The 56,185-nt window shown below is 51.2% G+C and carries 50 protein-coding genes; 10 read left to right on the forward strand and 40 right to left on the reverse strand.

Annotated features, from left to right (window positions below):
- Nucleotides 1-6 precede the first annotated feature (6 nt).
- The 6 genes from AC1DF0_RS28040 to AC1DF0_RS28065 form a co-directional block, all read right to left on the reverse strand.
- Nucleotides 7-1,374: an amidase gene (locus tag AC1DF0_RS28040; RefSeq protein ID WP_477576662.1), complete on the reverse strand. Its 1,368-nt coding sequence runs from the start codon at nt 1,372-1,374 to the stop codon at nt 7-9.
- Nucleotides 1,371-1,556: a hypothetical protein gene (locus AC1DF0_RS28045; protein ID WP_442049649.1), complete on the reverse strand. Its 186-nt coding sequence runs from the start codon at nt 1,554-1,556 to the stop codon at nt 1,371-1,373. Before AC1DF0_RS28045 ends, AC1DF0_RS28040 begins: the two co-directional genes overlap by 4 nt.
- Before the next feature lie 32 nt (nt 1,557-1,588).
- The gene (locus AC1DF0_RS28050) at nt 1,589-2,608 is read right to left on the reverse strand and encodes an ABC transporter substrate-binding protein (protein WP_442049650.1); all 1,020 of its coding nucleotides are present in this window, start codon (nt 2,606-2,608) and stop codon (nt 1,589-1,591) included.
- Nucleotides 2,609-2,671: 63 nt separating this feature from the next.
- The gene (locus tag AC1DF0_RS28055; RefSeq protein WP_442049651.1) at nt 2,672-3,553 is read right to left on the reverse strand and encodes an ABC transporter permease; all 882 of its coding nucleotides are present in this window, start codon (nt 3,551-3,553) and stop codon (nt 2,672-2,674) included.
- Nucleotides 3,553-4,401 (reverse strand): ABC transporter ATP-binding protein, encoded by an 849-nt coding sequence (locus AC1DF0_RS28060; RefSeq protein ID WP_477576665.1) that lies wholly within the window; start codon nt 4,399-4,401, stop codon nt 3,553-3,555. The genes AC1DF0_RS28055 and AC1DF0_RS28060 overlap by 1 nt, the downstream gene beginning before the upstream one ends.
- Before the next feature lie 140 nt (nt 4,402-4,541).
- On the reverse strand, nt 4,542-6,206 hold the full coding sequence (locus AC1DF0_RS28065; RefSeq protein WP_477576667.1) for a PucR family transcriptional regulator: 1,665 nt from the start codon (nt 6,204-6,206) through the stop codon (nt 4,542-4,544).
- A gap of 423 nt (nt 6,207-6,629) precedes the next feature.
- Between AC1DF0_RS28065 and AC1DF0_RS28070 the strand changes: the two genes are divergently transcribed.
- Nucleotides 6,630-7,583 (forward strand): family 43 glycosylhydrolase, encoded by a 954-nt coding sequence (locus tag AC1DF0_RS28070; protein WP_477576669.1) that lies wholly within the window; start codon nt 6,630-6,632, stop codon nt 7,581-7,583.
- A gap of 333 nt (nt 7,584-7,916) precedes the next feature.
- Here AC1DF0_RS28070 and AC1DF0_RS28075 read toward each other — a convergent pair whose 3' ends face one another.
- From AC1DF0_RS28075 to AC1DF0_RS28085, 3 genes are read right to left on the reverse strand one after another with little or no spacing between them, the layout of a single operon-like run.
- Nucleotides 7,917-8,828: an ABC transporter substrate-binding protein gene (locus AC1DF0_RS28075; protein WP_442049655.1), complete on the reverse strand. Its 912-nt coding sequence runs from the start codon at nt 8,826-8,828 to the stop codon at nt 7,917-7,919.
- 32 nt (nt 8,829-8,860) lie between these two features.
- Nucleotides 8,861-9,334: an SRPBCC family protein gene (locus AC1DF0_RS28080; RefSeq protein WP_477576672.1), complete on the reverse strand. Its 474-nt coding sequence runs from the start codon at nt 9,332-9,334 to the stop codon at nt 8,861-8,863.
- A gap of 51 nt (nt 9,335-9,385) precedes the next feature.
- Nucleotides 9,386-10,726 (reverse strand): NAD(P)/FAD-dependent oxidoreductase, encoded by a 1,341-nt coding sequence (locus AC1DF0_RS28085; protein WP_477576674.1) that lies wholly within the window; start codon nt 10,724-10,726, stop codon nt 9,386-9,388.
- Nucleotides 10,727-10,863: 137 nt separating this feature from the next.
- Between AC1DF0_RS28085 and AC1DF0_RS28090 the strand changes: the two genes are divergently transcribed.
- Nucleotides 10,864-11,268 (forward strand): SET domain-containing protein-lysine N-methyltransferase, encoded by a 405-nt coding sequence (locus tag AC1DF0_RS28090; RefSeq protein WP_475821992.1) that lies wholly within the window; start codon nt 10,864-10,866, stop codon nt 11,266-11,268.
- A gap of 58 nt (nt 11,269-11,326) precedes the next feature.
- Here the strand turns inward: AC1DF0_RS28090 and bshB2 are convergent, their stop codons facing one another.
- The 8 genes from bshB2 to AC1DF0_RS28130 form a co-directional block, all read right to left on the reverse strand.
- Entirely contained in the window at nt 11,327-11,986 is a 660-nt protein-coding gene (bshB2, locus tag AC1DF0_RS28095; RefSeq protein ID WP_477576676.1) for a bacillithiol biosynthesis deacetylase BshB2, read from the reverse strand.
- Nucleotides 11,987-12,006: 20 nt separating this feature from the next.
- The gene (locus tag AC1DF0_RS28100; RefSeq protein ID WP_477576678.1) at nt 12,007-12,351 is read right to left on the reverse strand and encodes a YojF family protein; all 345 of its coding nucleotides are present in this window, start codon (nt 12,349-12,351) and stop codon (nt 12,007-12,009) included.
- A gap of 139 nt (nt 12,352-12,490) precedes the next feature.
- Entirely contained in the window at nt 12,491-13,513 is a 1,023-nt protein-coding gene (locus tag AC1DF0_RS28105) for a hypothetical protein (protein WP_477576680.1), read from the reverse strand.
- A gap of 134 nt (nt 13,514-13,647) precedes the next feature.
- The gene (locus AC1DF0_RS28110) at nt 13,648-14,685 is read right to left on the reverse strand and encodes an NAD(P)/FAD-dependent oxidoreductase (protein WP_477576682.1); all 1,038 of its coding nucleotides are present in this window, start codon (nt 14,683-14,685) and stop codon (nt 13,648-13,650) included.
- A 161-nt stretch (nt 14,686-14,846) separates the two neighbouring features.
- Nucleotides 14,847-16,439, reverse strand: coding sequence for a helix-turn-helix domain-containing protein (locus tag AC1DF0_RS28115; RefSeq protein ID WP_477576684.1), 1,593 nt, complete (start codon nt 16,437-16,439; stop codon nt 14,847-14,849).
- Nucleotides 16,440-16,557: 118 nt separating this feature from the next.
- A complete protein-coding gene (locus AC1DF0_RS28120; protein ID WP_477576686.1) occupies nt 16,558-17,562 on the reverse strand; it encodes an ABC transporter substrate-binding protein in 1,005 nt (334 codons plus the stop codon).
- Between the two features lie 227 nt (nt 17,563-17,789).
- The gene (locus AC1DF0_RS28125) at nt 17,790-19,418 is read right to left on the reverse strand and encodes an ABC transporter substrate-binding protein (protein WP_477576688.1); all 1,629 of its coding nucleotides are present in this window, start codon (nt 19,416-19,418) and stop codon (nt 17,790-17,792) included.
- Between the two features lie 126 nt (nt 19,419-19,544).
- A complete protein-coding gene (locus AC1DF0_RS28130) occupies nt 19,545-20,543 on the reverse strand; it encodes an ABC transporter substrate-binding protein (protein ID WP_442049664.1) in 999 nt (332 codons plus the stop codon).
- 177 nt (nt 20,544-20,720) lie between these two features.
- On the opposite strand from AC1DF0_RS28130, the gene AC1DF0_RS28135 reads away from it, so the two are divergent.
- Nucleotides 20,721-22,361: an AraC family transcriptional regulator gene (locus AC1DF0_RS28135; RefSeq protein WP_477576690.1), complete on the forward strand. Its 1,641-nt coding sequence runs from the start codon at nt 20,721-20,723 to the stop codon at nt 22,359-22,361.
- 179 nt (nt 22,362-22,540) lie between these two features.
- Nucleotides 22,541-23,551 carry an ABC transporter substrate-binding protein gene (locus tag AC1DF0_RS28140; protein WP_477576691.1) on the forward strand — a complete coding sequence of 337 codons (1,011 nt, stop codon included), beginning with the start codon at nt 22,541-22,543 and terminating at the stop codon, nt 23,549-23,551.
- A gap of 353 nt (nt 23,552-23,904) precedes the next feature.
- On the opposite strand, the gene AC1DF0_RS28145 is transcribed toward AC1DF0_RS28140, so the two are convergent.
- The 20 genes from AC1DF0_RS28145 to AC1DF0_RS28240 form a co-directional block, all read right to left on the reverse strand.
- On the reverse strand, nt 23,905-24,096 hold the full coding sequence (locus AC1DF0_RS28145; RefSeq protein ID WP_477576693.1) for a hypothetical protein: 192 nt from the start codon (nt 24,094-24,096) through the stop codon (nt 23,905-23,907).
- Nucleotides 24,097-24,100: 4 nt separating this feature from the next.
- Nucleotides 24,101-25,255, reverse strand: coding sequence for a stalk domain-containing protein (locus tag AC1DF0_RS28150; protein WP_477576695.1), 1,155 nt, complete (start codon nt 25,253-25,255; stop codon nt 24,101-24,103).
- A gap of 22 nt (nt 25,256-25,277) precedes the next feature.
- Complete coding sequence (locus tag AC1DF0_RS28155) at nt 25,278-25,682, reverse strand: DUF2569 domain-containing protein (protein WP_442049668.1); 405 nt, start codon at nt 25,680-25,682, stop codon at nt 25,278-25,280.
- Nucleotides 25,683-26,153: 471 nt separating this feature from the next.
- Nucleotides 26,154-27,038: a carbohydrate ABC transporter permease gene (locus AC1DF0_RS28160; RefSeq protein WP_442049669.1), complete on the reverse strand. Its 885-nt coding sequence runs from the start codon at nt 27,036-27,038 to the stop codon at nt 26,154-26,156.
- 16 nt (nt 27,039-27,054) lie between these two features.
- On the reverse strand, nt 27,055-27,936 hold the full coding sequence (locus AC1DF0_RS28165) for a carbohydrate ABC transporter permease (protein ID WP_477576698.1): 882 nt from the start codon (nt 27,934-27,936) through the stop codon (nt 27,055-27,057).
- Nucleotides 27,937-28,044: 108 nt separating this feature from the next.
- Nucleotides 28,045-29,379 (reverse strand): extracellular solute-binding protein, encoded by a 1,335-nt coding sequence (locus AC1DF0_RS28170; protein WP_442049670.1) that lies wholly within the window; start codon nt 29,377-29,379, stop codon nt 28,045-28,047.
- Between the two features lie 111 nt (nt 29,380-29,490).
- Nucleotides 29,491-30,279 (reverse strand): response regulator transcription factor, encoded by a 789-nt coding sequence (locus AC1DF0_RS28175; RefSeq protein WP_442049671.1) that lies wholly within the window; start codon nt 30,277-30,279, stop codon nt 29,491-29,493.
- Nucleotide 30,280: 1 nt separating this feature from the next.
- Nucleotides 30,281-32,035: a cache domain-containing sensor histidine kinase gene (locus AC1DF0_RS28180; RefSeq protein WP_442049672.1), complete on the reverse strand. Its 1,755-nt coding sequence runs from the start codon at nt 32,033-32,035 to the stop codon at nt 30,281-30,283.
- Between the two features lie 188 nt (nt 32,036-32,223).
- On the reverse strand, nt 32,224-33,492 hold the full coding sequence (locus tag AC1DF0_RS28185; protein WP_477576701.1) for an amidohydrolase family protein: 1,269 nt from the start codon (nt 33,490-33,492) through the stop codon (nt 32,224-32,226).
- Nucleotides 33,493-33,524: 32 nt separating this feature from the next.
- Nucleotides 33,525-34,253, reverse strand: a complete 729-nt coding sequence (locus AC1DF0_RS28190) for a maleate cis-trans isomerase family protein (RefSeq protein ID WP_477576703.1) — start codon at nt 34,251-34,253, stop codon at nt 33,525-33,527.
- Nucleotides 34,254-34,301: 48 nt separating this feature from the next.
- On the reverse strand, nt 34,302-35,648 hold the full coding sequence (locus tag AC1DF0_RS28195) for a RidA family protein (RefSeq protein ID WP_477576705.1): 1,347 nt from the start codon (nt 35,646-35,648) through the stop codon (nt 34,302-34,304).
- 28 nt (nt 35,649-35,676) lie between these two features.
- Complete coding sequence (locus tag AC1DF0_RS28200) at nt 35,677-36,483, reverse strand: alpha/beta fold hydrolase (protein ID WP_477576707.1); 807 nt, start codon at nt 36,481-36,483, stop codon at nt 35,677-35,679.
- Nucleotides 36,484-36,514: 31 nt separating this feature from the next.
- The gene (locus AC1DF0_RS28205) at nt 36,515-37,729 is read right to left on the reverse strand and encodes an aromatic ring-hydroxylating oxygenase subunit alpha (protein WP_442049677.1); all 1,215 of its coding nucleotides are present in this window, start codon (nt 37,727-37,729) and stop codon (nt 36,515-36,517) included.
- 37 nt (nt 37,730-37,766) lie between these two features.
- Nucleotides 37,767-39,128: an amidohydrolase family protein gene (locus AC1DF0_RS28210; RefSeq protein ID WP_477576709.1), complete on the reverse strand. Its 1,362-nt coding sequence runs from the start codon at nt 39,126-39,128 to the stop codon at nt 37,767-37,769.
- A 31-nt stretch (nt 39,129-39,159) separates the two neighbouring features.
- Complete coding sequence (locus AC1DF0_RS28215; protein WP_477576711.1) at nt 39,160-40,176, reverse strand: ABC transporter substrate-binding protein; 1,017 nt, start codon at nt 40,174-40,176, stop codon at nt 39,160-39,162.
- A 214-nt stretch (nt 40,177-40,390) separates the two neighbouring features.
- Nucleotides 40,391-41,938 (reverse strand): PucR family transcriptional regulator, encoded by a 1,548-nt coding sequence (locus tag AC1DF0_RS28220; protein WP_442049680.1) that lies wholly within the window; start codon nt 41,936-41,938, stop codon nt 40,391-40,393.
- A gap of 41 nt (nt 41,939-41,979) precedes the next feature.
- Nucleotides 41,980-42,729, reverse strand: coding sequence for an SDR family NAD(P)-dependent oxidoreductase (locus AC1DF0_RS28225; protein WP_442049681.1), 750 nt, complete (start codon nt 42,727-42,729; stop codon nt 41,980-41,982).
- 35 nt (nt 42,730-42,764) lie between these two features.
- The gene (locus AC1DF0_RS28230) at nt 42,765-43,646 is read right to left on the reverse strand and encodes a C45 family peptidase (RefSeq protein WP_477576714.1); all 882 of its coding nucleotides are present in this window, start codon (nt 43,644-43,646) and stop codon (nt 42,765-42,767) included.
- 102 nt (nt 43,647-43,748) lie between these two features.
- Nucleotides 43,749-44,618 carry an ABC transporter permease gene (locus tag AC1DF0_RS28235; protein ID WP_477576716.1) on the reverse strand — a complete coding sequence of 290 codons (870 nt, stop codon included), beginning with the start codon at nt 44,616-44,618 and terminating at the stop codon, nt 43,749-43,751.
- Between the two features lie 37 nt (nt 44,619-44,655).
- Nucleotides 44,656-45,471 (reverse strand): ABC transporter ATP-binding protein, encoded by an 816-nt coding sequence (locus AC1DF0_RS28240; RefSeq protein ID WP_477576718.1) that lies wholly within the window; start codon nt 45,469-45,471, stop codon nt 44,656-44,658.
- Between the two features lie 290 nt (nt 45,472-45,761).
- On the opposite strand from AC1DF0_RS28240, the gene AC1DF0_RS28245 reads away from it, so the two are divergent.
- Nucleotides 45,762-46,223 carry a hypothetical protein gene (locus AC1DF0_RS28245; protein WP_477576720.1) on the forward strand — a complete coding sequence of 154 codons (462 nt, stop codon included), beginning with the start codon at nt 45,762-45,764 and terminating at the stop codon, nt 46,221-46,223.
- A gap of 285 nt (nt 46,224-46,508) precedes the next feature.
- Nucleotides 46,509-49,664 carry an alpha-mannosidase gene (locus AC1DF0_RS28250; protein ID WP_477576722.1) on the forward strand — a complete coding sequence of 1,052 codons (3,156 nt, stop codon included), beginning with the start codon at nt 46,509-46,511 and terminating at the stop codon, nt 49,662-49,664.
- A gap of 51 nt (nt 49,665-49,715) precedes the next feature.
- Here AC1DF0_RS28250 and AC1DF0_RS28255 read toward each other — a convergent pair whose 3' ends face one another.
- Nucleotides 49,716-50,165, reverse strand: coding sequence for a MarR family winged helix-turn-helix transcriptional regulator (locus AC1DF0_RS28255; RefSeq protein ID WP_477576724.1), 450 nt, complete (start codon nt 50,163-50,165; stop codon nt 49,716-49,718).
- Between the two features lie 126 nt (nt 50,166-50,291).
- Between AC1DF0_RS28255 and AC1DF0_RS28260 the strand changes: the two genes are divergently transcribed.
- Nucleotides 50,292-50,879 (forward strand): NAD(P)H-dependent oxidoreductase, encoded by a 588-nt coding sequence (locus tag AC1DF0_RS28260; protein WP_442049688.1) that lies wholly within the window; start codon nt 50,292-50,294, stop codon nt 50,877-50,879.
- 62 nt (nt 50,880-50,941) lie between these two features.
- Here AC1DF0_RS28260 and AC1DF0_RS28265 read toward each other — a convergent pair whose 3' ends face one another.
- On the reverse strand, nt 50,942-52,360 hold the full coding sequence (locus tag AC1DF0_RS28265) for an FAD/NAD(P)-binding protein (protein ID WP_477576727.1): 1,419 nt from the start codon (nt 52,358-52,360) through the stop codon (nt 50,942-50,944).
- A gap of 373 nt (nt 52,361-52,733) precedes the next feature.
- Between AC1DF0_RS28265 and AC1DF0_RS28270 the strand changes: the two genes are divergently transcribed.
- The 3 genes from AC1DF0_RS28270 to AC1DF0_RS28280 are packed head-to-tail and all read left to right on the forward strand — an operon-like array spanning nt 52,734 to nt 56,020.
- Nucleotides 52,734-54,347 carry an FAD-binding protein gene (locus tag AC1DF0_RS28270; RefSeq protein ID WP_477576729.1) on the forward strand — a complete coding sequence of 538 codons (1,614 nt, stop codon included), beginning with the start codon at nt 52,734-52,736 and terminating at the stop codon, nt 54,345-54,347.
- On the forward strand, nt 54,344-54,661 hold the full coding sequence (locus AC1DF0_RS28275) for a 4Fe-4S binding protein (protein WP_442049691.1): 318 nt from the start codon (nt 54,344-54,346) through the stop codon (nt 54,659-54,661). Before AC1DF0_RS28270 ends, AC1DF0_RS28275 begins: the two co-directional genes overlap by 4 nt.
- A 45-nt stretch (nt 54,662-54,706) precedes the next feature.
- The gene (locus tag AC1DF0_RS28280; protein ID WP_477576731.1) at nt 54,707-56,020 is read left to right on the forward strand and encodes an ABC transporter substrate-binding protein; all 1,314 of its coding nucleotides are present in this window, start codon (nt 54,707-54,709) and stop codon (nt 56,018-56,020) included.
- Nucleotides 56,021-56,082: 62 nt separating this feature from the next.
- Here AC1DF0_RS28280 and AC1DF0_RS28285 read toward each other — a convergent pair whose 3' ends face one another.
- Nucleotides 56,083-56,178, reverse strand: coding sequence for an IS3 family transposase (locus AC1DF0_RS28285; protein ID WP_477573710.1), 96 nt, complete (start codon nt 56,176-56,178; stop codon nt 56,083-56,085).
- Between the last annotated feature and the right edge of the window lie 7 nt (nt 56,179-56,185).

Genomic DNA, 56,185 nt, shown 5'->3' on the forward strand with positions numbered 1-56,185 from the left:
CCCCGTCTACAGTCCTATCGGGGCGCTCTGAAGATGCCATGAGGTTGCTTGTTGGTATTGATGCCCGATCGCAAGCAGCGTCTCTTCACCCATTAGCGGACCTGCCAGCTGCATGCCGATTGGCAGTTGCCTAGAAGAGTCAATGCCGATCGGCACCGTCATCGCGGGCAATCCCGCATTCGTGAACGGCCCGTTGAACATCGGACTACCCGTCTTATAGCCGGGCAATGCCAGCGTTGGCGTCGATGGCGTAAGCAAGGCGTCGATCTCGCCGAATAGACTCATCATTTCGTTGCGGAACACGCTTCGGACACGCTGAGCATGCAAGTAATCGACTGCGCTTAGCTCGAAGCCCAGCTCCAACTGCTCTCGCATCGACGGGCCGTAATAATCGGCTCTTGTTTTGTACGAATCCATATGATAGGCTGCCCCTTCGGCGCGCATCGTCATTCGGTGCGCGGCGATAGCCTCCTTCATGCATCCCGGCAGCTTAACCTGCTTGAACCGGATGCCCATCCCCTTCAGTACCTCGACAGCTTGTGCGACCGCTTCGCCGATAACCGGTTCCTCTGCCTCGAAGAACGTATCCGGCAAGCCGACCACCAGTCCTCTTACGTCTCGCCCAATCGCTCCAGTGAAGCGAGGGGATTCTCCCTGCAACGTAGAAGGATCGCGTCCATCTCCACMTGCCAGCGCTTCAAGCGTAATTGCCGTATCCTCGACCGTTCTTGTAAAGGCCCCGATATGATCGAGGCTCCAGCTTGCCGTGAACACGCCGTACCTGCTGATGCGGCCGAAAGTCGGCTTCATGCACGTTAGTCCGTTGTACGCAGCGGGCCGGATCAATGATMCGAACGTCTGCGTGCCGAGCGTGAAGGCGGCCATGCCGGCCGAGACGGCGGCAGCCGAGCCCGAGCTGGAGCCTCCCGGGGTATGCTTCAAGTTCCATGGGTTCCGCGTCGGCGGCTCCCCTCCTTGATAAGCATATTCGGTTGTCGTCGTCTTACCGAGCAAGACGGCGCCTGCGTTGCCGAGCCGATCGATAACGGCTGCATTCGTACCCGGCACGTAATCGCCGTCCACCTGCGAGCCGCCGGATGTTCTTATGCTCGCCGTGCGAATAATATCCTTCGCGCCGTATGGAATGCCATGCAGCTGACCAAGATAGCGACCCAACATGAGCTGGCGCTCCGCCTCCTTCGCCGCTTGCATCGCATGGTCGGCCGCTACCGTAACCCAAGCTTGTACTTTACCGTCTACCGCTTCTATGCGGGACAAATACGCTTCGGTTAACTCAACGGGCGACACATTCTTAGCTCTAATGGAAGCTGCGGCTTCCGCCAATGTTAGCTCGTACAGCTGTGTCGATATCATCGGCCCGCACCTCCCCTATAGGTCGTATAAGGCGCAACCTGGTCGTCCATCCGGAAGGAGCGGAGAAGCTTTAGCTCTTCTAGAAAGCTTTCCTTCTCCTCGCCCGTTACGAGACCGCTTCTATACCTGCTCCTTTCCAATTCTAGAAAGGCTTTATATTCCGCTTCCTGCTGTACACCCATGACGATCAGGGCTCCTTTCTATGCTTGTGCGGTTATGGCATAAAGCTCGTATCCACCATGTCGCCATAGGCGATATCGACCTTCAAATTGCCGATAAACTTCTGCATATCAACAGCGTTTTGGAATGCCGCCTCCGTAAGCAATCCATCCTGCGGATATACCTTGCTGTCGATCATGCGTTGTACAGCCTGCTCCACGACAGCGCCGTCCAGGTTCGGAAATTCCTTCTTGGCGATTTCTTTCGTTCCCGCTGCATCTGCATGAATGAAATCCAATGCCGTTTCAATCGATTTGACCATTCGTTTGACCAAATCCGGATTTTCCTCAATGACCTTCTTAGACGTATTAATCGTAGCGAACGCAAAGTCCGGATAATCCTTCGTAAAATCGTAGACGATCTCCAATCCTTGGGTAAGCCCTTGATCAAGCTGCGGCTCGTAGACGACCGCAATATCCGCTTTGCCGGCAAGCAGCGTGCCAAGCTCGGAGCCGTTCTGCACCTCGGTAATCGTGACATCGTTCTTCAAGTCGATCCCATTGTCGGCGAACAGCTTGCGAAGCAGGCTGTTCGAGCTTGTCGGCGCTATGCCTGTGACGATCGTTTTGCCAATAAAGTCCTTCGGTTCCTTAATGCTTGAACCCGCCTTGGCCACTGCCCATACCGGCGCGCTTCCCGATACAATGCTTAGCGACTGGGCATCTCCGCCCTTCGCTCTTGCGAAGGCAACATGCTCTGGGCCGTGGAACGAGAATGCCGATTCTCCGGACAGCACCGAAGCCAATGCAGCCGGACCGCTTCCCGCTGCCGTAATGGAGGACAACTCGATGCCGTTGTCAGCTAGGAAACCTTTTTCCTTCGCTACGTAGAGCGGCAGGTACAGCAAGTTATGATACACCTCGGACACCATAATCACGTCTTTGGCCGTTTCGGGTGGTGCCGTCGTCGTCCCAGTGCCAGCGTTAACGTTATCTGCTTTGCCGCCGCCGCAAGCCGACAGGAATAATGCGCTTATTAATGTAATGCCCATAAGTTTGAGTGCCGTTTTTTTCATCGTTGATCGTCTCCTTTTGTGAATAGGCTGATGTGAGCATAGACGGGATGATGCTTTCAACAGTTAAACCGATGCTGATTTCTGAGTTTGCTGCTTATTATCGTTCCAAGGCAACAGCCGCTTCTCAAGAACGCTCACGCAGGTATAGAGGAATGTCGCGACAAGCATCAGAGTGAACACGCCAACCCATACGGCCGGCAGATTGAACAGATTGCCCTCGACGAAGATCATATGCCCAAGCCCTTTGTCCGAAGAAATGAACTCGCCGCCAACGACGGATACGAGAGCCAGTCCGATGTTGATGCGAAATGCCGATATAATCCAAGGCAACGAGGAGGGCATAATAATTTTCCGGAATATTTGCAGTTTGCTCGCTCCGAACGACTTCATCAGATTAACTTGCGAGTCATCGATTTGATGTGTAGCTTGGTAAGCCGACAACAGCGCTACGATGAAGGTCGCTACCGAAGCAAGCACGATTTTCGAAAATATACCCGAGCCAAACCAAATAATAATCATCGGCGCCAACGCAATCTTCGGAACGCCGTTCAAGGCTACGACGAATGGATCGATGACCCGCGATACCGTCTTAGAGAACCAAAGCAGCAAGCCCGCGAGCGAGCCGGCGATGCTCCCGATGATGAAGCCGATAACCGTCGCTTTCACCGTAGCGTAGGCATCCGTCAATAACTGTCCGGACTGCAGCATCGCACCAGCCGACTTGGCGATTGCGCTAGGCGAGCCCAGCAGAAACGCATTTACCGCTTCGAGCCTTACGAGCGTCTCCCATCCCGCTAATACGGCGCCGATAATGGCGAAGCGCCACAGCATCGTCGTGATCCATTGCTTCAATGAAGCGACCTTATGGGGCTTTAATCGGCGGCGCTTGGCTGCCGGCAGAGCTCCCGCCGCATTCAGATTCACTCTCTGAGATGCATTAGACATCAGCTTATCCTCCCCATCTGTATATCGAGCTCTGACCATATCTCTTCAAAGTATTGCTTGAATGCCGCGTCCGTCCGCGCTTTCATCGCCGATCCGTGGCTTGCCGCAAGCCCGACCTCGTACGTTTTCTTCACATAGGTCGGCCGCTTGCTCATAACGAAGACCCGATCGGATACCGATATCGCTTCTTCGATGTCATGCGTGATGAGTACGCCTGTCTTGCCCTCGTTTTTCAATATCGATAGAATCTCGTCTTCGAGCACAAGCCGAGTCTGATAGTCGAGCGCCGAGAACGGCTCGTCKAGCAAAATAATATCAGGCTGCGTTACAAGCGTACGAATCAGCGCCACCCGCTGCCTCATACCGCCGGACAGCGTCGACGGATAAGCTTTGGCGAAGGAATCAAGACCATAACGTTCAAGATAAGCCATTGCMGTGTCGGAACGTTCCTTCTTCGATAACCCTTTGACTTCCAATCCAAGCGTCACGTTGTCCAGTATCGTCCGCCAAGGAAGAAGCAGGTCGCGCTGCATCATATATCCGACATGGCCCGTCGAGCGTCCGATCTCCTCGCCGCCGACTACGATCTTGCCTGAGCTGGGCTCGATCAAACCCGCTATAATATTGAATATCGTGCTTTTCCCGCAACCGCTCGGTCCGACGATACTGACGAACTCTTGTTTTCGAATATCCATCGTAATGCCGCTAAGAACAGGAATGGCATCTCCCTCCGCGTTCATGAACGACTTGGTTACCTGTTGCACGCTAATCGCCGACTGCCCCGCATCGCCCCTGCCATATGCCCTTAACGCTTCACTTCGGTCAATCGTCTCCGTTACTCCCATCATCTCAGCCCCTCTCCAATGCTGCATTCGCGTTTATGTTGTGTTAGGTTATCTGACATATCGAACATAAACCTATCTTATCGATTCGGCTCTCGAATGTCATTAGTTATAACAAACAGAAATCAAATGTGAATTTAGTTGTTTTAACTATATTTTTCGTTCTTTAATAACGGCTCAATCGCAAAAGCAACCTGAAACCGGAAGCTCACCTGCCAATCCTTAAGCGAACGGCCGATCAGTCTTTCCGCCTTCTCAATGCGATAGATGACCGTGTTGCGATGAACGAACAACGCCTTGGCCGTATCGTTGATTTGGCACTGATTCTCGTAAAATATTTTCAGCGTGCGCAGCATTTCGTTCTTCTCTTTGTCATCCTTGCGGATCAGGTCCTTAAACGCCTCCACGTAAAACCGCTCCAGCTCGTMGTACGGCAGCAGCCGCAGCAGCCGCCCGATATCCATCGCATGATACGACTGCGCGAATCTTTTCCGGTTCATTTGCCTGCCTGAGCTAAGAGCCTTAATTGCCTCCTTGTAGGACAAGCCCAAATCGAGTACGTTCGTGAACGGATTACCGATTCCAAACGAGAAGCTAAGCTGGTCCGCATCCCACATGCGCTCCGCGGCCGCCTCCAGCCCTCTGGCAAACGCCGTCTCGTTCCAGTCAGGAACGGAATGCTGGACAACGATACCGAACAGGTCGTTTTTCGTGAACATAACGAAAGGTATGCCAAGCTTAGCCAACTCACGCTTAATGGCTTCGTACTGGGCATCGCGTTCCACGCTGAGTCTCTCCTCCGAGGACCTGCTTGCGCTTGTTATCGACCACTCGGGCTGTTCGTCCAGCTTAGCTACAATCAGAAATGCCTTGCCGTCGGCCGTCAATCCGTATTTGCCGCCGCGATGCAGCACCTCTTGCTCCGTGCCGAGATGACCTTCGATCAAATCCGAGAAAAACTCATTTTTGTAACGGCGAGAGCGCTCCTTAACCGCGTGTTTCTTCGTCAGCTCCAGCCCGATGACATGAGCCGCTTGCTCGAACGCAAGCGCGGATAGGCCGGATATCGTATGGTCGTTATGGAAGGAGAGCAGATAGCCCTCATGCCGGTAAGTGTGAATGGGGAATAGCTCGGCGTGCCGGAAGCCTTCAGCCCGAATATGCGGAAAACATACGGATAGCGCCGACTCCGAGGCTGGAAAACTAGCAATCGCCGCCGCGGCTAGCTCAGGCAGCTCCTGAAGGGCCGGTTCATAGAGCCCGGATGACCTCGCGAGCGGCTGAAGCTTGACGTTCAGCAGCAGCACGGGCGAAGCCAAAATATCGGCGAGCGCATCGACAATGCGCCCAAGTCCATCGCCCTGCATGATCATATCGGCGAACTGCTTATGGATGGTCAGAGCATAATGAAGCTCCTCGTTTTTGTTCTCAAGTATGATGCTGATCGATTGCTGAAATATTTCGCCGAGCGTCGATTCGATCAACGATAGCTCAATAATCGGAAAGTGAAGCCGATTCGCCTCGTCCAGCACCTCCTGCGGAATGCTCATGGAGAACCGTTTCGTCTTGATTGCAAGACCGGCGCAGCCCTTGCGGTGCATGCTTGTAATGAAATCGATGAGAGCATCGGGTCTGTCCTTGAGCAGGTAACCGTTCGTTAAGAGCAAGTCGCCTTTTTTCAAAAAGGTGACAATGTCGGGCGCGTCCATAATATTGATGGACTGCACGTCGTGAATCGTAAGCCCTTCATGCCCGGCAATGACGTCCGCGGCAATTAAAACGGGCGTTTTGAGCAGATCGGATAGTAACATCAAGATCAACACCTTTCACATTATGTTATAAAAACTAACATTACCTTCCCAATGTTGTAAAGCGGCGTTTGTGTGAATGAACTAAAAAGCCCCTGCTCTTTTGATTAAATTAACCAAAAGAGTCAGGAGCATCTGGCAGCTCAGCCTATCGCTCAAACGTCGAATTATGACGTAAATTTAAGATTGACTATTGCTAATAATTGCTGTAGTTTCTATTTGTAGCAAATACATTAATTAGTTAATGAGTATATAAACATTATGGATTCAATTTCTAACTCCACGCATAATCAGCCTCTTTCTTCTTTGAGCATCATCACTTTTCAATTGAATGTAAGCGTTGTCAAACTACAAATAGGAGGTGATCGCAAGCGCCCGAGAAGTGGCGTTACGACCAAAAAAATGGGTTAAAGGAGCGTATCGAAGATGTTCAAACCAAGAAAGAGAATTGTTACGTTGCTTCTGCTGTCTGCCATGCTTGTATTCTCATCCGTATTTCCGGTATATGCCGCGACATGGAATTTGACGGGGGATACGAATGTACACGACCCCGCCTATATCAAGGAAGGCAGCACGCATTGGGTATTCAGTACCGGCTCCGGACTTCAAGTACTCTATTCGACGAACGGTACGACATACAACCGCTCCCTGCCGATCTACACATCAAGACCTTCGTGGTGGAGCACCTACGTTCCGAACCATACAGGGCTTGATGTATGGGCGCCAGATATTTTCTACTACAACGGCAAGTACTACCTGTACTACTCCATCTCCACTTTCGGCTCCAAAGTTTCCGCGATCGGCCTAACGACAACAACCTCCATCTCCGGCGGTGTATGGACAGACCAAGGCGTCGTCATCAGCTCCAACAACTCCACCAACTACAACGCAATCGACTCTAACATCATGCAAGACGCAAGCGGCAACCTATGGATGGTTTTCGGTTCCTGGAGCAACGGCATCTACATTACGGCCATCAGCAAAACAACGATGAAGCCAACGGGCAACGCTTACCGTATCGCAACCAAGTCCGGCGGCATCGAAGGCGCAAGCCTCGTCTACAACAGCAGCACCGGCTATTATTACTTATTCGTATCGATCGGCGTATGCTGCAACGGCACGAGCAGCACCTACAAGGTAGCCGTCGGACGCTCAACGAGCGTGCTTGGACCTTATTACGATAAGAACGGCGTCGATATGAAAAACGGCGGGGCAAGCGTCATCGACAGCGGCAACAGCGCTTGGGTCGGACCAGGCGGCCAAGACGTCAACGGCACGAACGTCATCGCCCGTCACGCGTACAGCGTAGCGGAGAATGGCGCTCCGAAGCTGCTCATCAGCGATCTGTACTGGGATTCCAGCGGCTGGCCTTACTACTAATACCGTGCTGCCGAGGTCCACTTCTCCCTAACGGACTCAGATGACCTTAACGGGATACAAATTGTCTGTTTTCGTTTGTTACGGACAGAAGTGACGCTTATATCGCCAATAATGGCTCTTTAAGCCTCTCTAGCTAAGGATAGGGCCACCTCAGTCCGTAAGCGTCCCTTTTCTCTTATATTCAGCTTATTAAGGTTCCCAGTGTCCGTTACAATGAACAAATCTACTTCGCCGTAGAAAAAAAAGGACTTTTCCCGGGTCTCTGACCTCGGAAAAGTCTTTGCTATATCGTCCCGCGCGACCGTCCGGCCCGCCTCCGCCCGACAGCAAGTGCTAAACTTGGATATCTAGCTGGCTGCTTAACGAAATAGGGCCGCCTGCCCCGAATCGTTTAATGTCAACCTCATATACGTTGCCTTGTATAACAGCCGGAAGCTCCGCCCATATGCGGCTCTGCTTCATCTCCATGGCTTTTCGAACCCCGTCCCCCGCTTCGTACACGGTTAGGAAAATATGATCCCCTGCATATAACGGCAGCTCCGCAAGCGGAATGAAGCGGTACGAATCCCGATCAATCAGATGGCGCATGACAGCTTCAGGCGCTTTAAGCTCTAATGCGTTATACAGATTGTACCCGCCTCTGCCCCAGCGATTGCCATACACAACGATGCCTTCGGCCCATACCTCGATGACCGATACCGTCTCGCTCGGTCCAATGACGCCGGCTAATGTTTTTCTAAGCCGTAGCGCTTTCGATTCGTAACGCGAGACCCATTGGGCGGCTTCCTTGCGCTTATCCAGCAAGTCAGCCAGCTGGTGGAACTGTTCGATCGGCGTTCTCTCCCCATAAGGCATGACGATGACTGGAGCAATCTCCGAGAGCGTCTCTTTATCGCTGTCCTCGCAGCCAATAATGAGGTCCGGCCTCAGACTCAGCACACGCTCGACTGTCGTCGGCTGCTCAACGGACTCGATTCCCGTTACAAGCTGCTGCAGGAAAGAATGCACCATAATGTTGCTCGTCGCGCCAACCGGACGTATACCGAGCGCTAACAAATGGCCCAAATATTGCGTAGCGAACAGCTTATGCTCATTCCGTCTGCTTTGGGAGTAACGGCCTGGCGATATGCCGAACGATTGCTTGAATTTGCGGTTAAAATAAAACTCGTCCTGATAGCCGACCTCGCGGGCCACATCCTGCACGCGAGCCCCCGTATGAAGCAGAAGCTGCTGCGCTCGGCTCATTGGGGGGTGAAGCTTAACCTAATCGTTTAAGCTTAATAGGGCAAGCTGTTTCCTTCAAGATGCGCCTTGAGATTCATAAGCGACATCGTGTAGCCCTCCTGGGTCGGCATTGCCTGCTCCTCTGTCTCGTAGCCCGTCTCTGTTATCGTAACGGTTGTTCCGCCATTCTCCTCTTCAAGCAGGAAGGAAGTGATCATCGCGGGTCCTTCCGATTCGAACTCCCACCGGAGCGCGAACCTCTTCAGCGGCTCCGCGGCCACGATAACAGCCTTAAGCGTGACAACATCGGCTCCCGTATGATACTCATTCGGTGAATGGCGGAAGTAAACCGCTGCACCTTCCTGCAGATCCGGCACATCCCACGGCGAGCCGGGAGAATACCAATTCGTCAATTGCTCCCCTTCCGTCACGGCTCCCCACGCACGCTCCTTAGAAGCATCAACCCATATGCTGCACTCAACGGTAACCTCACTGATGTCGTTCGGATTATTTAGCTCGCTCATCATAAACCCTCCACATTTCGGTTATATTTATACTCGCTCATTCTAGCTTTGCGGTTAGGCAAGCGCTAGTCGCTTGCCCGTATGCAAGCCGCTCGCGGCGGCCTGCGATAATGAATGCGTGATACCCGAGCAATCGCCTGTCACATACAGATTGGCGATAAGGGATTCAAAGTCCTCCGTCGTGTCCAGCATAGGCGCGTAGAACTTGGCATCGACGCCATACACAATCGTATCCTCATCGACAGTTGTTCCGAGCAGCCGCTCCAGTGCTTCAATGAAAGCAAGCGATATCCGTATATAGCTATCCGGCAGCTCTTCAATGAGATTGCCCCAATCCGCCTTCAACGTCGGCTTGATGCGGTTGCTGGCACCGCTGGATTCCGACGTTCCCCGCCTTTGCTGCAAATCGCCCAACCGCTGAGCGACGATGCGGTCTCCCCCGCGATTGATCACGCCAATAATCTGACGCGCGAGGTTATCGGCTTCTTCAAGCGTAGAGAAGTAACTCGGCACGAACAAAGTAAAATTCAAATTCGCCGTCCCCTCGCCCTGCTCCCGATAATTTTGGCCGTCAGCCATGACGAGGCCGTCTTGGAATTTCCGTATGACTCTGCCGCTTGGATTCATGCAGTAGGTCGTAGCGGATAGCCCCTCCCACTCGTATCGCAGCTTCGTTTCGAACTGATCTTGAAGAATCGCGTCTAGCTGTCCTCCGGACATTTCGAATCTTAGGCCGATATCAAGCCTTGCAAGCTGCTGGGAGATGCCTAATGCTTTGCATTGACCGGACCACCATTCCGTTCCGCTTCTTCCCGTCGAAATAATGAGTTTCTTCGTGATTATTGGATCTCGGCCAGCAATCGTTAGCTCGAAGCCATCTGCATGCTGGCGAATCAGACTGACCTCCGTCTCAAAAAGGAAGGAGATGCAACGCTCCAAATCCTCGAACATCGCCTGCAGCACCTCATTGGAAAGCGCTGACCCTAGATGTCTCGTCTTCGTTGCAAGCACATCGAAGCCCGCTTCGCTTGCTCTCCTTGCGAGCGAAGGATTTACGGTGCTATACGTGGCCGCTTGTCCTGCTCCACAACTGCATAATATATCGTCAACCTCGTTCATAAGCTGCAAAGCATGGTCATACCCTACTTTCGCCTCGAGGTCTCCTCCAAAGTCGTTCGTGTAGTTGTACTTCCCTTCCGACTTGCCTAAGCCTCCGAAGCCGACGTACTTCGCGCAGGCGGTGCAGTTGCAAGCTTCACCCTTATCGAGCGGACAATTCCGTTCGTTGAGCCGTTTTCCTTTATCGATCATTAATACATGCTTGTTTGCTGCAGCGAGCGCATGAGCGGCGAATATTCCGCTAACCCCTGCGCCTATAATGACAACGTCGAACAACGATGTTCCTCCCCCGGTGCATGCCGTCCGCATTGTATTTCGGACGATTCCTTTGTTATATTTGGATTATACCGATATAATGCAAGTGGGGCTAGTCAAAGGCTGCCCTTATACTATAGAACGCGCAGGTGACTACAATGATTGAAGTAAAGACATCACAGCTCAGTAACGGAGAATTGAATAGAGGCGTATTCGCAACAGTCGATATCCCCCAGGGAGTCGTTTTTCATCAAGCACCCGCACTTCCTTATCCGAACGAGGAACATGTACACTTAGAGAAAACGATTTTCGCCGATTATGCATTCGAGTTCGGCGAGAACCACTCCGCCTTGCTTCTAGGCTATGGAATGTTATTCAATCACTCCTATACGCCTAACACGCACTACGACCTTAATTTCGATAATCTCACCGTAGATTTCTACGCCTTTACCGACGTTAAAGCCGGAGATGAACTGCTGATCAACTACAATGGCGAAGTTGACAACGAAGATCCGCTTTGGTTCTATGAAGAGCAGGCGGCTAAAGAAGCAAAATCCGAATAAATGATAACAAGGAAGGCCGATCCGCATATGCTGCGGGTCGGCCTTCCTTGTTAACGAATTAGTTGAACCGATAGGTCCAGAAGCGCTCCGTGCCGAACCGCTCCTCCAGCTCCTTATAGCTTAGCTTCTTGTCGCCAGTCCCTTCTGGCGGCGGAAACTGCGAGCGATGCGCGGAGATCGAGGCCAGCTTGGCTTTCAAGAAAGGTTTAACGTCTTCAAAGACATCGGGACTTCCAATCGCTTCTTGATGGTTCTTGGAAAAAGCGATGCCGTACACGACCGGCCGCTTCTCCTTGGGCATTGCCCCTATGATACGAACGACGGCTTCGCCGCAAGCATCATGATCAGGATGAACGCTATAGCCAGGGTAGAAGGTAATCACGAGTGACGGGTGCAGCTCCTCGATAATGGCGGCAATCGGCGCGTCCAGCTTTGCATGCGGCTCGAACTCGACCATCTTGTCGTGAAACCCTAGTAAGCGCACATCTTGAATGCCGATGGCTCTGCACGATTCTTCAAGCTCCAGCTTGCGTACGGCCGGAAGCGTCACCCGATTGGCAAAGGGAGGTACGCCCATATTCCTCCCCATCTCGCCGAGCGTCAAGCACGCATACGTAACCTGCGCGCCTTCGTGAATATACTTAGCCAGCGTGCCCGACGTCGAGTAAGCCTCGTCGTCCGGATGCGGGAATACAATGAGAATGCGATCATGCTTCATTGTTCACTTCACCTCTCCCTTTAGAACGGCGTACGGCTGAGCTGCAACGCCACAACCAGCTTGCCTTGGCCGTCATGCCCTGCCATAATAAGCCGCTCCGTATCGCTTTCTTCATAATGAGTAAGCCCTTCGGAATAGATCCAACCGCCTTCTGTCTTCAATCCTACGCGATAAGGCCCGCTGCCGGCGATCGATCCGTGGGAATATCGGATAACCGCATTGCTGATGAAGTTGGCCGCCGGATGCCTAGAGCTATCGAAGTGACTCGCATAAGCGCCGGACGTCATCTCCAAGTGAAGATACAAATCTTGATCCTTAAGTTTATCGATTGCGCTTTGAACCGTCCMTGGATGGATTGGATTCATCGTCGCACCTCCATATCTCATACTTGAATGAGGCTTGCTATACAAATTATAGTTTAACACATTCTAGGCCGTTTCTTCTCCCCCTCCTACCAACAATAAAGCCGCTTCGCCTCATGCAGAGGGAAGCGGCTTCTCTTTCTTATACGCTGCCAAGCCAAATGATGCTGGCGGAAGCGCTTGTGATCAGTTGGTTAATCAAATTCGGATAAATAATAGTTGGACTAAGCTCAATTGCCGGCTGGATGGTACCCGTTGGGAACAAAGGCCGAACTTGCAGAACGTCGCCCGCGGCCAATCTTACGATGACGGAAGCTCCTATGCTTGTAATCTGTTGATCTTGGAAAGCAGCAAGGCCGGAGGTCGTAGAAGGAACTAAATTATTGTTCACGAACAAGCCGAAAGCACAGTGGGTCTGCCCCGGGATAGGCAGGAATGATACTTGCCAACTCAGTGAGTAATCCCCGGCAATAGGAACCGTAATCGAAGTCGCTGTCGCCGTTATGCCTCCCACGGCTATGGAGCCTGCCTGATCGAATTGATTGAATCTCACAAGATCACCTGGCACCAAATGCTGGGCACCCGTATCGAAAACACTCGCATAGACCGGTGAGAAGGTCCCCGCAGGTCCTTGAATCCCTTGAATCCCTTGTATGCCCTGTGGTCCTTGGGGTCCTGCTGGCCCTTGAGGTCCCGGAGGGCCTGGAGGCCCGTTCTCATTAATAATCGTGTTGATATTGTTGATTACGTTAATAATCGTATTCATTTGCACGGTCGTCATCGTAATATTTTCAACAGTCAAGAACAACTGATTAATAACGATTTGGACTTGAATGGATTTATCCAAAATCGACGTTTCGATCTCATCCAGCAATCGGATAATCTCTCTAACCAGCTTTAATAGCAGTGAAGTGTTGCATAGACGGTTGCGTTTCAACCAGTCTTCTATTCGTATCATTTGCACGCGCAATGTACGGTTGCTAGCTAGACTGCTCTCACTTAGCGCACTCGGGAGGATTCGTTCAATTGATCTCAATACGTCTATGAGTCTGTTCACTTCTTCGAAGGGCAATCTAGTAGAGCAATGATGTTTCTTCTTATGCTTACATCTCTTGCTTCGCTTCTTCAACCCCCTTAACTTGGCAATCGATTTAGTAACGGACACCTTTCCACCTCCTGTGTAATCTCTTATACACTATATGAAGGTAGAATAGATTCGTCGTCCGCCCTTGTCCCTGCCTTTCATAATTAGGCTGCTATAATTCCATGATATTGATAGCGTATTGATAGCAACCCCAGCTATTCATCGGATACGCCTAATGCTTTGTTCTTTTCTTTAAATCTCTCATTATGCGACGATACATATGCCATCTTTGGCGCTTCGGGATCCATATACCGCTTGGCGCTGTTAAGCGCTAACGCCGCATCGGTGAACGCTCCTGCAATGAGATTGAGCTTGCTTTCGTAATTGGCGAAGTCGCCCGCTCCGAAGATGCCCGGCAGGTTCGTCTCGAGCCTCGGACTGACGAATACGTTCCAATCGTCCATATGAAGCCCCCAATCCTTAATGCCGCTAAAATCAGACTTCAGCCCGTGGTTGACAATAACCTCGTCAACCTCCACCTGACGCGACTCCCCCGATTCGATATGAATGATCGTCACACGTTCAATCGTCTTTCCGTTACCGCTATATAGCTGGGTTACTTCATAAGGTGTGAGCACATCAACAGACGACTCCTTCATCCGAACGATGTTTTTCTCATGTCCGCCGAAGTGATCGCGCCTATGCACGACCGTCACCTGAGCAGCGATCGGCTCCAGTTCATTCGCCCAATCGACCGCGGAATTTCCTCCGCCTGAAATAAGCACGCGTTTCCCTCTGAAAGGCTCCAGCTCCTGCACCGTATAGTGAAGATTGGACACCTCATAGCGTTCAGCCCCTTCCAGCTCCAGCTTCGCCATCCGCAGAATGCCCCGACCGATAGCCAGAATGACCGTACGCGTCCAGTGCCTCTCACCCGTTGCTGCTTCCAAAATATACGTACCATCGTCTTGCTTCTCTAATCCGATAATATGCTGCCCAAATACGAGAGTAGGGTCAAATGTCTTCGCCTGCCGCGCCAATTGATCGATTAGCTTCTCGCATAGAATCGGAGTTACGCCGCCGACATCCCAAATCATTTTCTCGGGATAAATGAGCATACGCCCCCCGAGCTCTTCCTTTGCCTCGATCAGCTTCGTTTTCAAGTCTCTCATGCCACTATAAAAAGCAGTATACATCCCCGCAGGGCCACCGCCGATAATCGTCACATCGTACAATTCAAGCTGCTCAGTCAATTGATGTCCTCCTCCAGCCGGCTCCAGAAACGTCCATGCTATGATAATCATTATCAACACAATTGTAGCTTTGGCTGCACTACAAAAACAATGGACAAAATCGACTGTTGCTTTGTACAAAATGAGGGGAGCGGAGCTTTCAGCCGCAAGCGAAAGAGAAGTTAAGCTAATGCTCGCAAAATATCATCGATTTTTTTGCCGTTGGAAATAATGCCGTTGTTCATCCAGGTCAGAAAATCAACCTCGTAAACACGGTTGTTGCGTACGGCAGGCAGATCGCGCCACTCAGGTTGCTCCAGCAGCTCTCTCTCCGCACCTTCTGCCTGGCTGTGCCACTTATCGAAAGTAATAAATAGATGGTCAGCGTTTAACGCGCCTAGGTCCTCTCTAGAGAGATTGAACATGCCCGGCGCATTCGCTTTAGAAGCTACGCCTACAGCGGAATGCGAACGCAAGCCAACATCGCCGTAGAGAACAGTAGAAACAAAGCCGTGTCCTTGTTCCGTATATTGAATAATGTGATCCGCCGAGATACGCAAGAAAGCGACCGTTTCTCCTTTCATGGCCTGACTAAGCGTATGGCTCGCGCTCCGGGCTTTGGAATCATAATTCGCGATTGCATCGTCAGCGAGGTCCGTCCGTCCGAAATAGTCGGCGACGGTACGCAGCACCTTCCGCCAATTGTCGCTTTGCTCGCGTAGGATGCACGTAGTGGATATACGGCGGCACTCCGAATATTGCTGTTGTTCATAGCGATCCATGAGCAGGATCAAGTCCGGCTTATAGCCGGAGAGTGCGTTGAAATCACCGCTATGCTCATCGAACGTCGGAATGTGGCTTAAGCCCAAGTAGTCCTGTTTCCCCCACTTCGCATGCCAATACTGGACGATAGGCTGCATATCAAGTGCCACTATGAAGTCCTCCAAATAAGGCGCGACTACTCTAAGCTGTCCCTTGCGGCTGCGTCGGTATTGTCCGGGCGATATGCCTACTGTCTGCTTGAAGCGGCGATTGAAATAATATTCATTGTTGAATCCCGCATTCAGCGCAATATCAAGCAGCTTGTCATCGGCGCTTGCCAGCCACTTCTTGGCTTGATTGATCCGTACTTCATTTAAGTATTGGAGCGGCACCTGACCCGTTGCCTCTTTGAACAGACGGGTATACTTCCAGCGATCAACACCGGCCAGAGCAGCGAGCTCCTCCACGGTCAGAAGCTCACGGTAATACTGATGAATATGCCGCAAGCTTAGCTCTACCCCATGCCGCTCGCCGTCCGTTCCCTTATCCTCATCAGCAGCAGGTCGATTTTGGCGGAATAGAAACAGCAGCAATTCTTGAAATCTCACAAACCGTTGGAACCGTTCGAGCTCGTCGCTTGCCCCTCGGAGCCCATATAGCTCGTCGAGCAGCTCCAGCGTCTTCGCGAACGGCGTGCAGGCTAGCTCTTGCTTCTCCGGCAACAGGCTGTACGCACCATCATGGCCGCTCGTTACGAAGCACACTCGATAATAACTGAAGCTCGAAGCCTCTTGATCAATAGATAGGGATTTCCCAGGCCTCCGCAAATAGCATTTACCTTGTCCCGTCCCGTTCATTATGAATATCAGTTCAAAGCATTCCTCATCGTTTCTATCGCTGTTTTCTAGTTCTCCTCGATCCGCTTGTTCACCCGCTGGGATCAAGTCGATTGATTGCAGCACATATTGGACTGAGGGAGCAGCTTCAGCTTGTTTGCCCTGTTGAATATCCATCGTCAATATCAACCGCCTTTTAATTGATATTCATTCTCAATGAATATAGTGTAAAACAAAACGAGCCGCTCATCAACTTTTGTTGAAAAGCGGCTCTTGCCCGAACTTTTAATTGCTGCTAGGACGCCAGCAATCGAAGCAAATCATCCATCTTCAAGCCGTTGGCTGTAATGGCTCCCGTCTGCCAATACGATCTCTCTACGGGATATACATGGCCGTTCTTAAACGCAGGAACGGTCTGCCATAACGGATCTGCCTTCATTTCCTCAAGCGCCTTCATGTTGCTCTCTTCCTCCCATGTGCCGTTGGACGGAAGCAAAATAATATGGTCCGCGTCAAGCTCCGGAATGACCTCCTTCGATAAGACGATATTGCTCTCCGTCATCGCCTCGGCGAACCCCGGCGCCTTTAGGCCAAGATCCTCATACAAGATTTGTCCAACAAACGTGTTGTGAATGCCGAAAATGTTAATCGATTTGTCAACGACGTTCATCCGCAGCACGACAATCTTCTCATCGCCGATCGCGGCGTTCAGCTTCGCCTTCACATCGACAATGCGTGCCTCATAGTCAGCGAGAACTTGCTCCGCCTTGTCGCTGAGACCAAGCAGATCGGCGATTAAAGTCAACGTTTTGCGTGAATCCGCAAGTACGTCGTCCGGCAAGCGGAACGTCGGCGCAACCTTCGAGTAAAGCTCGTATTGGGCCGCATCGACCTCGCCGGCACCGATAATCAAGTCCGGCTCAGCCACGAGCAAAGCTTCAATACTGCCGGTCACATCGAACAACGGCACTTCCAGCTTCAAATAATCCTGCTTGCCCCACATAGGGTTATAATATTGCACAATAGGCGTTACCCCAAGCGCAACCAAATAATCTTCGCGATAAAGAGCACTGACCCGCTTCGGATCTGTCGGTATCTCTACCTCTCCGAATCCGTCGGTTACGACGCGCGTTTCTTTCTCGGCTGGCACTTCACTTGGCGTTGCCGTTGCCTGTACTGGCTGTTCGGTAGTCGCATTGCCCGCCGCTTGCTCGCCTGCCGCGCCGCAACCTGTCACCGTAATCATTGCCGCCGCAATGAGCGATATCCATCCTGTCTTCATAAACCGCCGTCTTGCCATGACTAAATCCACTCCCATAAGCTTTATGTTTTGCAGCAAAATAATTCATTCATTTATAATGATAATCATTATCATTTTGCTTGAATAGATTGTACCTCATTTCGGATTGCATGCTCAATACACATTCTCTACGATCGGTTTTATACAAACTCGCCACTTTCTTATCGACAAAAGCAATCTAATCAAAAAAAAGAAACCCTTTAAGAGGCTCCTCTTTCCTATCACCGTTATGAAGTGTGTTGAATCAGCTCGGGAAGCATTCTGAGAAGCCGTTCGATCGTATAGGCATCCCCGCAGTTCCATTCGTTCTCGTCCACCAGGTAGACATGCCCGTTCCGCACCGCGGGAAGGCTTTGCCACAGCGGGCTTGCAATCGTCTGCTCCATCGCCTTTCTCGAGACGGGGCTGCCCGGAAGCAGCATGAATATACGATCGCCCGCGTATTCCTGAAGGCAGTCCTCCGTAATTTCTTTGTACGCCCTGTCCGCTTGAAGCACATCCTGTACCTTCCGTACGGGGGAAAAGCCATCCGGATGATACAGCACCGACGTTAATCCAATATTGCCCATTACGAATAACCGTCTGCCCCGATGATGCACGAATACGGTTGCCGTCTCTCCGGGACGGATATAAGGCTGCAGTTGCTGCCACATCCGCTGCGCATTACCCGCATGATGGCTGAGCCACTGCTGCGCCTCCCGCTCCTTGCCGAACCACTCTCCAAGCGTCAACAGCCTCTCCTCGAGCGGGCCATAGGAGTTGTAGGTAAGCGTCGGAGCTATCCGAGAGATTTGCTCATATTCCCTCTCGTCTTCCTTATCGAATATAATAAGATCCGGTTTCAGCGACGATACCTTCTCCGCATTGAAAGGACGCCCCTGCTTCCATAGGTCGCCTCCAATGGGCTGAATGCCAAGCGACAACAGATCTCCAATCGTCTCCCCGTAAAAAATAATACGCCTCGGCTGATCTGGTATCGTCACCTCATGGCCAGCCCAATCTCTCACCCGAACTCTTCGCCTCATCGCTAATGCATACTGTCTAGGCGACATGCCTGTCGTCTGGCGGAAGCGGCGATTGAAATAATATTCGTCCGCAAAACCTACCCGCTCCGCAATATCGCGCAGCGATTCGTCGGATTGGAGCAGCCATTCCTTGGCCCGCTTAATCCGCAGCTCCGTCAAGTAGTCCAGCGGCTTCTTGCCCGTTAATTCCTTGAAGACAGCCGAATACTGGCCGCTCGGAAGCGAAGCTTTCACCGAAAGCCACTTCACCGTTATTTTGTCCGTATAATGGTCCTGCATATATTGAATTGTTCTTTCTACAGCTTGCGTGGAGCTGGTCTTGCTGTCCGTCACGAGATTATGCTCCAATAAGAAACCTATCAACTTCAGAAACCGCATATTATTTTCGAAGCTCGGCATTCCATCCTGATCGCTTCTGCCGCTATATAGCTGCTGCGCCATTTCTATCAACTGTGACGAAGGATAGACGCGCAGCTCGCTCCTGCCTGGAAACAAAGCCTCTTTATATGCTGCTGGGGTCGCCCATGAATCGATGAATGTAACCGCGAATTGTATGCGATAATACTCGAGTGCCAAGCCGTCTTTTCTTTCCAACTGGAAAGAAGCTCCGGGAATGAAGAGAAACGCGCTTTGGCCGGCAAACAACGACCTCTTGCTGTCGCTGTACAATTGCCCTTTGCCGCTCTTGTTAATTAGAAGGGTATAGGTCTCCGTCGTTTCCTCCGGCAGTACCGTACCCGGACGACAACTTAGCAGGTTGGCATCAAGTAGATGAAAGGACAGTGACCGCAGAGGCACTGCTGGTGTTGCTGGCGCTGATGGGTAGTGCATATCGGAACCTCCTTTTATTAAATGAGAATTATTATCATTTACATGATTATAGCCGATAAAAAGAAGCTTTTCAACCGATGCCGGTCAAAAAGCTTCTATTGTTTACCCTATGCTCTCGTGCATGGCTTATTTGCTTGCCATAGCCTTAGGCAGTTCTTGAATGAGCCATTCTCTGGATAGAGCGTCGCTACCTGCTTTGAGAATATCGAAGTTGTAGACGTAACCGTTCTTCACGCCCGGAAGCTTCTTCCACAGTTCGCTATTCATAAGATCATTCGTATCCGACTGCGCCTCTGGATCAACCGGGTTCAAGATGAAGATCCGGTCTCCCGCATATTCGGACATGACTTCAGCCGAAATTTCCAAGAAGCCCGTCTGCTGATCGATCAGCTCTTGCACCTTGTCTAGCGGCTTGAAGCCGCCTTCTCCATATAGGAATTGCGGGAGTCCCGCGCCTGCCATAATGAACAAGCGATTGCCCGGATACATCGTGAATACCGATGCCGTTTCGTTCTCCTTAAGCCCGCTCTCTGCGCGCAGCTTCGCCCACATATCGGCTGTCTCCGCTTTGTTCTTCGCAAGCCATGCTTCTGCTTCTGCCTTCTTGCCAAGCATATCACCAAGGATCGGCATTCTCACCTCAATCGGATCGAAGGAGTTGAACGTGACCGTTGGCGCAATCTTCGAAATTTCTTCATACTGCTTCGCGTCGTCGTTCGAGAAGATAATCAGATCCGGTTGAAGCGCCAACCCCTTCTCCAAGTTAAACGGGAAACCTACATCTTCTACGGATGCGATTTTATCGTCAAACGATGTCCCTTCATTCTTGAGGACGCCGACCGGTGTTACGCCAAGCGCCAGTACGTCGCCTGTTACTTCCCCGTGATAAATAACGCGCTGCGGATTAACCGGAATTTCTACCTCGTGCCCCGACCAGTCGGTGAATGCGCGTGTCGTCGCTTCCGTCTGCTCCGGCGCCGCCGTAGCAGGTGTCTCGGATGCTTGGCCGCCGTTTGCCGGCGCTTTATTATCCGAATTGTTAGCGTTGTTGCCGCATGCCAACAATAGTGCCCCCATCAAAACAATTACCGCTAATAGCAGACTTGCTTTTTTTGCCTGTACCATTTTTGATACTCCTCCTTGTTCTTTCCCCTTTACTTTGATAATGCTTATCATTATCATTGAAAATAGTAACTAATTATGTTCCTATACTCAATGGACAAAACAAATGTGTCACTCTATTTTTGTACAAAAATCATCCAATGAACTTTAATCCGAATTTGAGAAATGAGCGTGATCTCTATGACCGCTGCTGCTAATAAAGGGAGAACTACAGCCTCCCATACTTTCTATATGCCTGTTAATCTATTCGAAATAGACGATCTCGTCGTCCCTTACGTATCGCCGAACGCTATCATTCTCATCGTATGGGGCGGCGAGGGCGCCCTTCTCGTCGATGGGCATGAGCATGATCTTTCCCGCGGCACCGTATTTCTATCCGATGTTCTAACACAGATGGAGCTGCGGGTAGAGTCTCGCTCCCCTCTCCGCGGTATCGGGATCGAGTACCGTTGCTTGACTCCAGAAGGTTCCAGCCCCGAAGGCTTGCATCATCCGATTCCTTTGCAGCGTGTTCCTGCCGGGCTATTAAGGCCCGCCGGGGAGTTTAAGCATATTTGGATGGAACCGCAGCTTAGCTCCCCGTTCCAAGCGCAGCAGCTGTTTGCGCAATTGCTGCAAGGGCTAAGTGAGGAGCTTGCAGCAAGACAGCAGCCTTCCCATTCTTGGTTCGATCAATCTCTTCATTATATGGACGCCCATTATAATGAAGAGCTTACACGGGAGCAGATGGCTGAGCAGGCTGGCGTCAGTCCCGAGCACTTCTCGCGCACGTTCAGGAAGCACACAGGCCGAACCTTCAATGCCCATCTTACTTTGCTGCGAATTCGCAGCGCTCAACAACTACTCTTGATCGGCACGCCGAATTTGAATACGCTGGCTCTACAGGTCGGCTATAAGGAAGGGTTGTATTTGAGTCGCAAATTCAAGCAGTCGGTCGGACTGTCTCCAACGGCCTATCGACACTCGCGCAAAAATATCGTCACGCTGGATTCCAACCATACGGCCAGTCTGATCGCTTTGGACATTACCCCCGAGCTTGGCGTCTATACATCCTGGCTGGAGCAACTCCACAGCAAGAAAAAAATGAAAAGCCGACAAAAATTCAACCCGTACATCCATACCCCCGCCACCTATTATGAGGCGCTAGCCTCCGTACGACCCGATCTGATTATCAGTTATAGCAATGCCGAGGTAAATAAATCATTGCTTCCGCTCGCACCGGTCATGGAGCTTCCTCTCATGACGATGAGTTGGCGAGATCAGTTCCTTCTCATCGCCGATATCGTGAATAAACGGCTAAAAGCCGAGGACTGGCTGGCTAAACATGATCAAATGATGGACGTGGTCAATCATCGGTTGGACCGCGATTTGGGAGCCAGAGGCACCGCCATCGTATGGGAGATCGGCTCGCATGCAGCTTACTGCTTCAGCAGCAGCTTCGGCAGAGGCTGCCAAATCTTATACGATGATCTCGGCTTTCAGCCTCCTGGCAAGCTATTGGAGCAAGGAATTGCCGCCAAAGGCTATATAGAGGCTGATATCGAAGCTATAGCTTCCTACCCTGCCGATTATATCATCTTTACCTCGATGCCTTCTTGTCCGGATAGCCGGCTTCGTTTTGACCGACTGCTCCGTTCTCCCAAATGGCGAAGCTTAGATGCGGTTAAGCATAACAGAGTCTACTATTTGAATGAGCCTGAACTCTTTTATGGATACGACCCTCTCTCCACGCAGGCGCAGCTTCATGAGCTCTTGCATGCCTTAACGCCACATGAGATAAACCTCTATCGAGGTCTTTCGAAGATGAGCGACCGCGTTTAAAGGTTGGTTTATTCTCCAATAGGAAAGTCCGACTCGCTTTCGCTTTAGCGAACTTAAACTTTCCTATGTGGTCACAAATATGCATGAACGGACATCATTTGAAGCCATAGTCATATGATCGGTTACGCTGTAAAGTGTAACTGATAATGATTATCGTTATACACAAGGAGGATAACACATTGTTTTCTGCTCACAACTCGCTCTACAGCAAGCGCAACACGCTCTTTACTTTTTCCCTGCTGCTCATCTTGATGCTTGTCGTCTCCGCTTGCGGGGCAAGCAACAACAATAAAGCTAACGATGCCGCAACTACCGCTCCGGCTGCTCAAACAGATGCGCCAAAAGATGCTGCACCCGAAGAACCAACCGTCAAAACCGTCAAGACGGCAAATGGCGATATCGAAATACCGACCCACCCCAAACGGATTGTGGCCGAGGAATATTTGGGCAGCTTGATTGCCTTGGAAGTCATTCCAGTGGGCGCTCCGGGACTTACATTGGAAAACTACTATTTTAAAGACTCGCTGACTGGCGTTACCGATACGGGAGCTTACGGCCAACAAAACGCGGAAAAGATTATTACTCTCGATCCCGATCTCATTATTACCGGCAATCCCGACAGCTACGCGGCGCTAAGCAAAATCGCACCAACTGTCGTTATTCCTTACGGCGATCTCAAAAACGTGCATGAAGAGTTGACCTATTTCGGTGAATTGCTAGGTGTGGAAGATAAAGCAAAAGCTTGGCTCGAGAAGTATGACGGGCGGATAGCCGCAGCCAAAGCCAAAGTCGATGCCGCTATTCCAGCTGAAGCTTCCTTCGCCATCATGGAGGACGGCGGCAAGTCGACGTGGGTATACGGAGACAACTTCGGGCGCGGCGGCCAACCGGTATATCAGGCTCTAGGACGCAAACCGCCTGCCGCAGTCGCGGACGAAATCATGGAGAAGCAGTGGGCGGAAATATCAACCGAGCTGCTCGACCAGTACGCTGGAGACTATGTCATTATGACCTCCAATACGCGTACGCTTGAGGACTTCCAAGCTGACCCGATCTGGAGCAAGCTTCCTGCCATAAAGAACGGACATTTCTACGTTTGGCCTGAAGCGCGTTCGTGGTATTATGACCCGCTTGCTGTCGTTGCTCAAACGGAAGAGCTTGCTGAATGGCTGGTTAGTCAAGGAAAATAACATATTAAACGAAAGAAGGAAGGCCTGTTTAGGCCTTCCTTCTTTCGTTTGTATCTCGCCACTCTCTGGATACATTAGAATGGTTCATTACGGACTCCGGTGACCCTAACTGCTGCATCATTAGCTACATACAACCGTTGCGGACTCCGTTGCACCTATCGAACCGAAAATAGCCTCTTGAACGATCAACATCGGCAGTTAGCGTCATCTGTGTCCGTAAGCAGCCAATTTTGTCTAGAAAGTTACCTTTAGAGTCGCCTGTGTCCGTTAACGTGTAGAAAGCTGCCTAACTTCCCAGCAGCTCTCCGACGAGCTGTCGGATCAACTGACCAAACTCATCTTCTTGTTTACCATCAGTAATAAGAATACATCGCTTGGAATCTTGCAACCTCATCCTGCAATCCCATATCTACCATTGCGTCCGTCAAGGTTTCCATAAATTCATCGTCATAGTCGATTGGACCCAAGTTAACATCCCGGATCAAAGCTAGTTTTTGCGAATACGTTGCGTGCTCCAGCAGCCTTGTCAGCTCACTCGCCATCATCTCTTCATCGACCGCCAAAGGAGGAAGAAGCTTTCCTGCATCGGAAGGAACAACATTCGTCACACCAAGCTTGTCCATCGTCGGAACGACTATCGACTTCTCCCTTTCTAACGCAACGTTCTCGGAGTAGCGATACACGTCTTCGATGATCGGCGGTTTTAAGCGTTTCCTCAAGCTTTTGAACAACAGCTTGCTTCTCCAACCGGTCCTCCTCCATCTCCTCGATACCGTACTCGCGCTCTAACTCTTCCCACATTTCGCGTTCGCTTTGCAGATAAGCCTGTTCATCCTCATACCCCATGAAGAGCAGGGAGGGGTCTTTCATCACAATTCGCATAAACTCACGAATGTTATTGGCAACAACTACCGCAGGCTGATCGAAATTCATTGGCGACACCATCACAATCGGCGCCTCTTCCAGATTCACAGCCAACCCGAAGTCGGTCAAAAATCCAAAATGCTCCCCGTCGCCCCCTGTCCAGCCGAACGTAACCACATCGACAGGCGAATTAAAATATCCGCTATGTCCAAGCGAAGGATAAAAACCTACCACATTCCAAAGCTCATAGCCTTCTTTGGCCAGCTCCGCTTCCACGTCTATCAATGCCTTCAGCGTCGGAGGAACCTCATACTTTCCGAAGTTCACCGCCATGCTTTCCTCCTCGGTAAGTTCGGGCCTCTCCTGCTCCTCCTCCACCCCAGGTATGCCCTCGGCCGGATTTCCTGAATTGATAGTAAGACGATTCGCAGCTTGATCGAAATCAATAACCGCATTCGACATTTGGATAAAAAGACTGGACTCCAGATAGGTCGATCCCTTGATGATTCTCATGTACTCGTCGTCATTCTCTATGTCCCCTACAAATAAAGCAGTATGGAAACCAATAAGATCAGCGGATTGGTACGATAAAGAAATCGTCTTATCCTCCCACTCAACACCCCATCCCATCTGTTCAAAAACAGCTCTCAACGGAATAAACAGTTTTTCCCCTTCCACAAAAGCTTCTTTCTTCACCTGCAGCGGATTACCGTCGATGAATATCGCAATCGCCTTCGATGAGTTTCCCTGACCATACGCAGGTTGGAGTGCTGTGAACGTAAGCAGTAAAACAAATAACAACGTCAATTTCATTGATTTCATAACATAGTTTGAATACAAATCTTCATCCTCCTAAGTCTCATTACTTAATAAACGTATTCTGCACGCGCTCGGATTTAAGGAAGTAGGGAATCCAGATCGCGCAAGTTATTGCTGAACGAACAATATCGGTAAACGAGCTGCCCGTCTCCATTTCTCTAGCAAGCGGAATTTGATAAACAAGGATCGTATCTATAATACCGACCGCAAGGCTGGCACTGTAGAAAATAATCATTAGCTTCGGCAGTATGGATTTACGGGTATAGAACATCACCAGTACGAAAATACAGAACAACAAGAACGCAATATTGTATGCGCCTTCGAACACGATAATCGGCCCCCAAAGAGCGTGATAGAGCTCAGAGTCCTTCGAGGTCAACACTCCCCAGGTATCTGGTTCAAACGCCGGCAAGTTGACGCGAAAAATTTGAACAAGCAGCGTAATCATAGTTAATTACAGTCCGATTTGCACCAAAACAAGCCACCCAGCTAAACCTTTAACGCCTAACGGTAAAAGCTTTGGTTCGCTAGATTGCCTTCCTACATCCCGATTCTCCAAATCATTCATCCCTCAACATCCCCCAGTACATTCATTTATCCTGTTAACCATTATTCGCGCTAAATATGTAATTTCCTTTCATTTCCTTTACTAACAATAAAAAAAAGCCCAAGTTACGGACACGAAGGATGCTTAAACACAAAATATTCATCATTTCACGAAGTTGCGGACCGAGGGAAGCTTAACAACTCCTTTTTCAGACAAACCAATACTGTATGCTGCCGTTAGAGCCCAGTGTGTCCGTAAGAATGGAGAACGGCGAAAAAATGTACTATTAAGGTCACTGCTGTCCGCAAAAAAATAACCCGGCCGCCCTCCCTATCGGAAGACAACCAGGTTATCCATATCCTTGTTTTTCACTTACCCCTTAACCGAACCTGCAGCCATACCTTCAACGATGCGGTCGCTAAGGAACAGGAATGCGATCAGAATCGGCAAAATACTAATCATCAGAGTAGCGCCAATCGCGCCCCAATCGGTCGTGTATTGGCCGATAAAGTTTTGTACGCCGACTGTAAGCGTCTTGTAGGAATCCGAGCTAATGAACGTATTGACGAAAATAAACTCGTTCCAGTTATAAATCATGTTAATAATTGAAGTGGTTGCAATAACGGAGCCTGTCATCGGCAATACGATCCGGAAGAACATCCGGTTGACCGAACATCCGTCAATGACCGCCGCCTCTTCAACCTCACGCGGCAATGCATAATAGAACCCGAGCAAGATCATGATCGTAATCGGCATATTGAATGCGACATACGTCAGAATGAGCGACAGCGGATGGTCGATCAGGCCCGCCTTATTGAACATGCTGAATAGCGGGATAAGCGTCGAATGGACAGGGATCATCATCGCAACCATGAATAGGCCGAGGACAAGCGAGCTGCCCTTCCACTTCATTCTTGTTATGGCATAAGTCACGAGACTGCCAAGCACGACAGTAAGCGCAGTTGCCACAACCGTAATCCAAACGCTATTCAAGAAATAAGTATCGATATTGCCCGCGCTCCATACCTTACTGTAGTTTTCCCAGCGCGGGTTCGTAGGCAGCGACAGCGGAGGAAGATTGAACACTTCCTGATTGCTCTTAAGAGAGAAAAACAGCAGCCATACTAGCGGAAACAGCTGCAATGCGGCAACGACAATCAACACCATATATAACAGCGCGTATCCGAGCTTAAGCGCGAAGCTTGAACCCTTTTCCTTCGATACGCCGCCAAGTTGTCCAGCGGTTGTGCTCGTCATGAGGCTTCCTCCTTACTTATGAATATTGAATCGTATCTTTCGTAACGGTCAGCTTGCGGATGATCCATGTAGCGATTAAGCAAATAACGAGCAGGAAGAATCCTACTGCACTTCCGTAGCCAAAGTCATAAGCACGGAATGCTTCGTGATACATGTAAGAGGCCATGACTTCGCTTGAACCGTTCGGTCCGCCGTCCGTCATGACGTAGATCAGATCGAAATACTTCAGCGAGCCGACTACGGATAACACGATCGTCACTTTAATAACTTCCATGGCGAGCGGAAGCTTGATTTTGTAAGCAATTTGGAACGCATTCGCGCCATCGATCTTCGCCGCTTCTTCCAGCGATGTCGGGATGTTCTTAAGCGCTGCATAATAGATCAGAATATAGAAGCCCGCATATTGCCATAGAATCGGGATGAACAGAGCGAACAATACAAGCGATGGCTCTGCCAGCCATGCGGGAGGATTAGCGACCCCAATAGATTCTAGAAAGCTGTTCATAATACCGTTGGTTGGGTGATAAATTTTGAGCCAAAGTTGCGCGATCGCAACCGAAGACAAAAGCATCGGAATCAAATAAATTTTGCGGAACAGGTTCGCCCCTTTGAGGCGTGMGGATAATACCATAGCAACAACTAAGTAGAGAATAAGGCTGAGACCCGAAAACACGGCTAACAGCAGGGAATGCCCTGCACTGCTCCAAAACTTGTTATCTTGAATGAGGGCGCTGTAATTGTCCAGCCCAATAAACTTCATAGCTCCGATCCCGTTCCACTCGTTAAGGCCGTAATAACCTGTCAGTACGATTGGAATGTATACAATAGCCAAAATTAATATTAGGGAAGGCAGAACGTACAGTGCGATCATCTTTTTATTCGACATTACCTTATCCAAATCGGCCGACTCCTCTCTCTTGGGTCATAACGCAAGAGGCCGCTTATCCGACTGCAGCAGCCGGATAAGCTAAGCTCCCTCAAGTTTCCTTGCTGTCTGTGCGACCGCTTATTTCTTTACGGCAGCGTCATGCTCTTGCGCGAACTTCTCAGGCGTTACAGCTTTGCCGAACAACGATTGAATCATGTTCAGATGAGTTTCAGCTGCGTTAGCCGGCATTTGAACGTCTGCGAACAAAGTAATGCTGCTTGCTTGATTCATTTCGTTGAACAAGTCGATGTAAAGCTGCGGAAGCTCAAGCGCTGATGTGTCTACTTTCGTAGCCGGGATAACGCCTGCACCGGTTACGGATTGCTCGCCCCACTTCGTTACGAAGTATTCAACGAAAGCTTTGGACTCTTCTTTCACTTTGGAGTTTTCAGCAACGAACAAGCCTACGCCCGGTCCGCCTACCCAGCTGTTGATGTCGCCTTTGCCGCCTTCTACAGTAGGGAACTTGAAGAATCCAACCTTGTCGCGGAACTCTTGGGGAATGTCGGCGTTTGTCGTCCAGTTAGGAAGCTCCCATGTGCCCATCAGATACATAGCCGCTTTCTCGTTCGTGAACTCGGATTTTGCCTCTTCGTTCGATAGGCCATTGAAGCCTTTCACGAATGCATTACCGTCAACGAGCGATTGAACCTCGGTTGCAGCTTTCATCAGATTTTCGTCTGTGAACGATGTCTCGCCTTTGATTGCCTTGGACAATGTTTCTTGACCTGCGAAGCGGTCAGCCATGTACATGTACCACAGCGATCCTGTCCAACGATCTTTGTTGCCTAGAGCGATCGGCGCTACGCCGTTGTCGCTAAGCGTCTTTACAACTTGCTTGAATTGATCATACGTTTGCGGAACTTCAAGCTTGTATTTCTCGAAGATCGCTTTGTTGTAGTAGATTGGAGCAATATTGAACTCTAGCGGAAGCGCATACGTTTTGCCGTCAATAGCATAAGCTTCTGTCGTTCCTGCTACGAATTTACCGTTCAGCTCGCCGCCCAGCACATCGTCAACCGGAGTGAACAGGTTACCTTCAACATAAGGCTGAAGGAAGCCGGCTGCCCATGTTACGCCTACGTCAGGAAGCTGGTTGGAAGCTGAAAGCACTTTCAATTTGTTTTTATATTGCTCGTTATCCAATACCTCTTGCTTGATGGTTACGTTCTTGTGCTCAGCTTGATAGTCCTTGATAATTTGGTTAACGATTTTATTTTGACCGGCAGATACACCCTCTGGCCATAAATGCATGAAGTTGATTGTTACTTTCTTGGAATCGCTTTCAGTAGAGCCCCCATTAGTCGAGCCTTCGTTGTTAGCGCCATTATTACCATTGTTGCCGCAGCCTGCAGCTACCATTGCCAGGCAAAGCGTCGTCATGAGCGTGATAGACCATTTCTTTTTGAACACGTTTACAACCCCTTTTCTATTGGTGTTTGGTTGGTTCGTATTGCTTCAAAATAATTGTAGCAACGCGGCTGCAACGTGGTAAGGCTATGTGAATTGGGAAAAGTTCTACTTTTATTGGATTGTCTCTTCCGAATGCGCGACGCTCTTACGATATTGTCCCGGGCTCATCCCTTCGATTGAGCGGAACACCTTCACAAAATACTTGGCCGTCTGGTAGCCGACCTGATCGGAAATTTCGGCAATCGTCTGCCTCGTTCCAGACAGAAGCTCCTTCGCCCGCTGCACCCTTTTGCGCGTCAAATATTCGCTGAACGTAAGTCCCGTCTGCTCCTTGAACAGCACGCTGAAGTAGCTGGCGTTCATATGGAGATGGTCCGCAATATCGCGCATGGAGATCGGCTCATGAAGATGATTGTCAAGGAACTGTATAGCCTCTTGCACCTGCGAGCCGTATTGCTTGCCTTGACGGACCGTCTCCATCAGCTTCGGATCCACGAGCCGCTCCATTCGTTCGACCCGATGTATGTCTTCTTCCCGCTTCAGCGCCAGCTCTACCGCTTGAACAAGCTTAGTTTTGTCCAGTGGTTTCAACAAATATTCCACTACACCAAATTGCAGCGCTTTCTGCGCATAATCGAACTCTGGATGACCGGATATAATAATAACGACAGGCGGGCGCTCCATTCCCTTCACTCTCTCCACGAGATCAAGACCGCCAATCTCGGGCATGCGAATATCCGTTATGAGCAGATTCGCTTCATTTTCCCCTAGCCACTCCAACGCCTCAACACCACTTGCCGCCGTTACGATTTTGTATCGGCCTGCCGCCCAAGCTTCCAGCGACTTGCGAATACCTTCTCTCGTTCTCGGTTCGTCATCTACGACTAATATCGTTTTCATATTAGCTCTCACTCCCATATTCATTCGGTATATCAAAAGCAATCGTCGTCCCGCGGCCTTTCTCGCTGCGAATGACGAGTCCCTCCGTATCCGATTCATAATAAAGCCTTAATCTTCGGTCCACGTTGGCAATTCCGACTCCATTCCCCTTGGCGGAGCGGTTGATGCCGCTTTGCATGGACGCGTACAACTGCTGAACCTTGTCCGTATCCATACCCGGACCGTTATCGGTCACTTCGATTCGCGTGTAGCCCGTGCGAACGGATGGCATCACTTGAATCTCGACGGTTCCAGGTCCAATTCGCTGCTCAACTCCGTGCAAAATCGCATTTTCCACTAACGGTTGGACAAGAAGCTTCGGAATTGGCGTCCTGCGACAAGCATCGCTTGCAACGATCTGCCAGGACAATCGATCGATAAGCCGCATGTCCATGATTTTGAGATAACGTTCCGCATGATCCAATTCATCGCTTATCGTTACCCATTCATCGTCGTCTGGACGGGCGATTACATACCGGAAAAGTCCCGACATCGCCACGACAACCTGCGACAGCTCCTCTTCCCCTTTCTCATCAAGCGCCCAATAGAACGCTTCCAACGTGTTGAACAAAAAGTGGGGATTGATCTGCGCCTGCAGCGCCTTAAGCTCCGTTCGGCTTTGAATGATTTCTTTCTGATAGACGACCTCTATCAACTCATTCAGCGAAACAACCATCTGGTTGTACGTATTGTTAAGCTCGTTAATCTCCATAGAGGATGTCGATACGTCGATCGGCTTCAGCGTCCCAAGCTTCGCAATGCGCATCGCTTTGATGAGATTTAGGATAGGCCGGGTAATCATCGTCGATAAGATAAAGGTGAAAATAAGGAACAGCAGTCCGCCCACCATAACGGATACGATAATGGCAGTACGCAAGATCGATATGCCTTCCGTTGCATACTTTACGGGCGTTAAGATAATGATCCGCCAGTTCGTTTCTTCCGACTTCTTCTGCACCGCGATGTATTCCTCTTCATCGATCTGCACCGTTTCTTCACCTTGCTCGATCATCGAGCCGATATCGAGCTTCTTCGAGAAATCGGATGCGATGACTTGACCAGAAGCATCCACAAGTCCCATCGATTCGCGGGCATCGTCATCCCCCTCCTGCTCCGAGTCCGTCAGCTCGAAGTAGCTTTTGTCCATATGGACCATCAAATACCCGGCATGGGAGAAAGACTTGTCGATCAGCCGGACATGCCGGATCCCAATAACGACATTCGGATATCGCGGATCCAAACCGTACCACACAAGCCTCCCCTTGCCCTCGTCGGCAAGCCTAATCCACTCCTCCGACACTCGGCTGTCCAAACTCATGTCCGTAAGCGGCAAAAGCATCCGATAGTCTGTTGTGAACAGCTCTAGCGATTGAATGCCAGTCGCATAAGGCGTATACTTGCGCACTTCCTGCTGCAGCAATTGTCGCTCCTCGAAGCTGATTTTCCGCCCTTCAACCTCTTGCGTCAGCAAGCGTTGAATCGTCGCGTTCGTCGCTACCTGCGCAGTCAGCGTGTCAATCTGCATCAGCAGCGCATCCAGCTTGCCGGATGCTTGCACAGCCGTCTGCTGGATATGCTTCTCGGCATTGTTGCGAAGCAGGACCGACACCTGATCATACGTAAACAAGCCGACAGAAGCGAGCACAATAACCATAACGACCATGAATCCGAGAAAAATCTGGTTGCGCAGCGTATTCAGCGCATTAAACTTATTCATAAAAACAAACCTATTCAATCGACACACTCCAATCTCCGTTCAAACCAGCGGTGAAATCCAGGTGACAGCTTCAGTCCCTCTTAATTGTTTTGAAACTTAATATACACAATTAAGAGCAGAAAATGAAATGCTAACAACAAAAAAAGACGCATCTCTGCGTCTTTCTCGCTCTTGAAGTGATAGGTGTGTTAAGCACGCCTGACGATCGGCTCAGGTGAAATGACGAATTTGTTTAGTGCGGTTTCGGCGGTACGAAGCCCATTTTTCCAAACGATACGCTCAGGCGTCCGGTCGTAGATGAGATCGCAAATATCGCTTGCGCCTGTCAGAAGGAAGTCGGCAGCGGAGCCGCAAGCGAGCGCGCCATATTCGAGGTTAAGCGCCTTCGCCGCCCGCGTCGTGCACATCTCCAGCAGCAGAACCGCATCTGCCCGTGTACCCATATATGCCGTCTGTCCCAGCAGCAACGCAATGTCTAGCGGATCGCCTTTGCCGAACGGCGTGAACGCATTGCGAATATTGTTCGAACCGAAGCACACGTTGACCCCTTCCTCCAGCAGCAATCTAACGGGAGTAAGACCTCTGCGCGGTTTATACGAGTCACCGCGGCCATTTAGATAGAGGTCCGTTGCGGGAAGCGTTATGACATGGATGCCCGCAGCCGCCATCTTGAAAGCAATAGCCCTCGCATCGTCCGACTCCATTGATCCAAGCGACGTCAGATGCGCGACTGTCACCCTTCCCTGCAAGCCGTATGCTATCGTCAAGTCGGCAATATCGACGATTGTGCGATGCGAAGGATCATCAGAGAAGTCAACATGAAGATCAACAGGCAGACCCGTTTCCCCAGCCAGCTTAAATATCCATTCTAGATGCTCGCGCGCATCCGTATCGTTGTACGGAATGCCGCCTATCGCATCAGCGCCCATAGAGACCGCTTGCCTCATCAGCTCTTCGGTCCCCTCCTGCTGGAAGATTCCCTCCTGAGGAAAGACAACAAGCTGAATCGTCATAAGCGAACGATAAAGCTCCTTCAACTGCAACGCAGCCTCCATACTAAGCAGACCAATGATCGAATCAACCTCAACCTGACAGCGCAGATGCGTAACGCCTGCCTGCATGCTCCGCTCGATGACGGCAACCGAGCGCCTCATGATGTCTTCAAACGTGTAATCTTTCTTAAGCGCCGCAGTCATGCCAATGGCATCGCTTAAGCTGTCCGCTTCGCGGCTCATTCGCTGCGTCAGAAACGCCTTATCCAAATGGATATGCGATTCTACTAACCCCGGCAGCACTAGCCTGCCCGCCGCAGTTACCGTTTCCTTCGCACGAACCGTATGCTTCACGCCATCATAGAAACGGCCATTATATGTTATGATTCCGTCCTTCACGCCAAGATCGCGCAGCTCTCCGGTGAATGGATCGGTGTATCCGCTAACCCAAATGTCGTAGTCCATAGTTGTTTCCCCCGGCACGCTCGTTTTAATTGTTAGCTGCAAAGAAACAGCTTGCCCCATTTCGCCGCAAGCGGCACTCCTCGAGCGCCAATGCCTAGCTTGCGAAAGCTATGCCATACGGTAGCCGAGACGGAATCGATGACGGCCACGCCGAACTGTTCTTCAAGCTGGGCAGCCATAGAAGCCGCATGAAAATTCGTGCAGACGACCGCGAGCGCCTCAACGCCCTCCACAGCCGAAGCCTCTTCCATCATTATGCGAATACCGGTTTCCGGCACGTAAGCGAAGTCCTTATTTACGGAAATGCCGCTCATACGCTCAACTAGACATTCATATCCAAGCTCGCCGTATTGCTTGTGAATCATGCCGCTAACGTCCGCCGTATAAGGCGTTACGAGCCCTAGCTTCTTAACGCCCAACGCTTCGAACGCTTCTATAATCGCAAGCGCCGAAGTCGTAGCCGGAATGCCCGTCTCTGCTTCAATCATGGCGCATAACTTACGATCCTTCTCCAAGCCAAGCCAGCTTGCGGAAGTGCCGTTCCAGACGATGAGGTCGACGTCGGCATCGGCAAGCAATGCGGCGGCAGCCAGCATCGGCTCATCGCGGAATTGGTCGTTCGCCTTGTCAGAGAGCGCAATCTCTCTGACGACGAACCGCGAGAAATGAACGGAAACGTCCGGAATATCAGCAATGATCCGATAAGTTATCGGTTCTAGTATCGTATTGGAAGATGGCGTAAGCATCCCAATCTTAATCATATCTGCAACCTCCCAAGCGGGAATCAAATCTATTATCAGGCAACTTGTCTATTGCGGATCATACAAAACGAAATCTACCATCATGCCGCAGCCTTGCACCCATAGTTCACGGTTAACCTCAACGACAGTAACAGCCGGCTTATGCGTTCCGGCGAACAGCTCTGACCAAGCCTCCATGGCGCCGGCATACATACCCAAATCGGCGAAGTACAGATTCGCCTTAACCGCCTTCTCTAGCGGTACGCCTGCTGCGTCACAAATGCTTCTCGCCTTGGCTATAATGAACGCCATCTGTTTCTTGCCTGCGAGCCCGAAGTAGGGAAGACCGGGTGTTAGCGAAGCTTCCGCCGCCAGGCCGTTCGGCGCCGTTGCCATTAAGCCGCTAATGTAAACGAGGTCGTCAGCCCGCATCGCCGCGGACTCGTGACTCTTCGGCGTCCACCCGCCGCGAATCGGCTGGCGCAGATGCTTCGCTTCCGGCAGCAGCAGATCAAGCGATACTTCCACCCGGCAGCCCTTCGCCCCCAGCTCAACATGAGGCACAATCGTGCGCGACGGCGCTTCGAACTTGTCCGGAAAATACTTGCTCCATACGTCTTCAAAACCAACGAAGTCATTCGGATCAGCCAGAAACACATGCGCCTTAACCGCCATATCCAGGCTCGTTCCTGCCGCCTTGGCTACCTTGCTTAGCTTATCCATCAAATATTCGGCTTGCTTCCGGATCGGAAGATCGCCCCAGAACAGTCCATTCGTCCTTGCATCTGGCGCAAGCGAAGTAATCTCGCCTTCCTGCCCAGGCGCTCCCCAATTCCCTTGCCAATCGGTTGGAATATCCCCCGACAGGAACACCCAATTGCCAAGCTTAACGCCTTCGGCAAATCCGGGTCCAGGCTTCGCGACATCCGGCGCAGATACCTTCTCCAGCACTTGCCACTCTTCCGGCAGTAAAGCGGTAAAATCGACCTCCAACAGAGCCCCTTGAACAAGCAGCTGACGCACGCCAATCCCCGTACTTGGCGGACTAAGCTTCGTGAAATAACGGTTCTTGCTTTCGACATACCGCTTGTTGTTAACAGTCAGATCGCCAATTCGGTAACCCTCACGCTTCATATCCGTTACATACCATTGATTCGCGCGAACGATATGCTCCGGCAAATATCCAGCCGCCGCAACGATATCCTTCACTCGCTTATACACATAATCCGCTTGCTTCGCGACAGGATCGGAGTAATACGGGAAGGAAGGATGCACCTGCGCCTCCTCCGCAATTCCGCTCGTCAAGTCCGAAGCGGACTGCCCGGATATGAACAGCCAGTTGCCGGCCTTCACAGCAGGGCTATATGGAATAGCCGGCCTTGGCATGCCTTCCGGCCAAATTTCTTTAATCGACATTTATGATCGCCTCTCATTCTCTATACATTTACACATCTAGAAAGTAGAGAACCTCGCTCACGAACAGCTTCGGATCTTCCTTGTAAATTTCATGACCGATACCGGGCAATCGTTTCACTTTCACGTAAGCGTTCATCTGCCGCAGCTCATACAGCTCCTCATTCGTAATGAGCGGCGACAGCTCCGCAGCTAGAAGCAGCGCCCTTGTCGTTATTCGTCTATAATGCGAATGAAACGGCTCGACATTCATCGATCGGTACGACTGCACGATCGCCGGCATCGCACATGCGCGCAGCTCCTCCGCCTTCAGCGACACATCCATTTTCGTATTCGCATAAAAGGCTTCGAAAGCCTCCATATCACCTGCCTCAATCGCTTCCTTCGGCCCAGTGAACCGAGACAGCGGCGGTGGAAAAGGCCGCCTGCCTGGACCGCTGATCGGCGGATCGATCAGCACCATCGCGCTAATCAGCTGCGGATGTTCCGCTGCGAACGCCGCTGCTATCCGGCCGCTAAGCGAGTGACCAACTAGAATGGGCCGCTGCGCATGGCCGGACAAGCTGTTCATAACGGCAAGCAGATCATTCGTATAATCGCGAAGCGTGTAACCCTCTTCCGGCTTGAACGATTCGCCTCTGCCCCTTAAGTCGACCGCAACGCAATAAAATGATTTCGGCATCAGCTTCATGACAGGAAGGAACGACTTCGCGTACTCGGTGATGCCATGCAGGAACACAATCGGTTGCGCCTGTTTGTCTCCCGATACGATATAACGAAGCTCGCCGTCCAACGTTTGAATCTTCACCGACTCATAGGCGAATCCATTCTCATCCATGAAGCGATTACCTMCAGATTCAACATGATGCTCATGCATGCTCAAGCCCTTTGACCGTAATTTTGTGTTCCTTCAAATAGGAATTGTATCGCTTCGCCAGCCAGCGGTTAAGCTGAGGCAACGTACGTTCCAGCGCCGCATAACGGCCGCGGCTCGAAAGTCTCGCATACATCCCCTTCTGAATCGCCGCGTTCGCAGCAAGATCCTGCTCATTTATCTCCATCACACTGTCATTAGCCAGCTTGTAGCGCTCTTCGAAGTCAGGCAGCTGCGTCGTTTCCTTCGGATAACAGAGCCCTGCGCGGAACAGAATTTGACCCGGTCCTTGCGGCAATATAATGTTCCAGAAGATTTGATCCGGCAGCAAACCAAGCGTCAGCATAGGCGGCACGGCAGCAATCGTCATCTTGCTGCGCTGCTCCTCCGACAAGGTCGGAATGATCGGGAAGATCGCCTTCTGATCGGGCGAGAAGCCCGCACCTTCATGCGTGAAGCCCGTTGGGTGCATCACTTGTCCGTCTCCGTCCTCAAAGTCGATGAATCCGGCAAGCTTGCCCGGCGCGAAGTCATGCGGACCGCTGTGCAAATAAGTCGTATGGTACGGCTCTAGCGAGCTTTCGATCATGATTTTCCAATTCCACTTGCAATCCTCTACATCTACGAACGGCATCGCAATCATGTCGTTCACGTTATAGTTCTTCATCTCGTCGTCCAGCTTCTTAAGCGTAGGAGCAAGCGGCTCAGCATCCTTATCGAAGTTGCAGAAAATAAATCCGTTCCATATTTCCGTCTTCAACTGCGGAAGACTATGGTCATGGCGCAAAATATCGAAAGGCTCGATGCGGATCATCTCCGGCGCCGACACCAGCTCTCCCGTCTGATCGTAGGTCCACCAGTGCAGCGGACAACGGAAGTTTTTGCAATTGCCGCTGCCCTCAGCGACAAGATGACCGCGATGCTGGCAAACCGCGGAGATGACATAGATGCCGCCGTCCTTGCCGCGCGAGACGATAAGCGGATCGTCCTGAATCGTAATGGTAAAGTAGTCGCCCACGTTCGGAATTTGGTCTACTCGTCCTACGCATAACCATTCGCGATAGTAGATTGCCTCTTTCTCGAATTGATAGAATTCCTCGGAGGTATAAATCTCTGCCGGCATGGAACGGGCTTCCTTCGTCTCTAGCAAGGATGGTGCGATGTCTTCCAAGATAGATAGAACGGTTTCTGATGGTTTATATTTTTTCATAGTAGTCCCTCCAAGGCTCATTTTTTTCTACGGACGCTTAAACGCCGTGGAACTTGTACTGCTCGGGAATGAACGCTTCCCGCCGCTCCAGCAATTGCTCGGCTGCATACTGCCCGGCCTGCCTCACCTGCTCCTCATCCACCGTTGTCAGGACGCGGTCTTTCATCAGCAGCTTGCCGTCTACCATCACATTTTGCACGTCGCTGCCCTGTGCGGAGTAAACAAGATTGCTGACAATATTGTTGTATGTCTGCGTCAGCACCGGAGTCAGATGCAGCTTGCGGAAGTCGACCGTTATAATGTCCGCCTTCTTGCCAAGCTCGATCGAGCCAATCTCGCCATCCTGTCCGAGCGCCTTCGCTCCGTCTATCGTCGCCATTCGCAGCACTTTATCCGCCTTCATCACTTTCGCGTCGTAATGCCTAACTTTCTGCAGCAGAGGAACGTACTTCATTTCCTCCATCATGTCGAGATTGTTATTCTCCTTAACCCCATCCGTACCAATGCCGATTGTAATGCCTCGCTCCGCCATCTCGTGAATCGGTGCAATCCCCGATGCAAGCTTCAGGTTGCTGACAGGACAATGCGCTACGGCCGCACCCGTCTTCGCCATTAACTCCATCTCGCTTTCCTGCATCCATACACAGTGGGCAAGAACGGTGCGCGGACCTAGAATACCCCGGTCGTAAAAGAGCTCCACCGGCCATCTGCCGTAGTTTTTGTACACTTCCTTCGCCATCTCGATCGATTCTTCGCCATGCGTATGAATGCCGGTGTCCCATTTCTCCGCAATTCTCGCCGCTTCGCGATACGCCTCCTCGGTGCAATACGATAAATGCTCCAGGCCAACCCATACATGAATCCGCCCCTGCGCACTCCCGTTCCGATCCTCGATCAGCCGAATATTGCTCTCCAGCGTTTCAAAATAATCGTAGCCCGGACGATCCGCCACATACGGCGCGAACACCGCACGCACTCCTATTTCGTCAGCCGCATCGGCGCACCGATGAACGTGACGGTACATATCAAGCACGCTCGTCGTTCCCGACTTAATTCCTTCCGCATAGCTGAGTCTCGCAGCCGCGTACGCCTCTTCCTGCTGCAAGGCGCGATGCTTCGGATCGACATACCGGTGCAGCCACTCGAACACCGGCAGGTCCTCGGCCGTCCCTCTAATCAGGCCGGAGTGAAGATGAAGATTAACGAGACCCGGCATAATCACTTGGCCTGCGGCATCCAATACCTCTACCCCTGCATACTTGCTTAGCAGTTCCGCAGAAGGTCCGATATCGGCAATTCTCCCGTTCTCCACAAGAACTGCGCCGTCTGTCAGCATGTCATCGTTGTTATTCATCGTCAGCACAATTCCGCCTGCAATTAACCGTGTCTCGTTCTCCATTCTCATCGCCTCCGCAATCTAGATCCTGCACTTATGAAATAAACTCCGTCGTGAACGCCTTGCTTGCATCAAGCTCCTTCTCGATCACTTTCCCTTCGAACATTTGCTTCGCCAGCGTCTCCCACCGTTCAAGCGACATGTAGCCTACGCCATGCTCCGCCGCATCGCCCGTCCAGATCAAGTCTATCGCCGCTTCCGCGCCGAACTTCAACCACTCCAGCGTCGCGTCCGGATTATAGGTTTGAATGAACGGATTCACTTCCTCGTAATTGTCCTTGTAAAAGTTCCAGCCTTTGAGCGATGCATCGACATACGCTTTAACGATCTCGGGGTTTTCTTGCATATATTTCTCCGTCGTAATAAGCATGCAAGCATAAGGGTTATAGCCCGTTGCATCGGCGATCAACACGCTGCCGAAGTCAACGCCTTCTTGCTGCAGCGTATACGATTCATTCGTTACATACCCTTGCGTGTATGAGGACTTGTCATTGATGAAGTTCGCCATAGAGCCCGTATACGCAACTTCCTTCACGCCCTTCACATCACGCGTATTCAATATATAGTTCCAGAACGGCTGCCCCGGCAAAATGTAAGTCGTCTTACCCGATAGATCCTCGATCTGAGCAAGCTTATTCTCATTGTGGTACATGAAGGCGATCGGATTCGTCTGGAGCACCGATGCAATCGCTACGACCGGAATACCTTGCGCACGAGCCATCAGCACTTCGTCGGCATGCGCCATGGCGAACTCCGCCTTGCCCGAGGCAACCAGTTGAACGCCCGAAACTTGCGGACCGCCGGATTGAATCGTCATCTCTAGTCCCGATTCTTTGTAGAAGCCTTGCTGCAAAGCCGCGTATTGACCGCCATGCTCCGCTTCGGCGAACCAGTTCGTCACCTGCGTAATCTTCTTTAGAGCCGCAGGTTCCGCGCCTCCGTCATTCGTTCCATTCGCAGCATTATTCGTTTCGTTGTTGGAGCCGCAAGCCGATAGTACGATCGATACACATAACAACACCATAAGAGCGAGACTGCGTTTTCTGTTCATCTGGTTACTCCTCCGTATCCTCTTGTTAGTTTAATGTTAGATAATCTAACTTCATATCACCATTATGTTGGAGTGAACCGTTTGAAACAATCGATTTACAGTGTTTTTTATATTTTCATAAAAATAACGGGGTCCATTTGTGAAAATGATATATTTTGAGTTAGGTAAGTTTACATAATGGCGATTGCATATCATATATTAATAGTAAACACGCTCAAGCTTCTTCTTTATGTTTCTTGTAGTGCCAGAACACAAGCTTCAGCTTCAAAATATCATTAAAATTGCGAAACTCGATATGCAGCAGCGAATTGATCTTCTCCATCCTATAGGCAATCGTATTGCGATGAACGAACATCCGCTTTGCTACCTCGTTGATCTGACCGTCATATTCCAGGAATAGCTCCAGCGTACGGATCATCTCTTCCGAATGCTGTAGCGGGCCAAGGAATTTGCTGCTGTAGGAAGCCAGCACATCATCAGGGATATATTGCAGCAGGCGATAAACTTCTAAATCCTCGTCATAAAATACCGCCCCCGGCATCTCGGTCTGCTGAACGGTTTGCTGCGTATTGACGCATTCCGCATAGGCATCCTTCAGCTGCGACGCTTGGTTCTTGATTCTGCTCATGTAGAACCTCGGCTGCAACCGCTCCGAGCCGGGACCGCCGAACAGCGCCGCCAAGCATTCTCCGAGCGCTCTATTCTCGCTTTCCGGCAACGACGCTAACGAATAGAGCGACAGAATCGTTTTGCCGATCGGGATATGAATTCCTTTGTAGGCAGCCAGCTCCGGCGCGAACTCCAGCTTCTCATGCACATCCCAGAACGCATCCACCTCTTGGTCATTCACTGTTGCAAGCACGCAGCGGTATTGATCAAGCGGCAGCGCAATCCCGTATTTATCAAGCGACGAGAGCAGAACAGCCAGCGGCGCGCGACTCTGCAAGTACATCAGAAGATCGGTTACCCATTCCTCCCGTTCCCCTTCGCCTTGCCGTTTCTTCCTTCCCATGTAGCGCGACAGCAAGTCGCCGGCGAGCACGAACACGCCGTCCTCATCCTTCATCACCTGCGACTTGCCCGGTACGACCATCAAATAACCGTACAACGCATCGCCCTGCTGCAGCGGAATTTGAAAATATCTCGTCTCCTGCGAGCCGCACCATCTCGTCCCTTGCGCAGTCGCGAGTCTCGGCCGCCAGAACGACTCCTCCCAGCCGCTCGTATTGAACAGTAAATGGCCGCTTCGGCTAATAACCGCTACCGGATATTCAAGAATATCCGACAGCGTATTGTACACATCCTGCTCCGCAGACTGGCTTAAGGCGAGTTGAATGAGACTCTTCTGCTTCGTAAGAACAAGATTGAGCCCCTTCACTTCTTCACCAAGGGACGTCGTATAGAGACCCTTCATCATGTCCGAAAAGGTATATTCGTAAGGCAGCTCGATGAGAGGAAAGCCAAGCTCATTCGCTTCTTCGATAAGATGACCGGGAATGACCTCCCAATAACGTCCAAGCTTAATGCCAAGCGCCGAGCATCCACCGGCATGCAGCCGGCGAATGAGATCAATCGCCGCTTCCGGGTAACCTTTGAACACGAAAGCCGATGTCAGCAATATTTCCCCGTATTTCAGCCAATTCACAATATCCGGCGCATCCATCACGTTAACGGAGCGAATAACTCGCGTGAGCCCAGCCTCTCCAGCAACAAGTTTTCCATGCTGAAGAGGAAAGATGGATAGTGCCTGTTCGACGGTCATGTTCATCCCTCTCACCCCCAAGCCTAGTTGCGATTGAATCCTCAGAAACTCGTATAACCTCCGTCAGCGAACATCGCGCTTCCCGTTACGAACGATGCCGCGTCGCTGCTTAAGAATAGAATGCAATTGGCAATCTCCTTCGCATCGCCCAGCCTGCCAAGCGGATGCATGGCGATCAAATCCTCGATCGTTCCTTGCGGACCGCGCTGTCCGCCTGCGAATTGCCTGCGCAGCAGCGGCGTATCGATCGCTCCCGGACAGATCGCATTCACGCGTACCCCCGACGAAGCCGTCTCAAGCGCAAGGCTCCGCGAGAAATTAACAACCGCCGCCTTCGCTGCCGTATAGGCGGTGAACGAACTTGCGCCAACAACCGCAAGCTGCGATGCCGTGTTGACGATATTGCCCTTCGACGCCTTCAGCCATGGCATCGCCGCCTTGCTGCATAGATAGACACTCTTAATATTCGTGTCAAACACAAGATCCCAGCTTGCTTCGGCCATATCTTCAAGCCCTGCCACAAGCTCAATGCCCGCGTTGTTGACGAGCACATCCAGTGCACCCCACTCCCGTTCCAGCTTCGCGAAGGCAGCGTCGATCTGCGATGAGTCCGTCAAGTCAACAGGAATTCGCCAGAGACGCCCCTCCTTCGTTTCGGTCTCGAATTTCTTATCGAACACAGCGACGTCAGCCCCGCTGTCCGCATATGCCCTAGCTGCAGCGAGACCAATTCCTGACGCACCGCCGGTTATGAGTACTTTTTTTCCTGAATAGCTGTAGGTGACGTTCATTAGAATTTCCCTCTTCCGTTATAAGGTGTGTATGATTACGCGAAACGCAGTTCCTTCCACTCGGAGCGGCACGGATGGCCAATCGTGTAAAACATCGTTCGACCCGTTATATCCCATAGCAGTCCACTCATCGTTTCATGCGGCTCAGCCGCATTCGACCGCCCCTTCACCAAACCGTGCGCGCATATGCTGCCCGGCTCATCTCCCGCCCCCCGATGCATCGAAACAAGCTGCTTCAAGCGATCAATGACTTCGGCAGAAGTGATATCCCCCTCATTCCGCTTCAGCTCGGCGAGCACACCTTCCGCTTGCTCCAATCGTTGCTCGCGATCCTTGCGCGTGGTCTCCGCCATGCACCTCTGTTCCTCCTTGAACAACAGGAAGGATTGATTGCTTCGCGCAACGAATCCTGCATCGGATGCATCCTGCAGCGCCATCTTGCCTCTGCAGTGCTCGAAAACATAGATGAAGCCGCTAGCGTCAGCGATGACATGATTACCGCCAACCGGCGCGTTAACATCGGCAAAGGCTTGCTCGAATATTTGCCTTGCCCCTGGAGCGTCGGCACATTTGCTAAGCACCTCGGCTTGCACGATACCCCGAAGATCCCCGCCCCAATGCGGGTTATCTATCACCGCTGGCGCGAAAGACGAATCTACGGTTGATTGCGCACCACGATCATTCTCTACATAATCAAAATAAGAGCTAATAAGCGTCAGTCCAGCTCTGTTCATCCCGGCATTCACGCCTTGCTGCGGCACGAGGCCGTAAGCTAACGAATCAAAGCCGCCCGGCCCGTTCAACTGGCCATGCCAGAAGCCCGTCCACGGCGAATCGGATGTTTTGAAACCAAAGACACGCCTCTTGCCGTCATTACCGTTGATAACAATCGCACCAGTCGTACACATCGCAGTCACCTTTTTTCCACTAAAATGAGAATCAGTACATAAATACATAAGAGAGCAGACTTATGTTAGTCGACATAAGACCACTCTCTCTTAAGGAAGGCAATGTTAATGCTAGGACTTCATCGCCGATTCATGCCATGAGCTGAGCAGTCGATTCGATAGCGCATTAACAAGCAAATAGAACACAATGCCGAGTAGCGACGCCGAGAGGCCGCAAGCAAATAAATAGGGCGTCTGCAACCGTGTTGCCGCAATCGTAATACCGTAGCCTAGCCCGCCGTTGCCTCCGCCGATTCCCGCAATATATTCACCAACGATGGCGCCGACAACCGCGAGCGAACAGGATATTTTCAAGCCCGCCAATATATACGGAAGCGCCGCAGGAATACGGAGGCGAATGATCGTTTGCAGCCTCGATGCGTTGTATAGGTGAAACAGATTTTTCATATTCGTATCGGTCGAATTCAAACCAATGAGCGTATTCGATAGGATCGGGAAAAAGCTAATGACAAATGCAATCATAACGATGGCGTTAACCCCTGCACCAAGCCAAATCACGATGATCGGCGCAATCGCAACGACCGGGATTGTCTGAAGGATGATCGCGTAAGGATAGAAGCTCTTTTCAATCAACTTGGATAATGACAATAGAATGGCCGATACGATGCCGAGTACGACGCTGATCGCAAATCCCAGCACGGACTCCAGCACCGTCGTCGAGACCGAAGACAGAAGATTGCCCCAATTATCCTTCGCCGCGACGAACACATCCGACGGCTTTGGCAGCAGGTACGAAGGTGTGCCCGCGAGCGATACGATCAATTCCCATGCACCGATGGCAACGATAAATACAACGATTGGCGGAGCCATCTGCAGCAAGAGACGAATCACGGGATTATCTCTCCACGTTCTGTTACCAGTGTCCACGAGCTGTTCGGACGGAGAACTCGATAGGTACGATTCATTAGCAGCCATAGTCATTCTTACTCCTCTCCGTATCTGGAATCATGATGCACGATTAATGCTTAAGCGCAGCCGATACTTGGCGGATATACTCCACGAACTCCGGCGTCGTTCTATATTCTTCACTTCTCTCGAAGGAGCTTGGAATTTCGATAATATCGGATATTTTACCGGGCCTTGGCGTCATGACAACAACTCTCGAAGACAGCGCCACGGCTTCGAAAACGTTATGCGTAATAAACAGCACCGTCATCGACTTCTCTTGTTTCCAAATACTCAGCAGCTCGTCCTGCAACGTTTGACGCGTAATCTCATCCAGCGCGCCAAACGGCTCGTCCATAAGCAGCAGCTTCGGTCTCGAGATAAGCGCCCTTGCAATCGACACGCGCATTTTCATACCCCCGGAAAGCTCGCGCGGCAGCACCTTCATATGGTCCTTCAACCCAACAAGCTCCAGCACTCTCTCGCCTTCCGCTTGCCTCTCGTTCTTCGATATGCCTTGCAGGGTTAATGGGAGAGTCACATTCGAGATTAAGTTCGTCCAAGGCAACAGCGTATGCTCCTGAAACACGAATGAAATATCGTTATGCCTAAGCGCCTCCTTCGGCGTCGTCCCCATAACGGTTAATCTGCCTTCCGTTGGAGCCGTTAGGCCGGCAATCATGTTGAATATGGTAGACTTGCCGCAGCCGGATGGTCCGACGAAGCATAGAAACTCTCCTTCTCCTACTTGCAGACTCGCTTGCTGTACCGCAACGGTACCGTTCGGGTATTTTTTGCCTACATGTTGCAGTTCGACAAGCAGCGGACTTGCCGTTCCACTATGAAGACGTTTTTTCGCAACGCCTAGCTCCTCATGCACGATCCCCATCTCTGTCAACCTCCCGTAAAAATCACTTTCGATCTTCCTACGCATCGTTCGCTAATCGCAACTATATGTTATGTATTATAACATCAATAGTAGAGTTAGACACTTTTAAACGGGGAATAACTATGATTTTTATAATTGGATTGTGGAATTATACAAAAAAAGAGTGAGTCCGAGCATGGATAAGATAGTTCGCGTTATGTTATGTGACACTTGAACTGTGCGAGGAAGAACCGCAACCAAAACGTCTAGTTGGCGTCAAACCTATTAACTAACTTTTGGAGGTTCTATCTATGCAGTTAAGAGGGTTTGTCATTGCCTGCGCGTTATCGATTGTACTAAGCGGTTGCAGTATGAACGAGGATCAAACGAATACGGATACGGATACGAACCAAGTAACAGCGCCGCAAGTCACACAGAAGAGTTCCACGGAGCAAGCCGCTGGTTTCGATGAAGTCCAGGCGGTAGCAGCTGTGCTTAAAGAAATGCCTGAATTCCCCGAAGCCGGACAAGCCAAGGAAATAGAGGTCGCGGCGGGAGGCAAAGAGCCTGGCACGAAGGTGAAAGGAACACTCGCCACCACTGTTGCCGCCTCGACCAATGCAGGAACCTATACAGTAACACTCACCAAAAACTTGGAGTACACCATCAATGACGAGAAGCTTCGCGGCTACTGGATCTACGAAGTAACACCAGAAGAAACTCGCCTCGTCGAGAGCAACGACAACACTAGTCTCATCGAGAATGTAAAATAACCACTGTTCACTTCGATGCTGCTCCGCCCTGTAAGAGCATATACGCTCTTACAGGCCACCTCGAGCATTCCACACTACGCCTCCGCAACAATCGCCAATACTCCCATTGAAAGTTTGTTTTTCCCTCATATCCGACTGCCGAGCTACAGCTTATACTAATCGTAATTTGTAGCAGCGAATTCCCCATCGGTGTTGCTAACATCCATGGCTGCCGCGTTTGCTGGCAGCCTATCTGTCGTTCATCCAATGGCCATTCACAATCCGTCATGAAGGAGCTATCCCCACATGATCCATCCGAATCACAGAGGCAAAACATTAGGTAAACTGAAGAAGCTAGACGAAGTATATACCTCCCTCATATTCAAAAAAATCGGCGAGGTAGCCGTCAACTATTTCGAGACGGCCGAGCATCGATACGAGGTTCCGAGCGACCGCGAGAATTGGCAGCCTGCTGGCAGCAATCAGCCATGGGGACAGGAGTGGAGCTCCGCATGGTTCAAGGGCAGCTACACTGTTCCTCATGAGCTCAGCGGACAAAAGCTGTTCATTGCCGCCAACACCGACGGCGTCGAGACGTTCTTCTGGGTGGGCGGCAAGCCCAGCGGCATCTACACCCACAAGCACGAAGCTGCCAATCGCGGCAATCATCACACGCTCCTGCTAACCGATGCCGCTCAAGCTGGCGCCGCCTTCGAGCTAGCCTTCGAGGCGTATGCCGGACATCCATGCGTCGGAACACAGCCGTACCAGGTAAGCGAGGCAAACTTCTCTGGCCAACAACGCTACAACCGGACCTTCCGTTCGATTGACGTAATGGTCCGGCGCGACGATGTGAAAGACTTCGTATTCGATCTGCGCACCTTGCTTCAAGTTGCCAGCTCCGGCGCAGTCGATCCTTTCCGCAAAGCCAAGATCGAGAACGCATTGCTCGAGTTATTTCCGCTCCTTATACAATCACCGGACGAAGTATCCGAAGAACTGTGGCGACCGCAACTACTCGAAGCAAGAGCGGTAATGAAGCCTTTACTCGAGCAGCCGACTAGCAGCTCAGCGCCTACGACGGGTATAATCGGTCATTCCCACATGGATACCGCTTGGCTATGGACACGCGACGAGACGATTCGCAAATGCGCGCGAACTTACGCGAATGTCCTTAATCTTATGGAGCAATATCCCGAGTACAAATTCATCCAAAGCTCCGCCTTCCATGCCGAACTCATGCGCAGACATTATCCGGATATATTTAACGGGATGAAGCAAAGGATCGCCGAAGGACGTTGGGAAATTAACGGTGGCGTATGGATCGAATGCGACTGTAATCTCGTATCAGGCGAATCGCTCGTTCGTCAGTTTCTTGTCGGTCAACGTTATACAAGAGAACACTTCGGCTATACAGCGGACAGCTTCTGGCTGCCTGATACATTCGGTTATAGCGCGGCGATTCCACAGATTATGGATAGCGCCAGCGTACGCTACTTCCTGACGACCAAGTTGTCTTGGAACGATACGAACCACTTCCCTTACGACACCTTCTACTGGCAAGGACTCGACGGGACGAAAGTGCTCACCCACTTCAATACGATCCATTGCTGGCCGGATGCCGAGACGCTTATTGACCGCGTATATGCGAATCATAACGCGATCGCGCACAAGCACGTGAACGACAGCCGACTTGTCTCCTACGGCTTCGGCGACGGGGGCGGCGGTCCGCAATACGAAATGATAGAAATGGCAAGGCGCGTCTCCGACTTGGAAGGCGTTCCCCGCAGCGAGCATATGACTGCAAGCGTGTTCATGCAGCAATTGGAGGAGAACGCGGTTAACCCGCCGCTCCACGTTGGCGAGCTTTATTTCGAGGGACATCGCGGCACTCTAACGCAGATGCACCAGATTAAGCGCAACAACCGCAAGGCCGAACTCGCATTGCGCGACTTGGAGCTGTTCGAAAGCATCACCGCGGTCCATGACGGCTCATCGCCGGATCGCCAAAGACTCAAACAACTATACGAGCTTTTGCTCATCAACCAGTTCCATGATATTTTGCCGGGCACATCGATTCCCGAAGTGCATGACCGCGCCATTCAAGAGGTCGGAGAGGTAATTGCTACCGCTGAAGCCGCTTCAGCCTCCCTCCTATCCCGCTTCGTAAATACGAAGGAAAATGCCGTAACCGCATGGAATACGCTGAGCTGGGATCGTAACGACATCATTGCCGTGAAGGGCATTGCGCCAAACCTATATCCATCGGATCAATCGTTGTTAAGCCAACGCATTATCGATGCTTACGGCAACGAGAAGCTGCTTATCGGCGGCGCCACCGTACCGGCGATGGGGTCGCTGCTCATTCCGCTCAGCACAAGCCATCCATCCGATGCAGCTTCCAGTCCATTCCGTTATGACGGGGCAGCGCAGCAATTAGAAACGCCGCATGCAATCGTACGCTTCGACGCTAACGGCTATATCGAATCCTTTTATGACAAGTCTGCCAAAAGGGAACTGCGAGGCGCGGGACACCCGCTCGGCGCATTGCTGATGGGCGAAGACCTTCCCGGCGCTTGGGATAACTGGGACATCGACCGCGATATCGAAGGCAAGCTGAAGCTTCAGACAGGACTCGTCTCACGCAGCATCACAGCGGATGGCCCTTTGCAATTCCGCATTAGCAGCGAGTATCGGATCGGATACAAATCCGCCTTGAGGCAGCAGCTCGTATTCCACGCGAATACCGCCAAAGTCGACTTCGAGACCGTAATCGACTGGCAGGAGCAGCATCAACTGCTCAAAGCAGGTTTCGAGGTCGCAGTACTCGCTCACCAAGCTAGACATGAGGTTCAATACGGACATGTCGAGCGCCCGACGCATACGAACACCCCTTATGATCAAGGCATGTTCGAGGTTTGCGCACACAAGTGGACGGATCTCTCCGAGAATCGTTACGGCGTCGCGCTCCTGAACGATTGCAAATACGGCATCTCGGTTCACGGATCGGATATGCGCCTTACCCTTCACAAGGGCGGCACTCACCCTGATCCGCGCGGTGACGCCGGCGTTCATGCCGTCACCTATTCATTCCTGCCGCACGCGGCGGGATTCAGCGCCGAATCCGTCATACGACCGGCATACGAGCTGAACGTGCCGATGCTTGCGAACCAAGGAGCCGCGCCGAGATCCGGCGACTCCTTCTTGTCCATCGACACAACGAATATTATTATCGAAGCGGTCAAGCCGGCTGAAGACGATGATGCCATCATCGTCAGACTTTACGAGGCGGAGCGTTCAGCCGTATCCGGCGCAACATTAGCTTTCGGCACTGCACCAGTACGCGTAGCCACTGCCAACATACTGGAGGAAGAGCTGTCAGACCTGCCGATCATCGGCGGCCATTCTGTCTCACTCGACTTCCGCGCCTTCGAAATCAAAACGTTGAGAGTCTATTTCTAAATATACAAAGAAGCAGAGCGGGCGGCGATTCACTATCCGCCCGCTCTGCTTCTATTGTTCAACCCGAAAGATCGTCGTCCTTAACAACTCCATCGCGTTAGACAGCTGCCCCAGCTCTTCGCCGGACAGCCCCCGAACGCGTTCGCCCATCCAATCCTCCATATGAGCAAAAACATTCCCCATTAGCTTCTCGCCTTGTTCCGACAGACGAACATACTGCTTCCTCTTGTCATCATCCGCTTCGTACTTCACGCACAATGATTTGTCGCTCAGCTTCTTAAGCTCGCGACTCGTATTGGGCATGGACATATCCTTGCACTCGCTAATTTCACTAACCGTTAACGGCTGCGATACCGCGATATATTCAAGAATTCCGTACTGGGCAGGCGTTATGTCCGCTATAGAAAGATCCTTCGTTATATCATGCTTTATCTGGTGAACATCAGTAATGAACGCGACCAATTGTTGAAACAGTATCTTCTTATCGACTTCTTGCGCCACTTCGAAATCACCTCTTACCGCGTACAATAACAAAATTATTGTCATAAAACAATTATCATTTGACAACCATTTGTCCCATGTGTTACCTTTTAGTTATCATATGATAACTAACGAGGTGACCTATTCATGAAAACGTTAATTATTTATACCCATCCCAATCATGAGAGCTTAAGCTACGCTTTTCTCCAAAAGACGCTTGCGGGCATTGGCGATAATCCAATCATCGAGGACGTTCAAGTACTGGATCTTTATGCGGAAAATTTCAATCCCGTCCTCGTCTTCAATGCAAACAAACGCAGACGCGACATGCACGCCGACCCGGCATTAGCCAAGTATAGGGAACAACTGCTATGGGCAGATAAAATCGTGTTCGTCTATCCGATCTGGTGGGGACGGCCTCCTGCCATGCTGCTTGGTTTCATTGATCAAATGTTCGCTTCCGGCTTCGCCTATCGGGATAAGGGAGGTCTGCTGCCCGAAGGCTTACTGAAAGGAAAGTCCGTCGTATGCATCTCCACCATGAAAGGGCCGGCCTTCTATCCGCTTTATTGGCTGGGCAACTCGCACAAGATCCTCATGAGAAAGGCCCTTTTCCAATATGTCGGCATCAAAAAAGTGAAGTTTTTCGAATTTGGCAGCATGGAGAGCTCGAAAGGACGGCACGAGCAGAAGCTGAACAAGGTGTATCACTACTTCAAAGCATTAACCTCTTAAAACCAAAAAAAAAGCAGCCCATCCTATACGGGATGGACTGCTTCTGTAATCTTAACTTGAAATTATACCCTTTGCGGCAGGGCGCCTATGAACTCCTGCTCCTTGTATGTGAAGTAATCTTCCAAGATCGTCTCCCGATCGTCGAGGAACAGCTGCTCCGCTACCGAAGACGCCACCTTCGGCACCCCGAATCGCATGCCCGACAATGCGGAAGCCGAAACTCCGAAGCTGATGAGCGCGGAGTAGCTGAAGGTGAACAGGCCATGCAGCGGCTTCTCCCCCTCCTCACTCCGGCTTGTGAAAGCGAAACCGGGACTCAAGTAAGGATGTGCATCCAGAACCGGACTCGCCACCTCCGCAGGTGCTTCATACCGATCGCCCCAACGGGCAATATGCTGCTCTACCAGCTTCAGTTCCGGACGATAAGCCGGATCCGTCAGTAGCCCCGTGCTAATAATAAGAAAATCAAAGGAGTGCTTGCCTTGCGGCGTCGTTACGATCGCTTGATCTCCAGCTTCCTCAACTGCCAACCAAGGCGCTCCGAGATGCATGCGGAATCCCGGCCATGACGCCGCCCTCTCGAATGTATCGTTCGTCGGCGGCTGGTTATGCTTGAAGAAATGCGCCATAACCTCGTATTTGTCGCGATCCTCGAGCGCCGCGAACCGCTCGATCATGCCCGATCCTTCCATCTGACGGATCGGATTAATTCGCGGAAGCTCCTTGCGGCGTACGAATACATGCACTTCTCCGGCACCTTCGGCGAGCGCGAAGTTGGCGTTATCGAATGCCGATGCACCGCCTCCAAGTACGGCAATCTTCTTGCCTTTAAGCGCTTCGAAGTCAATTCGAGCCGATGTATGCGCATAAAGCGTCATCGGCAGGTTCTCCGAAATCATCTCCGGCACATGCCATTCGCCTCCGCCTTGGATTCCTGTAGCAAGAATAACCTTTCTAGCAAGCAGCGTATCCGATATGGCACCGATTCCCTCAACATGAAGCCGGTGTATATGCTCTTCCGTCGGCTCTATTAATCGAAGCTTAACTTCATTAACGACAGGCAATTCAAGCGTTTTGCGATACCAGCGCAAGTAATTCATCCAGTCGCCGCGCGGGATCTTATCCACCTTCGCCCAGCCTTCTACCCCATGCTGCGCTTCCCACCAGGAACGGAACGTCAACGAAGGAATACCCAGATCAACGGATGTCAGATGCTTCGGCGTACGCAGCGTCATCATACGCGCATAGGTTTCCCATGGCCCTTCATAGCCTTCCGGGTTTTCGTCAATCACCAATATATTAGATACACGTTCGCGCAATAACGCGAAGGCGATACTTAAGCCGCTCTGCCCGCCGCCAACAATGACAACATCATACACATGCCCTTCCGAGTGACAGCGTGGCCGCACCCAGTTCGGACCTCCATAAGCGAGATAAGAAAGATCGGTTGCCACTCGTTCATTTAACGCTTCCAGACTCATATCATCACACCTTTCCTCTGGCTGCCATCCTACAATCAACCAACAACATTCACTCGCCACAATTTATGTTATGTTTTCGAACATATTGTGTTAATTTTATGTTTATTCTATCTTATCTAGCTCGTCTTTGAAAGATTCCAGGCAAATTTCATAATCATGCATAAAATAAACGTGTTTTATTGTTCATCATGACCATATGCCCCCTCCGCAAAAAAAGGGGTTGACGACTTTAGAAAAGGAGCATATGATATTTTCAAATCCGATAACATACATTGGAATAGTATTAATTGTTCACCAGGCTACTGGAAACAATCACTTTGTTGATTGCTTCCGGCGGCCTTTTTTTATGACTAATTTTCAGGAGGAATGAATAATGAGCGAAGCAATTAGCAGCCGAATCGGGCTGGAGATTAAGGCGGATGTACTTGTAATCGGCGGAGGCCCGGCCGGCGCTTGGGCTGCAATCTCTGCTGCACATTCAGGAGCTAGCGTCGTACTGGCCGACAAAGGATTTTGCGGATCTAGCGGCGCGACCGCCCCTTCCGGCACTGGCGTGTGGTACATCCAGCCGGATGCCCAGCTCCGTACCGAAGCTAAGCTAAGCCGATACGAGCTTGGCGGCAGGCTGGCCGAGAACGCTTGGATGGACAGAGTGCTGAACAAGGCGTTCGAGCGAATGAACAGTCTTGCCGTATGGGGTTACCCGTATCCGGAGAGCGACGATGGTACGGTGCATGTTAGAGGGCTGCAAGGGCCGGAATATATGCGGCTAATGCGAAAGCTCGCGCTTAAGGCCGGCGTGAAAATATTGGATCACAGTCCCGCTCTCGAACTGCTCGCAGACGAGCATGGCGTCGGAGGGGCAAGAGGTATCCGAACGCAGACGAACGAGCCTTGGAGCGTGCGCTCCGGGGCGGTCGTCATCGCTACCGGCGGCTGCGCCTTCCTCAGCAAAGCGCTCGGCTGCAATGTCCTCACCGGTGACGGATACCTGCTGGCGGCGGAAGCCGGTTCATCGTTCTCGGGTATGGAATTTTCCAACGCCTACGCCATCGCGCCAACCTTCTCCTCCGTTACGAAAACAGCTTATTACCGCTATGCTTCGTTCTATTACGAGGATGGCACGGTCGTGGAAGGTGCCGGCTCCCAGCGCGGTCGCTCGATCATCGCGAAGAACCTGCTTCAAGGCAAGCAGGTTTATGCAAGGCTCGACCAAGCGCCCGAAGATATTAAGCCCGCGCTGCGAGTCGGCCAGACGAACTTCTTCCTTCCGTTCGATCGCCTTGGACTCGATCCGTTCACAGATATGTTCCCCGTCACCTTGCGGCTTGAAGGTACCGTACGCGGCACCGGAGGTATCCGCATTGCGAACGAGTCATGCGCGACCGACGTGCCTGGACTATATGCGGCCGGCGATGCGGCGACGCGCGAATTAATATGCGGCGGCTTCACTGGCGGCGGAAGCCATAACGCGGCTTGGGCGATGTCCTCCGGCTCTTTCGCCGGGCAAGGCGCTACGGAATATGCCCTGCAGCTTGGTGCGGCGGCACATACAAGGAGCGTTGCAGGCTTATCTTCCACGACGTTGACGAATCAGAGTACAGATTCCTCCGCTGCCGCTGCTAAGCTGTCTGAGCGCATTGAGGCCATACAGGCGGAGACTCACCCCTACGACAAAAACCTATTCCGTACCGAGCAAGGACTCACCTCCTCTCTTGATCGTCTGGATCACTTGTGGAAGGAAATTCGGAGCGAGCCGATCACGTTGAATGCCTCTGCTTACAAAGCACGCGAGGTTGCAGCCATGACGGCCACGGCGCGGCTCATGTACCATTCTGCCAAGGAGCGCACTGAAACAAGGGGCATGCATAAACGTGTAGACTTCCCCGCCCTCGATCCTAATCAACGATACCGGCTAATCAGCAGCGGTTTGGACGAGATCAAAGTCAGAACAGAGCAAGTATCAGAGGAGGCTGTATCGGTGTGATCGAAATCGTAAGCGAATCAAAATGCATCGAGTGCAACCTCTGCGTATCCGTTTGTCCGACGAATGTATTTGACCGCGTGGAAGGCGGTATTCCCATTATCGCAAGACAGAGCGACTGCCAGACCTGCTTCATGTGCGAGCTGTATTGCCCTGCCGATGCGCTATATGTGTCACCGGATGCCGAGGAGAAAACCGTTCTGTCCGAAACAGAGCTGGAGAGCAAAGGACTTATCGGCAGCTACCGCGAGCAAATAGGCTGGGGACCGGGGCGGACCCCAATTACCAAACATCCTCTCATGCTTCGAAGAGGGTAAACCTCTATTTTCACTCTAAAGAAGAAAGAAGGCTGGCGTTGATCTATGAGAAAACGTTCGTTATTGATCCTAATTCTGCTTATTCTCTCCCTTTCTCTGGCAGCCTGCGGCCAAAACTCCGATGGCACGGAAGAGCCAGCGTCCAGTGAGAAGCCAGTCACCTTGAAGTTCTATGTCAGCGGCTTAACCTTCACCGACACTGAATTCAATACGATGATCGCCGAGCCGGTTAAGAAGAAATTCCCTCATATTACGCTCGAGAAAGTCGTTACGCCGGAAGGCCAGAAAATCGATAATCTCGTGTCAGCCGGCACCGTTCCCGATATTATCTATGCCAGTGCGGGAAGCTACTACAACTTCAAGCGGCTAGGCATTCTCCAAAGCCTTGACGAATACGTAGACAAATACAAGTTAGACCTAAACCGCATTAAACCGGACATTTTAAACTCCATCAAGGCTTACGCCGAGGACGGCGAAATTTATACGATACCGTTTAACTCGAACGAAACGATTTTGTATTACAACAAGGATATTTTCGATAAATTCGGAGTCCCTTACCCGCCAGATGAACAAATTACATGGGAAGAAGCGCTTGCGATCGGCCAGCAGCTAACCCAGACGAAGGACGGCGTCAATTACATCGGGCTTGAAGTTGCCGCAGGTCCGGCGTACATACAGAGCAGCCTCGCTTTAGGCACTCTCGACCCGAAGACGGGAAAAGCGATCGTGAACACGCCGGAGTGGGAGAAAGCTTTCACCTTTCTCAAGAAAACGTTCGAGGTGAGCGGCTACATCCAAGGCGATACCTACTTGTACAATAAGGATGCGTTTCTGAAGGATCAGATTTTGGCAATGAGGCCCACTTACCTCGCTAATATGGTCGGACCGCTTGAAGAGCTGCGCAAGCAAGGAGAGATTATTAATTGGGACATTGCCCCCGTCCCCAACTTCAAGGAGGCGCTTGGCACGTCGAAGGAAGTCAATATTCACTCGCTCTTTATCTCGAAGACAAGTGAGCATAAGGACGAGGCATTCCAGGTGCTGAACTATATTTTATCGGATGAGGTTCAGCGTGTTTTGTCCCGGAACGGCCGCGTGCCGTCAATCGTGAATCCCGAGCTGGAGAAGGAGTTTGGTGCCGATATCGAGGCGCTGAAAGGAAAGAAGATCGAAAATATTTTCAAAGCGAAAAGCGTTCAGCTTCACGCACCGCATGAATTCGAAGGCGACGTCAGCAAGTTTGTGACCGATGCCGCCAAAGAGCTCGCGTTATCCGGCATAGACGTCAATACCGCCCTTCGCACGTTGGAGGAGAAAATCAACCAAGAAGTGGATCGTCTCGAGAAAACAACGAAATAAGGAGAAAGGTCGATCGTTTATGAACTGCACCCCGTCAAGTAGACAGTACAAAAAATAAAGATCTATGAAGCGGCCTTAGCCCTAAATTCAAGGGGACTGAGGCCGTTTAGTTTTTTCTGCAATCGTTCGTAATTGTAAAAGTGGATGTAATCATCAATATCGTTC

It is taken from the genome of Paenibacillus sp. 05T425, from assembly GCF_056396205.1.

What these genes read in the sequence shown, in the direction of transcription:
- AC1DF0_RS28045 (WP_442049649.1), bottom strand. Translation starts at nt 1,556, where the DNA reads ATGGGTGTACAGCAGGAAGCGGAATATAAAGCCTTTCTAGAATTGGAA.
- AC1DF0_RS28050 (WP_442049650.1), bottom strand. Translation starts at nt 2,608, where the DNA reads ATGAAAAAAACGGCACTCAAACTTATGGGCATTACATTAATAAGCGCA.
- AC1DF0_RS28055 (WP_442049651.1), bottom strand. Translation starts at nt 3,553, where the DNA reads ATGTCTAATGCATCTCAGAGAGTGAATCTGAATGCGGCGGGAGCTCTG.
- AC1DF0_RS28070 (WP_477576669.1), top strand. Translation starts at nt 6,630, where the DNA reads ATGTTCAAACCAAGAAAGAGAATTGTTACGTTGCTTCTGCTGTCTGCC.
- AC1DF0_RS28075 (WP_442049655.1), bottom strand. Translation starts at nt 8,828, where the DNA reads ATGAGCCGAGCGCAGCAGCTTCTGCTTCATACGGGGGCTCGCGTGCAG.
- AC1DF0_RS28080 (WP_477576672.1), bottom strand. Translation starts at nt 9,334, where the DNA reads ATGATGAGCGAGCTAAATAATCCGAACGACATCAGTGAGGTTACCGTT.
- AC1DF0_RS28090 (WP_475821992.1), top strand. Translation starts at nt 10,864, where the DNA reads ATGATTGAAGTAAAGACATCACAGCTCAGTAACGGAGAATTGAATAGA.
- bshB2 (WP_477576676.1), bottom strand. Translation starts at nt 11,986, where the DNA reads ATGAAGCATGATCGCATTCTCATTGTATTCCCGCATCCGGACGACGAG.
- AC1DF0_RS28115 (WP_477576684.1), bottom strand. Translation starts at nt 16,439, where the DNA reads ATGGATATTCAACAGGGCAAACAAGCTGAAGCTGCTCCCTCAGTCCAA.
- AC1DF0_RS28120 (WP_477576686.1), bottom strand. Translation starts at nt 17,562, where the DNA reads ATGGCAAGACGGCGGTTTATGAAGACAGGATGGATATCGCTCATTGCG.
- AC1DF0_RS28125 (WP_477576688.1), bottom strand. Translation starts at nt 19,418, where the DNA reads ATGCACTACCCATCAGCGCCAGCAACACCAGCAGTGCCTCTGCGGTCA.
- AC1DF0_RS28130 (WP_442049664.1), bottom strand. Translation starts at nt 20,543, where the DNA reads ATGGTACAGGCAAAAAAAGCAAGTCTGCTATTAGCGGTAATTGTTTTG.
- AC1DF0_RS28135 (WP_477576690.1), top strand. Translation starts at nt 20,721, where the DNA reads ATGACCGCTGCTGCTAATAAAGGGAGAACTACAGCCTCCCATACTTTC.
- AC1DF0_RS28145 (WP_477576693.1), bottom strand. Translation starts at nt 24,096, where the DNA reads ATGATGGCGAGTGAGCTGACAAGGCTGCTGGAGCACGCAACGTATTCG.
- AC1DF0_RS28155 (WP_442049668.1), bottom strand. Translation starts at nt 25,682, where the DNA reads ATGATTACGCTGCTTGTTCAAATTTTTCGCGTCAACTTGCCGGCGTTT.
- AC1DF0_RS28160 (WP_442049669.1), bottom strand. Translation starts at nt 27,038, where the DNA reads ATGACGAGCACAACCGCTGGACAACTTGGCGGCGTATCGAAGGAAAAG.
- AC1DF0_RS28175 (WP_442049671.1), bottom strand. Translation starts at nt 30,279, where the DNA reads ATGAAAACGATATTAGTCGTAGATGACGAACCGAGAACGAGAGAAGGT.
- AC1DF0_RS28180 (WP_442049672.1), bottom strand. Translation starts at nt 32,035, where the DNA reads ATGAATAAGTTTAATGCGCTGAATACGCTGCGCAACCAGATTTTTCTC.
- AC1DF0_RS28185 (WP_477576701.1), bottom strand. Translation starts at nt 33,492, where the DNA reads ATGGACTACGACATTTGGGTTAGCGGATACACCGATCCATTCACCGGA.
- AC1DF0_RS28190 (WP_477576703.1), bottom strand. Translation starts at nt 34,253, where the DNA reads ATGATTAAGATTGGGATGCTTACGCCATCTTCCAATACGATACTAGAA.
- AC1DF0_RS28195 (WP_477576705.1), bottom strand. Translation starts at nt 35,648, where the DNA reads ATGTCGATTAAAGAAATTTGGCCGGAAGGCATGCCAAGGCCGGCTATT.
- AC1DF0_RS28200 (WP_477576707.1), bottom strand. Translation starts at nt 36,483, where the DNA reads ATGGATGAGAATGGATTCGCCTATGAGTCGGTGAAGATTCAAACGTTG.
- AC1DF0_RS28205 (WP_442049677.1), bottom strand. Translation starts at nt 37,729, where the DNA reads ATGAAAAAATATAAACCATCAGAAACCGTTCTATCTATCTTGGAAGAC.
- AC1DF0_RS28210 (WP_477576709.1), bottom strand. Translation starts at nt 39,128, where the DNA reads ATGGAGAACGAGACACGGTTAATTGCAGGCGGAATTGTGCTGACGATG.
- AC1DF0_RS28215 (WP_477576711.1), bottom strand. Translation starts at nt 40,176, where the DNA reads ATGAACAGAAAACGCAGTCTCGCTCTTATGGTGTTGTTATGTGTATCG.
- AC1DF0_RS28220 (WP_442049680.1), bottom strand. Translation starts at nt 41,938, where the DNA reads ATGACCGTCGAACAGGCACTATCCATCTTTCCTCTTCAGCATGGAAAA.
- AC1DF0_RS28225 (WP_442049681.1), bottom strand. Translation starts at nt 42,729, where the DNA reads ATGAACGTCACCTACAGCTATTCAGGAAAAAAAGTACTCATAACCGGC.
- AC1DF0_RS28235 (WP_477576716.1), bottom strand. Translation starts at nt 44,618, where the DNA reads ATGACTATGGCTGCTAATGAATCGTACCTATCGAGTTCTCCGTCCGAA.
- AC1DF0_RS28240 (WP_477576718.1), bottom strand. Translation starts at nt 45,471, where the DNA reads ATGGGGATCGTGCATGAGGAGCTAGGCGTTGCGAAAAAACGTCTTCAT.
- AC1DF0_RS28245 (WP_477576720.1), top strand. Translation starts at nt 45,762, where the DNA reads ATGCAGTTAAGAGGGTTTGTCATTGCCTGCGCGTTATCGATTGTACTA.
- AC1DF0_RS28250 (WP_477576722.1), top strand. Translation starts at nt 46,509, where the DNA reads ATGATCCATCCGAATCACAGAGGCAAAACATTAGGTAAACTGAAGAAG.
- AC1DF0_RS28260 (WP_442049688.1), top strand. Translation starts at nt 50,292, where the DNA reads ATGAAAACGTTAATTATTTATACCCATCCCAATCATGAGAGCTTAAGC.
- AC1DF0_RS28265 (WP_477576727.1), bottom strand. Translation starts at nt 52,360, where the DNA reads ATGAGTCTGGAAGCGTTAAATGAACGAGTGGCAACCGATCTTTCTTAT.
- AC1DF0_RS28270 (WP_477576729.1), top strand. Translation starts at nt 52,734, where the DNA reads ATGAGCGAAGCAATTAGCAGCCGAATCGGGCTGGAGATTAAGGCGGAT.
- AC1DF0_RS28280 (WP_477576731.1), top strand. Translation starts at nt 54,707, where the DNA reads ATGAGAAAACGTTCGTTATTGATCCTAATTCTGCTTATTCTCTCCCTT.